Here is a 56419-nt window from a genome sequence, read left to right as displayed (position 1 = left end):
TATATATTAAGTGAAATCTGATTTCTATAAAATTTGGTTTAGAGTTATTTTTATGCGCCCCTGTGTCTGCGAAGATATGGGGGATTTTTATATTTATAGAAAAAGGCTATCTCTTCCCTATTCTTTCCGACCAAGGAACATAATCTTTCATTTACACTAGGGATTATGCAGTAAAGGGAATTGATAGCCTATATTGTGATATAGTAGGCTTGTCAACTCCCTAGAGTAAAATAAAAAGTTGTTCCTTGGTCTTAGAACAGTGCAAAGATGCTGATTCTTCTTGAAACAGCCAAATTTTGTCACTATTTATATTTTAAGAATAAATGCTATATGGGTATTCAGAATAAAGACGGAGCATTATATTTCGCAACCGGAATAGACAATTCAGGGCTATATTCCGGGCGTCAGGAAGCAATGGGAATAATCAAGGCTATGGCTAGTGAGATTACCTCTTTTGACGTGTTTAGTGGTATTGGTATCAGTGCAGGAATTGCCTTTGCAAAAGCGGCTAAGGGAGCGTATGAGTTTGAGAAGCAGTTCCAACAGAGTATGAAGGAAGTCGCCACGCTTTCAAGCGGAATAAAGGGAAGCCTTACCGACTACATGAATCAGGTAGTAGATATCACCCGGACTATTCCCGTTGAAGCGAATGAAGCTGCGAAAGCACTATATCAGATTGTTTCTGCCGGCCACGATGGAGCAGATGGTATGAAAGTTTTAGAAGTATCTGCAAAAGCTGCCGTTGGTGGAGTTACCGATACAGCAACAGCAGCCGACGCCATCACAACTCTTTTGAATGCTTATAAACTAGATGTGTCAGAAGCTGAAAACCTATCAGACCAATTATTTACGACTGTTAGACTTGGTAAAACTTCGTTTGGTGAGCTAGGTAAGAGTATTGCACAGGTCGCACCTGTTGCCGCAGCCTATGGTGTGGAAATAGACCAAGTATTGGCCGCTGTTGCTACTCTTACAAAACAGGGAACACCTACCGCCCAAGCAATGACTCAAATACGTGCTTCCATTATTGCAGTATCCAAGGTACTTGGTGATGGTGCTTTTGATAATAGAACCTATCAAGAAGCTTTGGCAGAGGTTGCTAGACAGGCCGGAGGTTCAGAATCAAAATTGCGTGAACTAGTTCCGGAGGTTGAAGCTGTTAATGCAGTTCTCGGTTTAACAGGGATAAATGTCAAAGAAGCCGCCGGGCACCTTGAGGAAATGCAGGATGCAACAGGTGCAGCAGAAGCAGCCTTTAAAGAAATGGCTTCATCTGCAGAAAATCAAATGAAACTTCTTGGCAATAATATAACAGCCGCACTTCGCCCGTTAGGACAAGGAATCTTAAAGGAAATATCCAGTGCAGCGGAATCCATGAATAAAGCTTTTGAGAATGGAAGCGCTCAAGAATCTTTGAAAAACATAGGTGCTTTAATCGTAGTCGTTACGACGGCTCTTGCTGGTTATAAAGGAAGTATCTTGGCTGTAAGTACTGCTAAACAAGTATTTGCAACAGTTACAGCTATTGTCAATAAACAACGTGCTATTGAAGCGGCCAACCTTGTATTAACCAAAGGTATGTATGCCATTGAAGCTACAATGATTGCAAAGAATACAGCTGCTCGCACTTTACTAACCAAAGCAATAAAAGCACAAACCATCGCTCAATTAAAAAATGCTGCAGCTATGTTAACGAATCCCTATGTATTAGCCGCTGCTGCATTTGCCGGACTTGGATATGCTATTTACAGGTGTGCTACGGCGGAAACGGACTCCGAAAGAGCTATGAGAAAGCATAATGCCACTATGGAGACTCAAAAAAAGAATTTGGATGATTTGAAGAGTAAAGCAGATGGGTTTCTTTCTGTTATTAGAGATGAAGCGTCAACTCAATCTGAGAAGCTAGAAGCATACAAACAACTTCAATCAATTATGCCCAACGTTTTAAAGAATCTTGATTTAGAGAAACTTAAAACCATGGAATTAACCGATGTAAAAAGATTGCTCAATGAGGAAGCATATAAACAATATGCTATGGGTATCAAGGTTAAAGCAGTGATGAAACAAGAAGAACTAGATTCAATCAATTCACGTCTTAAAAAAGTAATCGATGAGCAAGCAGAAGCTCCAAGTGGTCAAAAAGCTGCCATCATTCAGAAACTTCAAGAAGACAAGAAAGTGGCTGAAGAATCCGTTCGTCTTGCCAAAGAAGAAGTTGAAAAAATAAACGAAATTCAGAAGAAAGCGAAGGAAAAACAAGATAAAGAAGATAAAGAAGCCGCTATTCAAAATAAAGCCTTTTGGACCAAGCAAAAAGATGATGCAACGAAAGCATTAGATTCAATATCTTCAGCACAAAAGAAGCAAATGGATGCTGGTAACTTCAAAGGTATAGATTCTGCCGTTGTTACTGCCTACAAAGAAAATGTCAAGAAGTTAAAGGAAGCCGAAAAAGAATTAAAAGTCTATGATTCATCTTCCAAGCAGGACGATCAAGCTCACAAGCTCCGTGAAGAACAGGAAAAATATAAACTCCTGTTAGACCAGCAGAAGCGCGAGCAGGCACGGATAAAGGAAGATTCTGCTAATGAATTGGAACAACTTGAAATCGATAAGCTCAAAGAGAGTAGCGAAAAAGTTCTGAGGCAAAGAGAACTTAATCATCGTATGGAGCTGCAAGCTATCGAGCGTGAAACAGAAGATAAAAAGTTAAAGCAATTTAATGCCGCCCGTTCAGCTTTCGAAGCTAATCCTCAAAACAAAAAGAAAATCTTCAATACATCAGAATATATCAAGTCAGAGCCAGTAAAGAAACTGTTTGCCGAATTTGATAAAGTAGCTAATGAAAAAAAGGAAACTACAGATTTAAAGTATAACCGTGGGGATGATTTAGCTGATTTGCTGAATCAGTATCAAGACTATACGGACCAACGTCTTGCTATTGAACGAAAATTCAATGAAGATATTGCCACCTTGCATGAACAACGTAAGCAAGCAGTTAAGAATGGAGATACAGAACAGGTTGAACAGATTGACCGTTCCATTGCACAAGCTACTAAAAACAAAGGAATGGAGCTTATGAGCTTGGATTATGACAAGTTAAAAGAATCACCGCAATATGTTCGCGCATTTGAGAACCTGAAAGAGACTTCGACGGAAACGCTTAATTCCCTGCTTGAACAGCTAGAGAATGCTAAGCAGACGGCGGCACAAGTCCTGTCGCCGGATCAGCTAAGGGAATATACAAGTACTATTCAATCCATCATGGATGAACTGGATAGCCGTAACCCGTTTCAGTCACTATCGGATAAGAAAAAGGAACTGGCGAAAGCAGAGGAAGAATTGGCACGGGCACAAATTGAGCTAGAGAATGCCCGCCAGACAGCCGAAGCGGTGAAAGGAGGTGCGAAGATTGAGAACGGAGTGAAATCCTCAAAATACAATCCAAAGACCGGGAAAATTGATTCTACCAAGGCCTATTTATCCGAAGCACAAGCTTTGGAACAAGTAAGGAAGAAAACAGAGAATTACAATGCGGCAAAGGATAAGGTTATCAAAAAGGATACACAAGTCAAGAAGTCAGAGAAAGAAGTTAGAGCACAGATTTCGGAGTTGGCCGATACTATTGATGAACTTGGCAAAAGCATTGGCGGTCCGGCCGGAGAGATCATTTCCCTAATTGGTAGCATAGGGACATTTACCATGACGGCCATGTCCGGCGTAGAAGCTGCCGCTAATACGTCTGCTAATGCTATCAGCACCGTTGAAAAAGCATCAGTTATCCTTGCGATAGTCAGTGCTGCCGTACAGATTGCAACCAAGATTTTTGATATGTTCGGAAAGGATGATACGACGGAGAAGTACGAGAAAGCTAAAGAAGCGTATGAATCTTATATTAATATCCTTGACCGTGTTATCGAGAAACAATTGGAACTAGCTGAAGCATTGACCGGAGATAACGCAAATACTGCTTATCAGAAGGCTATTGATACGATAAAAGAGCAAAGTTCAAATGCTCGTGTATTAGGCAGGCAGTATTTGGATTCCGGTGCATCCCGAAAGTCGCACTCTAAAGGTTATAATGAAGTTAAAGACATGTCATGGGAGGGTTGGAACCAAGCGGCACAAACGCTTGGAATGACAATAGACCAATTTAAAGAGAAAATGAACGGCCGTATGACCGGTCTATTTGATTTATCGGACGAAGAGATAGCAAAGTTACAGGAGAATGCCGGTATCTTCTGGTCTCAACTGGATTCCGATACGCAGAAGTTTGCAGATCAGATTGCAAATGGAGTTGGTAAGATTTCCGAAGTGCTGGAACAACAAATAGCTGATACTACCCTTCTCGATGCAGAGACACTCCGTTCCGATTTTCAAGAGTTACTTACCGATATGGATAATGATTCAGCAGATTTTGCCGGCAATTTTGAAGAATACATGAAGAATGCTATTCTCAACTCCATGATCAAGGAAGAATATATGCAGCAGTTAGAAGACTGGAGGAAGAAGTTCTATAATGCAATGGACGATGGAGTGACGGAAGATGAGTATAACGCACTGAAAGAAGAAGGTCAACGGATAGCCGATGCAATGAAAGCCAGACGAGACGACATGGCCGACATGTATGGTTGGGCAGAAGATGACACAGAGCGAGAAGCGTCTCAAAAAGGTTTTGATTCCATGTCACAAGATTCAGCGGATGAACTGAACGGAAGATTCACTACTATGGTAACACATACCTATTCCATTAATGAGGGTGTAAAACAAATACAGTCCACTACGGATAAAATAGTAGAGAAACTTGTGTATTTATCAAATCTCGATAAAAATATAAGCGAAATGACTAAATATAATAATACGATTATCACGCATTTGTCAGATATCAGTAGTAACACCGCCCGCCTGGAAACAATTGAAAAGACAATGTCTTCTATAAAGACTGGCATCGATACACTGAATACTAAGGGCATAACATTGAAGCGATGAAGGGGCAACTATTAATAGATGGAATAGATATATATGCTGTTTATGGCGTATGTACCATAAAGGGAAGCTACGATAACCTTGTGGCTTTCCCTCCTATGAAAGAACTGGATAAAAACGATTGGCCGGAAGAAGACGGGCAAGAGTTTGATTTGAGTAATCCAGCTCTTAATACTAGTGAAGTGAGCTTAGAATTCGCATTCAAAGATGATTTAGGATTCGGTGCCTTGATAGATATACTTTCGGATATGGGATATCACGATTTCTTATTTCCACTTCTTGGAAGAACCTATCGTTTGCGTCTCTCTTCGCAGAATAGTTACTCTATATACCAACATGTAGAGATAGCGAAAATCACCTTCTCTAATGACTTCCCGCGCGAAAGTGATTATATTTATCAAGAGCCTATAAATTCAATTCCTTTACCAAAAGGTTATGAAATAGACGATAAGGACCTATCAGACTATGGTATTGCAATTTTGAAAGGTAGTAATGCGGAAATACTCAAAGCATCGGCAATCAAAAAGAATTTATTGCAGAATTTCAAGTATCAGGATGGAGCAGTCTACGACGGTGAATATGTGAAGTTTCAAACAAAAGAGGTAGCTCTCAAATGCCTGATGAGTACTCCGGACGTATCAACATTCTGGCGCAACCGGGATGCCTTTCTCCACGACCTTACTAAATTGTCTGCCAAGACGGACGAAGAAGGATATGAGTATTTGGATGCGGAGCGTATATTTTACTGTGAGGAGTTCTTCGAGCACTATCCCTGCTATTACAAAAATTGCAAAACAACGAATTTTATATTGATGAATGGTGGTGTATGGTGGGAATTTACCTTGAAGCTCGTATTTACAGGATTCCGGACTAAAGAAACAGACTATATGCTTGCGGCAGAAAGTGGAGAGTTGATAATTACAGAGAACAACGAATATTATATTGAATTGATTTAGATAGAAAAGCTATGCCATTAAAAAAGAAGAAAATATCGGAATTGGAAGAAGCGCAGGACATGAGAGGTTTCTACACAATTGGTTACCGTATCGTGAACGGTGTCAAGACTAGTCTAAAGTTCGGTCTTGAAAAGGTTCAGACCGCCTACGAAAATATGGTAGCCCTCAAGAATGATGCTCTTGCCGCTATACGTGATATCCGCTCTCTTGAAGCTACCGTTGAAAGTAACGAAGAAACAAGAGAAATATCCGAAGCCCAACGGGTCTCCGCTGAACAGGTTCGTGTGCAGGAATACGGCGGTGTAATCAATGAATTGAACACAGCCAAGCAATCATCTGTCAGCCAGACGGCGTTGGCAAAGAAAGCGACGGATGATGCTAATGCTGCTACACAATCTTCTATCAATCAAACTGCTTTAGCAAAATCCGCTACTGATAACGCTAATTCGGCTGCCGGAAGTGTCAATGCCGCAAAAGAAGCCGCTACCGCTGCCGCTGCCGGCGCGAATGCAGCAAAAAGCGCATCAGAAGAACAAACTGTACTTGCCAAGACAGCAACAGATAATGCCAATACCGCTGCCAATACTGCCAATTTGAAAGCTACTCTTGCCGGCGAAAAGGCCGCACTCGCCGATGCTGCTGCTCAAGCAGCCAATGAGGCGGCTACGGGCGTAGAAACAAAAGTTAAGACGGCAATTGACAAATTGGTTGCCGACGCTCCCGATGCACTAGATACTTTGCAAGAACTTGCAACCGCACTTGGTAATGACCCGAACTTCGCTACTACCATGACAAATGAGCTTGTAAAGAAACTCAATAAAACGGATATCGTTAATGATTTGGTTTCTGGAGGAGCCGGAAAAGTTCTTTCTGCCGAGCAGGGAAAGATATTAAAAACGTCTTTTGACAATCACAATCATTCGGGTATTTACGAACCTATATTTTCTAAGAATACTGCCTTCAACAAAAACTTCGGTACGGCAGCCGGAACAGTATGCGAAGGTAATGATTTGCGATTGAGTGATTCGCGTACTCCCAAAGCTCATACTCATCCGGCAACCGAAGTAAGCGGCGATGAAGATCATCGCTTCGTTTCAGATGCCGAAAAAAATATTTGGGACAGTAAAGCGGAAGGGAACCACAATCATGACAGCATATATTCTTCTGTAAATCATGAACATCAAGCGTCTGATATTCAGGAAACAACAGACAAAAAAGTCATGACTGCGGAGGAAAGAAATATACTAAGTACTCTCGGGACTAAGTCTATTTTGGCAGAAAGTCAAAGTTTAGGACAAAATGGGTATCTGAAATGTAGTAATGGATTGCTAATCCAATGGGGAAAACATTCCGGCTCTACTTCTCCAAGTGTAACGATTTACTTAACTGAATCCTTTTTGGATGCAGATTATATCATTCAGGGAAGTATCATTAAGGATGCTTCTGATAATAATGTATATTCAGCTTTGCCGATTGCCAATCCTACAAAGAGTTCGTTTAAGTTGGATAGGAATTTCTCTTCTACTAACACTGGAGTTTCGAGTGCTAAGTTTAATTGGATAGCAATAGGTCGATGGAAATAATTAATAAAGAATAATTATGGAACAAAAAATGTATTGGAAAGATGGTTTCTACGACAAACCATTGGAAGGTTCAGTGGAAATAAGTGTCGAATATTGGCAAGAATTATTAGACGGTCAATCTGCCGGACTCATAATCGTAGAGAACGAGAAAGGATATCCCGTATTGAAGGAATACAAACAAACGTTATTAGAATTGAAAGCCCAAAAGATATCGGAATTACAGGCGTATGACTCATCCGAATCGGTGAATAGTTTTAGTATTGATAATGTATCCGGTTGGCTAAACAAGGCTACACGTGTAGGTCTCATGAACTCAATTAGTATTGAAAGGGAATCCGGACGATCCGAAACGACTATCTGGCTAAATGATGCAAAGTTGGTCTTATCAATCGAGAAAGCCATTGATATGCTACAACAGATAGAGTTATACGCCCTTGCGTGTTACCATACAACACAAGGGCATATCAAAGCCATTAATCAACTGGAAACGAAAGAAGAAATCGAAGCCTACAACTTTAAAACCGGCTATCCCGGAAAGCTAAGCTTCTTTGGATAACCAACGGTATAATCGTAGCTTTCAATCTCTCCGATTGTATCCAATGCCTTGACTGCTGCAATATGTGATTGTGTTACATTGTAGCACTCAAGCGCATACATTTCCAGAGCATTCAACATAGCCAAAGCATCTGATATTGGAATGATATATTTTACTGCATCATACCAAAGCACAGTCTCCGTTTTGCCCGCCTCTTTTTCGATATTAATTGAGTTAAATAATCCAACACGTGTAGACTTATCCAACCACATACTTTTAGCCTGTAAATCAAAAGAATTGACCTCTTTTGATTTATCAAACAATTGAATCTCAGATACTTTTATTTTTCGCATATCTTCAAGGGAGTACTCGTTTTCTACCAATACAGGATACCCTTCATCATTGGTAACAATGAGCTTCCCGGATGACTGCCCATCCAGAAGTTCCCTGTAATTTTCTATAGTTATTTCTACCGCACCGTCTACCGGTATGTCGTAGAAACCATTCTTCCAATACATTTTTTGCTTCATACTTATCTATTTTATTATTTCCAAATTCCAATGGCAAACCAATCAAAGGATTCACCAGGAAATCCTTTATTACTATTATAGGGATCATAAAAAGTTCCTATGTTTAAAATAAAATCATCTTCCATAACCTATTGCAATCCAATAAAAAGGTTCTTTGTTTGCTTGATTTACAGATACTACAAACGAACTAGCACTTAAGCTGGCAATCGTTCTACCAACATAATAATCAGTATAGGCGCTTCGAGCACTAGTTACTACAACATATGATGATCCGTCAAGAAATGATATAGGCAAGTAAACAGTTTGTTTATAATAAGTTTGGTTATCTGTTGCAAATCCCCATTGAACTATAAATTTATTGCTAAACTTTATATATCCATTCTGCCCAAACGATTTTGTAACGATATTAGACATATCTGATTTAGCGTAATTGGTTCCGAGAGAACTTAGCCAAATTATGAGCACTAAAATTGCTACCAATTTTCTACTAAAATATTTCATGATGTAAATAATGTTGTGATATTATACTATTTCCAAGTCCCTATCGCTATCCATCTAAATGACTGTGAAGAGTTAGCAATAGTTCCCGCATCTGCATATCTTCTATAAACCGTAAAATATGAAGCATATATAGCGGCATAATTCACAGACCATATAGAATTATTAGTGTTATCCGTCGTACTAGAAAAAGCAAGGGAAAAACAAGATTTAAAAGATAATGGGAAACGGATAGACTGCTCATTAGAAACACCTCCGCTGAAATACCCCCACTGTATTAAGAGCCCATCCGGGAATTTATAATATCCGTTCTGAGAAAGGCTTTTTGTAATGACATTTGAAAAGTCAGATTTGGCAAAATTGGTTCCGAGAGTACTTAGTAAAATGACATTTAAATACTCTTTATATAGGTATTCAAATGCCATTTTATAACGTATTATTTTATAGTAAAAAACACATTTTGTTTTGGTGATTGTATTTTGATTCAAAACAAATTGTTTCGGAATTTATATTTTAAGCTATAATCCAATAATAGTACAAAGATATGATAGCTTTATATAATGGAGATAAGAAGATAGAATTAGAAGTAAGGGACGAAAGTTATTCCTATGAGGCTATCATGGCTGAAGATTCCCTCACTCTCTACTTTGACTATCCGGGATATTTAGATATTCCGGTCGGATCGTGGTGTGATTTCTACGGAAAACGATATTCTCTCAAAAAAGAAAGCAATTTTAAAAAGAACGGTGAACGTAAATTTGAGTATACACTTATTCTTGAAACCGGCACAACTGACGCAATGTTGTGGAAAGTGCGTGATATTGAAAGACGCATTAAATTTTCCTATACTGCAAAACCACAAGAACATCTCCGTTTACTAGTTGAGAACTTGAATCGACGTGGCATTGGTTGGAAAGTTGGAGATTACATTGAAGGAGCAGAAAAAGTTATCAACTATAATCATACATATATCTTAGATGCCTTGAATCAACTTGCAGATACTTATGAAACGGAATGGCAGATCACAGAGGAAACAGTAGATGGTAAACAGATAAGTACCATTCATCTTCGCAAGGTTGAATATAACAAAAACAATCCTTTAAAACTGTCATACGGTAAAGGGCATGGATTTAAGGTTGGTGTAAGTCGGGAGTTTGGAGAGATACCCCCGGAAATTATCTTGGTTGATACAACCGACCGGAATATTGATTATTCCACGTATGGAGCAAAGAATCTCCTTCTTCCTAAAGATAAATCCCTTGTCTATGAAGGACATACTTACAAGACAGATACAGACGGAACTTATGTGATGCGTGCCGACAAGGAACTCACAACTAAAAAAGAAGAAAGTTTGGATTGTACACAGATCTATCCTTCACGCATCGGTACTGTAAGCTCCGTCCTTGAAATTAATGCGGAGAATAATTTCTATGACTTTATAGATGCGGATATTCCCGACACTCTAAACTTTGAAGAATGCCTGATTGCCGGTGAAAGCATGACGGTAATTTTTCAGACCGGTATGCTTATTGGCAAAGAGTTTGAAGTTAAATACATACATAAAGAAAGGGATAAAAAACCTGGTCGGAGATTTGAAATCGTTCCGCAAGAGATTGATGGAATCACCATGCCGGAACGAAATGTTTGGCGTCCGAGGGTTGGCGATACGTATGCCGTATTTGGCATTCAGTTACCGAATACGTATATCTGCGATGATAGCACGCAAACAGGTGCCAGCTGGGAAGTATTCAAGGACGCTGCTAAGTACCTGTTTGAGCATGAAGACAAGAAGTTCACTTTTACCGGCACTCTGGATGGAATTTGGGCTAAAAAACGCTGGATGAATATCGGAGGAAAAATAGTTCTTGGTGGTTACGTAAACTTTTCGGATACGCAATTTCACCGAGATGGTTCACTTATTCGGATAATTGGGATCAAACGCTATGTGAATAATCCTTATAGCCCTGAAATTGAATTATCCAACGAACCGGTAGGCACGTCAATCACCAGCGAATTGAATAAGATTGATACGAATGAGGTAACTGTTGAGAATAGGCATAAAGATGCGTTACAGTTTACCAAACGCCGGTTCCGTGACATAAAGGAAACAATGGGTATGCTTGAAAAAGCAATGCTAAACTTCTCTGGTTCTATTAATCCTATCACTATCTCTACCATGCAAATGATTGTCGGAGATGAAAGTTTACAGTTCCGTTTTGTCAATTCCAAGGCCAATCCGGTACAGGTATCTCATAATATTACCTATAACTCAAATACGAAAATATTAAATGCTCCTGCAGGGATATTGCAACATATGACACTCGGCATCAACAGCGTATCATCGGAACATAATGCAGGTGAGTACAAATACTGGGATATGGCTGAATATAACTCCCCTCCCCTTATTGAAACAGTGAAGAAGTACTATCTTTATGCGAAAGTTAGCAAAAGCAGCCAAACAGGTACGTTCCTACTTAGTGAAGATGCTATCAAGTTAGAGCAGATAGATGGATATTATCATTTACTCACTGGTCTACTACTTACGGAGAGCGAAGAGGAACGTAGCTTTGTCGAATTGTATGGATTTACCGAAGTTTTGCCAGGTCGCATAAATACAGAACGCATTGTTTCGCCGGATGGTGAAACCTATTTTGACCTAGTAAAAAGTGAGATTGGAGGCAATATTAAAATAAAGGCCGGTTCTTCAGGATTGAATAATCTGAAAGAATGGGGAGAGTACAGTTCCGAGTTTTCCGCACTTAGCAACCAAGTTTCTGCACAGGTGACGCGGGTTGATAGCTTGACGCAGAGAATAGATACAGCGGGATGGATTACCACTATTGAAGGTAATAAAATATATGCATCCAAAGAGCTGGAAAACGGAAATACGCTCATTTCTTATATCAATCAAGATGCTGTAGAAACAACTATCCATTCTTCAAAAATTAATTTGGAAGGAGCTGTTACTATCAATGCGCTTCATAGTGATTTGCAAACCGTGATTAATTCAAAAATTGATAGGGACGGATTAGGAAAGTTGGCATTCGAAGATGCAGTTGAATATGCAAAGCTAGGAACTACCATCGTGGTAGGGGGATATCTAAATACAGATTTGATTAAAGTCCGTAGAATTGATGCTGATTCCGGATTTATTGGTGGGTTTACAATCGAGAGCGGTCGTCTAGTTTGGACACGTTCAGGATACTTTGGTGGAACGTCCCGTAGTTTGAAATTAGGCTCTGGAACGGCAAAGGAAGGTGTTGTTAATGTAACTTTCAATGCAGAAACAGATGGGCGTTTTGGGGTCGCTGCAATCGGTTCAAACTTCGGTGGAGCATGTATTTATGCCTCCAGGAATCTAAATGCATCAGACAGAAACTATCCACAGGCAAATACAACGTATGCCGGCTTCTTTGATGGAGGTGTTTACGTGAAAGGAACATTGTCAAGTGAATTGTGCTTAGCTGATAATTTTGGCTGTATTACATCTAGGGATGGAAATGGTGGGATTAACTATTACCAAGGTATTGATTTTGATTTTGGTAGTAATATGAAATTTAGAAAAGGATTGTTGGTATCAATCGCTTAATATATAAACAATTATGAAGGTAAATTTAAACAGGCCTTTACTTGATTTTAAAGGCAATGAGGCTATTAAAGCAGTCAACGGTAAAGAGGTAAAACAGTTTCTACGTGATGTGGTTGCAGAAGCACTTTATGCAGCAGGTTCTAATCCTCAACAGGGTTTGGATATGTCGAAAAAGTTACGTGCATACAAGATGTTACAACAGGTTATTAACAATCGTGGCGTACTTGATATAGAGACAGAAGATGCTACCTTATTGAAGGAAATTTGCGCAGACTTCTTTGTATCTGGTGCATACGGACAAATTTATGATTTAATAGAAGGAGGAAACAAGGAATGAACATTACAGCAACTAACAGCACCGCTTCAACTAAGGTTACGGATGCTATCAGGGTTAAATACAGAATGTCAACCCGTGGTACCGAAGCGGTGAAAGATATTACTGCCGAGATTGTCAAGGATGAAACGGTAGTCGGATTCTTCAATACATCAAGAAATGGGGTGACCGGTTTCTCTCTGCATGAGGATCATGGGCTAACCTCTGGCGAAGTGAAACAAGTGTTTCAGACAGCTATCGATGATTGTAGCGAAGTCTTTAAATAAAGTATTAATATTTTAGATAAATAATTATGGATTATTTCAAAAACTTACTTATTGGATTGATTACCGGTATAGCTGCTTATCTTAATCCCATCTCTGGAGAGATCAAAAGCCTTATTGCAGTATTTGCTCTTAATTTCATCTGTGGGCTGCTTACTGCGCTACTTATCAATCATGAAAGCTTTTCTTTCAAAAAAGCTTGGAGATGTATTGTAGAAGCAACTATTTTCTTTGCCTTGGTTAGTTGCATCTACTTTATTGGTGAACACAAAGGTAATCCGGAAGGTGCGCTACAATGCGTCTCATTTATTACGTACAGCGTATTCTATTTTTACGGGGTAAATATTCTAAGGAATATCAAAGAGATTTTACCTAACTCTAGCAATGGCTATAAGGTAGTAGCTTTCTTGCACTATGTACTAAGTGTCGAGTTTATAAAGAATATCCCTTATCTAACGAACTACTTACAAAAAGGAGGTGCAAAATGAAGACTATTGATGCTATTATTATCCACTGTTCGGCCACACGTGCCGGACAGGATTTGAGAGCTAAAGACATTGACCGGATGCACAAACAAAGAGGTTTTAGTCAGATCGGTTATAACTTCGTCATTGACTTGGACGGAATGGTAGAGAACGGGCGCCCGCTTTCCATCGACGGAGCGCATTGTAATACCAAAGGCTTTTCAGAATCATCATATAACAGGCATTCCATTGGCATTTGCTATATCGGCGGTCTGGACGCATCAGGAAAGCCGGCAGATACACGGACGCCAGCGCAAAGAGCTAGTTTGCGCCAACTGGTGGCAAAGTTATGTAAGGAGTATGATATTGTCGAGGTTCTCGGACATCGTGACACTTCGCCCGATCTGGACGGGTCCGGTGAAGTTGAACCAGCAGAATACATCAAGGCGTGCCCCTGTTTTGATGTTCGTTCCGAGTTTTCTAATTTTCTTCGTAATACAGTGATCCGGCCATGAAAGTGCTAATTTATATAACCATATTCCTGATGTCGGGAATATGGTTAAGTTCCTGCAAGGCTTCCCGCAACATGGAGACGGAGAAGCAGATTGACTATTCAGGGGATTTCTTGTATCTGCAAAACTTAATAGAATCCCTACAGCTGGATGTGAATAAGCAAACGAAAATTACTACTGACAAATTTAGTGATCTGAAGATTGAAAATACAACTGTTTACTTATCTGCTCCGGATTCAACAGGGAAACAATATCCGGTGAAAGAAAGTATCACTACTACAACTAAGCAGGATCAGGAACGTACAGAAGTTGATGAAACATTATCCATTACTTTGCAGCAGTTCTCGAATCGAATTGATACTATTAGTAATAAGGTTAATGTTTTGCTGAATCAAAAAGAAACTGTCGTAGAGCTATCATGGTGGGATTTGCATAAGGATAAAATTTATATAGGTATCATTATTTTAATCGGCACCTGTTGGTTTGTGTGTAGAATAAGAAAAAAATAACTACCTTTAAATTCATAATAAAGAAACTTTGGTTGCCCCGGCTTGGGAAAGTCGAGGTATTACGGGAAGATAAAGTGTATATAGGCATCATTATACAATCGTTCTACATAGGAAAAGAAATAATATATTTATTGTATATAAATCGTCTTTTTCGTAATATTTCGTGCTAAGATTTTTATTTTGAATAAAAAATAAATGAAAAAATGAGTAATATTTAGATAATATTTTATACATTTGCGCAAATGTTAAAGCGAAGTTATATGAAAAGTGAATATCTAGGCCAAACATCTTTCTCATTTTTCAATGCAGGGAGACAACAGGAGACAATTGAATTAGTACAAGACAATATGGAATTATTCCATATTATTGCCCGTATTATCGAAACTAGCAAGGAGCAATTTGAGAATAGAATAAAAAGTGATCCAATGATTGATTTGTATGATGATAGAACATACTATATACATACATTGACTCGAATTATTAAAGTGAATATTAACCGAGCGATCGACGGTGGGGAACTTAATTTATTTAAAGCTAGATATAAACAATGTCAGTATTATGTTTCATCTGACTTATTCTCAATCTATATAAAGAAATTAAACGAAAAGGGATTGCCAAGCTATGCCGAATCGGTAGCCTCTGATTGCCGTTTGCATAACCACGAGCAATTGCCTTGTGTATTTATTGGCCCTCGTGTTGATAATAGTGGCTTTGTTGGAGGAACCTGTTTGGCTATAACTAATGGAAAAGATGAAGTCTATTGGGTTCTAGATATAAATCCAGAGGAGCAAAGTGTTATTAACTCTATTGATTTTGCACTTCAAGAGAAAGAGGTAGATGAAATATGCAAACCTAAGGAAGAGTTTGTAGTTCGTAGAAAGAAAGCTGAATAATTATGATTGAATATAATCCTGATAGAATCAAACTCGCAAGGGAAAGTGAAGGCTATACTCAAAATCAATTAGCTTTAAATTTAAAATCACTTTCTCAGAATAAATTGAATCGAATAGAAAATAGACAAACTATTCCTTCTGATGAGGTTATGAAAGAGATAGCTGATTTTTTAGGATATCCTATCTCCTTTTTCCAAGTATCGAATGGGATTATTCCATATATAAAAGAATATTACTACCGTCGTAATTTAGGAATACCACAAAAACAGAAAATGGCTTTTGATGCTCAAATGACCATAATAGCAGAAAATATTGATATTTTATTTGAAGCTATTGAAATTGATATAAGAGTTCCATTTATAGATATAGAGGACGAAGAAATTACCCCGGAAAGAGTTGCTCAAAAAGTGAGGTCATTGTTCAGTATTGAGAAAGGACCAATTCATAATATCATGAGTGTAGTTCAGAAGATGGGTATTATAATTCATTATATAGAACCTCCTTTTTCAATAAAGGTTGATGGGGTATCTTTTATCACAAAGAATGGACTACCAGTTATATTGATAAATAAGAATGCTTCAAATTCAAGAACAGTATTCAATGTTTGCCATGAGTTAGGACATTTGATAATGCACTATAAGTATATGGTTTCTGATAAGAGAGATGTAGAAGACGAAGCTAATAGATTCGCTTCTGAATTTCTAATGCCTGCTGAAAGTATAAAAAACTATCTCTATAGATTGGATGCCCCAAAACTTTACGGTCTTAAAACTAATTGGAAAGTTTCAATTAAATCATTGATATATAGGGCTAAATTCTTAGGCTGTATATCTGAAACTCAAAATAGACGTTGGATGATGTATTACAATGCAAATAAATGGAGCAGTAATGAACCCTTTGAGTTTGAAGTAGAATCCCCTCGGCTGTTAGATAAGGTATTCAACATTTATTTCGATGAGTTTGAATATACAAAAGAAGAGATGCTAAAACTACTTCGTTTGACAGAGAAAAAGATTGTAGCATATTATGATTTACCGGAGGTTAAAAAGCACTTTAATGCAGAACCCAGAAAGTTAAGATTGATGTTATAGATATTTTGTTATTCGCCCCGTCTCACTGATTCGGGGCTTTTCTTTTGCTTATCTCATTTATAATTATTATATTTGTGTACAGACGTGAATGTCTGTTGTATCATCTCTCTACGGAAAAGTTGCTAATTTTCGAAAGCGGGAGACAATACGTTATATTATATACTCCAAAAAGAATGAGCCTCGACTAAGTGTAGTCGGGGCTTTTTTATCTACTATTACTAATGAGAATCTGGAAAGTTCGATAGAATAGAAATAATATCTCATTTTATGTACATCGGTAGAAATAAGTAGTACTTTTGTCATGGAATCCCCTTATTCTAAACCGCGGCGGTGGAATTTGCCTCGACCATTCGGTCAAGGCTTTTTATTTTCTGAAGCAAATATTTTTTTAGAAATAATATTTTTCTATATATTTGCTCTATACATTTAATATAGAAGAAAATGAATGAATTAGATGAATTTAAGACTGTTTTAATAGTCGGAAATGGATTTGATTTAAATATAAATTTTCCTACATCATATTCTGATTTTATGGGAAGCCAATACTTTAATGAGCTAATTTTAGCGAATGATAATTGGTTGGCGCAATATCTAAACTATAAAAAAAAACAAGATGGTAATTGGATAGATATGGAAAAAGAATTAGGTGTTTACGCTAATATATTAAAATCAACACCTTCAATACAAAATGAGTTAGTACATAAAGTCTTAAAAGGTAAAAGAATCTTAGATATTTCAGAAATCTCAACTTGTTTCAGAAAAGAATATTTTCAGTTGTGTAACGCCTTGAAAAAATATTTGATAGATATCGAAAATAACGCAAAAAGTAATAATGCAGATATAACAAAATCAGTTGCGCATACTCTTATACGAGATATAATAATTGATAGGATACCATATTATGTTGTTAATTTCAATTATACAAGATTTGTAGAATGTATAATTAAAGGTTTTGACCCTATCCCTGATTGTAAAATCCTACAAATACATGGTTCTCTAAAAAAGGATATAGTTTTTGGAGTACAAGATAGTTTGAATTTAAATCGAGAACATGTATTTTTATATAAGTCTCATAATATAAACAAGAATGTGGAAGGGTTACCTAGGATTCTTGAAAATGCTAATAAAATAATATTCTTTGGCTATTCTTTGGGAGAAACTGATCATTCTTATTTTAGTGATTTTTTTGAAACTCAAGCAACACCTCAATGTCATTCCAAAACTATTAAGTTTTACCATTATGGACAAGATGCCTATGATGATATTATTTGGCAATTAAAGGCCCTTACAAATAACCGAACATCTTATTTAAATCAATATAATAATATACAGTTTGAAGATAGTAGTATTACGTTAAAGTAAAAACTATATGGCAGAGGAAAATAAATACGATCACGAAGCTGTTCAGGAGTTACTTGCTTGGGCACAGGATACTTTGAAAAACAAAATCTATCCTGGTGGTAAATTCAAATTAACAAATCTACAACAGTGCTAGAGTACTGGAAGTAGTGTATATGCTTATCATTTTAGTAGTGATTGCCGAGGCTTTAACAATTGTCAAGGTGATGTTGTTGCAGTAAGCATTAGTAAAGCACAAAATATGGGAAGGAAGGCATGTGAGATTTGTTATTAACTTAAAATAGGGTTCTAGCATGAATAGAATTATAATTATTGGCAACGGTTTTGATATGGCACATAATCTTAAAACCGGATATAAAGATTTTATAGATGACTATTGGAATGGTGTAACAGAAAAGGTGTTTGGCGGATATGACCAGTGGATGAAAGAAACCTATGGAGGAGTGCAATATATCGGTAATTGTGAAGACGAATTTATTGTTTTTGAGAAAAAATGTGGCAAGACAGAAATTAATAAAAGCTTCTTTTCATGCAAAAAAGACACCTTATTAGAGAAATTGTACCTAATAATAGATGAGTATAACAATGACCCTAATACACCTATGACAGTTCATTTAAAGTTTAAAAATCTTTTTTTTGAGCGTATATCTCATCAATGTTCCCTTGTAAATTGGGTAGATATTGAAAATGAATATTATGCTGTATTAAAGGAACTACTTCAAGAAAAAAATCCCCAGAAGCAAAGCGAAAGTATTCGAACATTAAACAAAGACTTTGATGACGTGAAAAGACTTTTAGAGGATTATTTAACCAAGATCACTCAAAGTACAGAACTGAAAAAACATCAATCTATACAAGATGCTTTTTCAAGTTTTATAGAACTTGATGAAATTGCGACTTGTAGACAAACTAAATTTGTTGAGTCTATTTTTTCTAGTATGTTTCGTTTGGGGGATTTTGTTGACTTTGAATTAGATCAAGAGGAAGATGTTCAATATACTTTATGTGATACAAATGACGAGAAGCGTATGTTATTTATTGAAAAGAATATTGGTTCTGAATCTTTTAAGAAAAATCATTTAGTACCGTACACATTAATTTTAAATTTTAATTACACCCAAACAGCTGAAAAATTATATGCAAAAAATAGTATTAATGAAGTTATCAATATTCACGGAGAACTTAACAATGAAAACAATCCCATTATATTTGGATATGGCGATGAGCTAGATGATGATTATGAAAGAATAGAGAGATTACAGAATAATGATTTCCTAGAGAATATCAAATCTATACGATACCATAAAACAAGAAATTATAGAAAGCTTTTGGAGTTTGTTGCATTAGGTCCATATCAGGTCTTTATAATGGGGCATTCTTGTGGAAACTCTGATAGGACATTATTAAATACTTTATTTGAGCATGATAACTGCCTATCTATTAAAGTCTTTTATCGACAGTACGAAGATGGGACAGATAATTATATTGATATGATAAAAAATATATCTCGTAATTTTAATAATAAGCCCAATATGCGTGATATAGTTGTAAATCGAGAAGATTGTTCTCCTTTGGTGGCCGTCAAAAAAGAGGTAGCCCAATAAGCTACCTCTTAATTAGATATTATTTTCTCCCAATCATCGAGTATCGTAACATCCCACCGAGGAAGATCTGGATTAATATAGGTAACAGACCTACCATACACAGAGAAACTTTTTCCAATAAACTCGTCAATAGCTTCATCTTCCCCTTTTTGAAGACAGATATTCATAAAAACATGCATTTCATTCCAGTTTGTAGGCCCAATGAACAAAGATTCAATCAAGCGGCCTTTAACAGGTACACCGATAACTTGCTCTTTTATCCTATCAACTAATGATACTGCTTCTTCAAATGTCATACTTGTAATTTTAGAGCAAAGATATAAAAAATAGATGCCCTCTCCCCTATCACATAAAAGCTATTTCAATCTGTGGAATTTCAGTATTACAAATTTCAATTCTATTAAGAAAGATATTTTCGTAATTCTTCGATTGCCTGTGATGCACTTCGGACTACCACATACTTATTACGGCATGATTCCGCTTGTTTTTGAAACTCTTTCTGTTCTTCTGACTGTTTCCCTACCCTCGTTTTAAACTCTATGCAGAGAGAAGCAAAACCCTTTTTAGGAATTAGTACGATCACATCAGAAATCCCAGGCTTTACTCCTTGCCGTTTGAGATTAGCAGCTTCTCGTATATGACGGCTTCCACCGTTTGGGACCGCGAATATGAGTTTATCAGGTATATTTGGAAAGTATAGAGGAATAAGCTTGAAGAACTCTGTTTGTATGCGAGCTTCCTCGTTATTATGTACTTCTTTAGAACGCGGAGGATTACGCTGATCTGCATAGCAATTATAACACATGAAGTCGGTACCGATCTTAATAACCGATACCGTTTCTTTTCCACACAAAATACACTTTTCTTTAGACATTATTCAAAATAAGCTAAATTGTATTGGTTTTCTACCTACTACTGCTATCGTTCTCTCATGAATCGGGCACTGCGAAGCGTAGGGGCATCTCCCTGACATTGCAGAAAGATGCGCTCCATGCCATTCATCCCAGTCTGTTACATTATTAGCGGAAAGAAAAGTTATCAGCTTCATGCAGCAGAAACCTCGTTCTTTCTCTTGACTTCCTGTAATTTCAAATAACCCATTACTCTGTGGACGTTTCATTCAATTATACATTATTTTTTGGTAATAGTTAATCCTCAATAGAATATAATGCCTGCATACACTCGAACGGGAAAGTGGAATTTAAAGCATCATATACTTCTTCCGGTATATCATCTTCGCTTTCAAAATCGCCTTCAATACTTTTTGCTCCAGTTGCAGTTGCAACATACTTCTCTTTATACTCTTTACCGTCAATAATTACGGTAATCTCCCATCCTTCGGAAGTAATTTCTAATGCTATCTTATTCATATCTTTTCCTTTGTTATCAATATCTGAATTTTGTAAAATGAATAATTGCCATAGGTTGATTCAGATCATAGCCATTAAACCATTCAATCCAATTTTTAAACGATAGTCCGTCATTATTGGCTAGTTCCTCTGTTAGTGGTGTGTTTATACCATTTTCAATTTTGAAATGTGACAACGCTCCGCAAAACGCTAATTTCTGTATCCCTATGCCATTCTCCGATGTCAGCTTTACAACTTCAATCTGTGAGCTGCGATAAGGCTTTCCAATCCACTGCCGGACGGAAAGAACAGCTAGCCCAGCTTGAACCTCTTTAATACGCTTCTCCCACATTGGGTAATTGGCTCGTATGGTGTGAAGTTTCGGACGTAAACAGGCTCTTATACAACTGTTGCATCGGGAAATTTCTTCCCCCGATAAATCCTGTTCCACTTCACAATCAGGGCAGAGTTGCCCCAAAAGAAACTCATATTTGAAATTCGTCTCGTTCCCTGATTGACTATGTCCTACCGGGAAAAACTGTGAGAGTGTGATTACATAAGTTTTCATTTCTTATCAGTTATGGGTTAATTCTTTCAAGCCAATCACTAACGCATTTTTCCACTTCTGCATAGCTGACAAACGTTCTTTTTTCAACAACTACTAAGTGTCGCATTAATTCACCGCGAATCATTCCTGTATCATCCTTCCAAACGTTTATAGCTCCGTTATTTCCAGCAGAAGTACAGGCATATCCAAGTTCAAGAGTTGCCTCTATGTCGTTTATATCCTTGAACCAATACGCATATATTTTATCCCTCTTTACTCCCGGGAGCCCCTCTAATTGACAGATAGGCTTTTCTTTCTTTACGACTATATTCTTATTCATTTCTGTATCTAATTTGATTAAAACCATTCTACTTTATGATTGTAAGGCTATCAAGTGGAGCAGGAAACCAATAACTACTCTTATCCAGAAATACACATCCTCCACCATTATCAGGTTTACAAAACCCTAATACCTCAAAAGGACCAAACTTTATACCATGCTTGTTTTTAAAGATAACCTTATCACCAACATTCAATTTCCTATCTGTACATACTACATCTGATAAGTTATCACATATTTCTGTGAATGTACTTTCCTTCCATTCCAAAAAATCTTTCTTATGATTCATTCCTGATTTATCTTTATATTATCTAATATTTCTGCAACTTTGCATATAGCATTATTGATTATTGCTATATCTACAGCTTTGCATATAAAATTCATTTCTCCGATTTATACCATTGTTTCCATGGTCGGAAGCATCCTTCACACCATTTTTCAATACAGAGACTTCGGTAATATTTCTGCGTATTCATTATGATAAGGCCGTTTGGATAAACGATAACATACATTATATCTTCACGCATATTGACTCCTTTCTGTTTGGATTTGAGCTATGCGGTAAACGAAAAATCTACCGCATAGCTGATTTATCATTTATTTTTTGCCGCTTCTAAAACTGGAAGATTTGTCTCCGTTGGTATGTATATCACAGTTTTATCATTCAGATTGCTTTGTTGACGTACCCACAAATATTGGATATATGCAGGGGTAATACTTCCATTTTCAATTTTAATCGCTTCTGCAGCACCTTTAGCACGTTCGATTTCAGCTTGGGCGTTCAACTTTTCAGCTTCCAGATTTGCTTTAGCTTCTTCAATCCTTATTTTACGGTTTTGTTCTGCTTTAGCAAATTCAGCCTTTCCAGACATTTCTTGCTGCCAAACGTTATAATAAGGGATGGTAACAAAACACCCCACAACAATTGCGACAAATACGATAGCCGCCAAAATTCCAAGTTTATTCATAATCTAATATTGGGTTTTATAAAGCCGCCCAAGGCTTATTAGTTTATTATTATTATTATATTTGCAAAAAAACAAATATATGTCAACAATATATCGTAATAGAACAATCCGCCCTTCAAGTAGACTTGAAACATCTGTATCTTATAAAATCAATACAGAGAAAGTCACGACAAATGATACATTGGTTATTACCATTAACCATGAAAGTGAGAATTTTAGTAAAGAATTTACTTTTTCAGGAGAGAAGGTTGCAAACCGTTCCTCAATACACTTCAGATATATCAATGGAGAAATTATTTGGTCACCAGTTCAGCCTGATTAGATTCATATCTTTGCAGACTTAAATTATTCATCATCATAATCAGTATCAAAGATACGTGCAACCATATCGACTATATTTTCTTCAATATCCTCGGTAGAACCTGTTACAGCATTAGCTATATTCTTCTTCTCCTGAATGATCCGATAAACTTTTTCATCTATTGTTCGACGGCCAAGGAAATAGTAGCAGGTAACAGAATCCTTTTGCCCGATACGGTGTGCCCGATCCTCACATTGACAGCAGTCAGCATACGTCCAAGGAAACTCAACAAAGGCGACATTGCTCGACGCAGTAAGCGTTAAACCAACCCCGGCAGCCTTTATGGAGCAAATGATAATATCCGCTTTAGGATTGTTCTGAAAGGCGTCTACGGCTCTTTGCTTCTCGTCCTGTGAGTCTCTGCCGGTAACCGATACGGCGGTAGGAAAGTAACGTTTCAGTTGGTCTACTACTTCATGAAGAGAACAAAAGAGAATTATCTTCTTCCCATTCTCCCGGAAGTCTTTCACAAATTCAATAACATCACGTACTTTGCCGCGAGCGGAGATCTGCCGTAGAATATTGATACGTACCATCACTTCGCCGCGCATTGCCTTAGCTATCTTATCGTCGTCAGCGTCCTTGTATTTCTGTAGATACATAATAAGGTCGCGTTCTGCATCCATATACTCTTTGCGGTTTGTAATTTCGCAAGTATTCACCTGCCGTATTTTATCGGGAAGATCCGTGAGGACAAGTGACTTTTCACGACGAAACATACAGTACTTCCATAGGTTAAAATTCAATTCTCTCAAATTTGATGCTTCTCTCTGTCCAGAACAATATCTATCAACAAATGGTTTATATCCACCGAAATCGTTCATTCGATCTAAAATAGCCAACTGCGGAATCAAATCTTTAGGCCGGTTTACCACCGGTGTTCCCGTCAATTCAATAACCCATTCTTTGCCGGTACAAATACCTTTGCAAAACTTAGCCTGCTGGGTTGATGCAGATTTGCAACGATGGCTTTCATCAATGATAACAGACTTGAATAAATTGATTGAGTTTCTAAATTCCACATCTCGCAGCGTCCAGCCTTCAGCTTTCTTTATACGTTGTACAAAGTACTTCTTTAATGATTCATAGTTAACAATAAATACCTGATGCATTCCTGTCTGAAAGAAAAAAGTCCATGTATCACGTACCTTGTCGGTTAGGATCATCGCCTTTTTATCCGTAAATTTTTCCCATTCACGTTGCCAGTTGATTTTTAATGATGAAGGGCATACAACAAGACAAGGAAAAGCGTCTGCGAGGTTAATTGTTGCTATACTCTGCAATGTCTTACCGAGTCCCGGTTCATCACAATTCATAAACCGTTTTAGTTCTAGTCCTCGAGCAATGCCTTTAAGCTGATAAGGATAAGGCTGGATTTTCAAATTGTGCGGAACGGTTAAATCCGGCAATTCCGGAATATCATAAGCAATATCTTCTTCCTTTTTTTCTGTACCATTTACCCAATTGATATTCTCAAATTGTCGTATTTGATAAATCATTCTTTCAAGGTCAACCCTACTCCGAGTTGGAACTATCCAAACTTTTTTAGCACCATCAAAACGTCTTCCGGGAATTTGTCTGACCCTATCTACAATGGAAGGCTTATACTTGAATGATAATTCAAAGTTATCTCCTTTTAATTCGATATTCATGATTTAGAGTATTTTATAGGGGGATAATTCCCCCCTATGGTGATTGTAAGTTATGCGGTCGCGTCAAGAGGTGCAGGAGCATCTATCTGTTTTTTTCGCCCTCTCTTCTTCGGCTTTTCTTCTTCCATTACGATAGCTTCTTCCGGTTCATCGGTTTCGAAATCGAGACGTTCTTGTCTGATTCCCCATTTCTCTTCAAACAGGTAACTTTCTACTTCAGCATCACATACAGCAGCATCAATACTCAATTCTTCATAGTAAGGGTAATCTGCATCAAGGAGAGGAACGAAGATTTTCAAGTCAACGACTTTGCCGGACTGAAGAAGTTTGGATCCCATGATAGTTATTCCGGAAACCCCATCGACACTGTCATTCGCATAACCTGTAATAATATAGTTTTCTAAGGTTTCTGCATAGCCAGGAGAAGTAAAACTATCCTTATCGATTTTAGATGCTTCCGGCTGCTCACACAATACAACAAGATGCAATTTAAGACGGCTAAACGCTTCTCTTAAATCACTGTGAATAATCTGATCACAGCTCTTGTTTATTACATTTGTGTAGTTTGATTCAGAAAAACGCTCATTGTACACTACATTCAGCCGATCTTTCTTAACGACTGCCTTTTTGATCTCATTTTTTACTTGTTCCATAATCTTCTTTAGTTGATAAAGTGATAATACTAAACGTTGATACAACTCCCATGACGGCAGCCGTAGTTATTTCTCTTGATGTTGCATCTTCTCTTTGAGAGAAAGATAATGCTGTAAACAGGCCGATAACGGCCAGTCCGATTGTGATTTTTTTCAGGGTTCTCATAATGATTACTTTTTATTGTTATACATACTGGCCATTTTCATTTCCTCTTTTGCTTTACTTATCACAGTTACGCACCATGATAATTGATGTGTTGCCGTCCGGTTACAACGTTCACACCAATCAACGAGGTATCGTTCCTCCCGACATAAAGAACCGATTAGGGCATTTATCGCTGTTGCTGTCGCTTTCGCATTTTTAGCTGTATCAACGAGCGTTTGCATAACCTCGAACTTCATTGTCTCATTAAGCCAGTATTTCGAATCCGCAAGCAGTTTGCCGGAGCGGGCAACATATACAGCTAAGTCATTGCCACGTTGTACAGCTTCTGCCGCATCTTCACTCATAGTAATATTGAGAAATGAATCTATATTGGTTAATTCAGCCAATATCTGTTCTTTTGATGTAATAAGTAAATTCATATTATTTTTATGATAAAATATAATCAGACCATCAATTGCCACCATTTGAAAGCAAGGTCCTCGTATTTCTCTTTTCCTCTGATATATGAAGGATGGCTACGATCGGTGATAAAATGCTTGAATATTTTGCAATTCTTTTTTGAGATTGCATAAATGAAATCCTGTTCACTTCCTGCAATATCCATATACCAGGCACGGGAACGGTCCCAGTCGAAGAAGTCGATAGCTTCATCAAATTGTGCCTGAGTTTCAGCGAAGGTTGTTTTCAAATCCCCTCCGAAGTGGAAATCAGATAACCACCAGTCCCATTTGCAACGCGTATCAAGATGATAGGCGAAGTTCCCGTAATGAAATTCATGTTGCTTGTTAACCATGAATCTTTGCGTATCAGATTGTTCCAGAACGACGGCTAAAAATCTGTCTTTTTCAGCTTCTTTGCGGAGAGCCTTGCGCATTTCAATCCCTAATTCAAATTCTTCCTTTGTGTACACGTAATCATCCACCATCAACTTGTCATATCGAACACGGTCATTCTCGGTAATCAAAGCGTCTACCAGTGTTCCGAACTTGAAAGCCTTTTCTTTATCCCCGTATTGTGGACGGGGATAAAGGTAATTCTTAAGCTCTGTCAGGTCTGAGTTGCTGACTTCTGCACGTAAATAATACGAATCCGGATTTGCCATGATTATTTTGCTTTTACCTCCGCTTCATAACGGATGAACTTGGACTGGATATGTATCTGGTCTTTACCGTTAGCTTGCTTTTCACAATATCCAATCATCTTTTTGAAAATCTTCTCCAGCTCTTCAACCGGAAGTGATTGACCTTCATTTAGCCACCACATTTGGAATATATCAAGAAAGCCTTGCTGATGAGTAACTACAATCTTTTCCTTAACCTTTGCATTTGTCGGAGGAGGAGCGATTACAGCAGCAGAAGCATCGAACAAGCTGCCTATGGCATCCTTTTGTGCTTTCATTGCGGTAGCCTGTTTGGCTTCTTCTTCATTCTTCTTTATCTCCGCCATCTGCTTCGCCGTTTCTTCGGCTTCCCGTTTCCGCCGTTCTTCATCGGCCTTAGCTGCCTTCGCTGCATCCATCTTGCGAATGGATTCTAACTCTTCCAATTCTTTTCTCTTAGATGGAATACGGTCGAGAATATCCTGCCGGATGCTTGACAGATGGGATTTGTATTGCTGTGCATATTGCTCATACTTGCCCTCTAATACGCTTTTCCGGATTTCATTCTTAATCTCTTTATTCAGGTAATACGTAGCGGATTCATAACAGAATTTATCGAAATGCGATTTTGGATAATCCATCTGAAAAATCGTAATCCCTACAGCCTGACGATCGAAGTTCTCATAAGTAAGACCTGAAAAGATATTCTGCAATTCAGCTACTTTAGAGGAAAGGTACAGGCTGAAATAAGAAAGGAGGCTATCTTCAATTGCTTTTCGATAGTTCGCCTTCTCTGCTTCTATTTTTGCTCTTTCTTCTGCCTCTTTTTGCCTTTTTTTCTCCTGTTCATACTTATATAGGGCATATTCATTGCGCTTAGCCAACACTTTCGCAGGAATGGATAATGAATTTTTAGGGTCTATCTCCCTTTCTTGTGAAGTGAAGAAAGAACGTATCCTGTCGAATATCTGTGTGATAGGCTTGCGGCGTTCATCCATATTCTTGATAGTAATATTCACCTTCTTCAAATAATCTGCCGCTGCCTGGTCTATCAATTCATTCATACCTTCACCTTGAATGGTGTCAAGAAGAGCTTGTCCGGCTTCATTACACCTTTTTACAGAGTCGCTGTTTTTTCCAATAATTTCCGGAAAAGATGAAACGATAACTTTCACTTCGTCTATTTTTATTAAATCTGTTGCCATAATCTATGTATTAAGTGTTAATTACTAGAATCCCCCTTCTTCATCATCCTTTGAAACCGCTACTTGTACAGGTTCCGGAGCTTCTAACTGTTTTTCTTCTCCGAAAGGAACATTCGGGTTATCTATCGATTGGATGGGTTCATTAACGATTGTCTCATCCATCAACCCGTAATCAATGATTTCTTCCTCTTCTTGTTCTGTTGCCATGATTGTGAACTTACCAGTACGTACCTTAGGATATGCGTCAAAGGCGTGCTTAATCATTTTGTTCTCAAGAAATCCGGGGTCAATACCGCCACCGTTGGAAGTATACAACGCATTAGCTTGACCTAACACTTTCTTTCCCTGTCGGTCATCCCACTTGGAGTTTGCTTTCTCACTGTAACGCCGCAGACGGTCTATATCACCCTCCATCATCCACTGATAGTCTACTGAATTATCGTTTCGTACGATTCGGATAAAGGCAGCGATCACCTTGGTTGATTTGCGTGGGCATTGCGCTTCATATTCTACATTCTTGACTCCGTTAACGAGAGATACCTTGAAGTGGTCTCCCTCATAGACAACCACCGGATTATCGGCATATTTAATCTGACCGGCACGCATCCGCATAGTTAGTTCTCCATAGCCGGTAACAGAGACATACGCCCGTTTTTCGTAGACATCGTATCCTTTTTCGTTCTTGTTTCCTGTCTTGCAGTTACGGCTAAGAATATAGCACAGAGGATGCCCTGTCTGGTCGAGCGTCAAACCATTAACTGCAATATCAAGGAAGCAGCCGTATAGTGACATCTTGCTTGATGACGCCACGTCCGGATTATCTCTCAGTAGTTTTTGAAAGTTGAATACTTCCTTGTGATACATCTGCTCTCCCTTATCGGTTCCCCAGATGGCGTTGTACATCTGAATAAACTTTGCTTGTACGCTTTCATTTTCGACAATTTTCGTTGCTGGAAGTGCATTCAGTTCCTCCACTTTAATTTGAACCATGTTGCTCATAATGAAAAAATTAACTATTAATACTAAATTCTGATTTGTCTAATTGCACCCACACTGATTTGCTGGGACTATTAAACGATTTTTCTAAATCGACGTCTACAAGTACCTGATTATAGCATTCCAGCTTACGTACAACTACGCCAACAATGCGAGTATAATCAGTTTCGTCTCCCAAATGCCCGCAGCGGAAAAAGAAACCGGCAGAAATTGTTTGCCCTACTTGTACATCCTTTGCTGTCATGATACTTGCATCAATTGTTTGATAATGTTGTCAGGTATCTTATTATGTAAATCCATCATTGCGCTGGCAGTTTCCAGTTCCGACCGTTTTACGTAATATTTCCCTCTTTTCTTATTATTTGCCGGATAAAACTTTATCCAGGCTTTATCGCGCCATTCTGTAATCAGGCGTTTTCCGTATATATCTTCCGCTTGGGATATCGTTACCACTTCGGGAAGTAGTCCCAGCATCGTTAGCGTTTGAACAGTCCCAATTTTAATACATCGGGCTACCATCATTTCGAAGCAATTTTCCATAATCTCTAATTAGGCTGTTTCTTTGTTTTACTTTTGAATGGTGTTGAGCTTTTAATTACTGAAACACATCTGCATCTCTATGCTATGCTGCCTGATTAATATTGATTAGAGTTCATATACTTCTTCAATCCTATTTCTTCGTATTCTTGCCCGCCGACTCCGGTTAAGGTCGTTGTTGCAGTCAAATGCAATTTGAAAGGCAATAATTCCAAGAAATGAAAGAGCGATTAATGATTTCTGCAATTGCTTGAAGTCTATATTTAGAGCAAAGACTCTATTTATCCACCAAGCACCAAGTTCGTTCAATTTGTTGGTCCCCGTCTTTTTGTAGGCCTTATCTAACAGGACATTTACCGTTCCGTAGGCAGTACCTAATCTGTCTGCAATCTCCTTCTTTGCCAAGCCACAAGCAGCCAGTCCCGCTATTTGATTTTCCCGCTTGGTTAGGGCAGAATCAGCTTGCAGTTCCATGATGCAAAGTTTCCAATTCGGCTGCCGCCCTAGAGACTCCTTTGGTAGCTTCCAAAGATTCATTGGCCATTCTTACAGCGACATTCAATACTTTAGCTTTGTAGGTTGAACGAGCGGAAGCAGGTTTGTTGTTGAGGATATTGTGCACTGTACCCTGTGAGCATCCTACTTCCTTCGCAATCTGCTTTTCGTATCCGTAAGGCAGATTAGCTTTGATAGTTTCTAATTGATTTTCCATATACATTATTATATTATAGTAATTAGTTCCCTGGAAAGCGACCAAGCCTGCCAAGGACAACGTATCGCTGTTGCGCGGATGATTAAAGATTCATTCTATCTCGTAACCTCTTTCAGATTCTCCATTACCGGAAGGCGCATTCTCAAAGGGTTTGCATCGAAAACTAAACCTGCATGCTTTATTATTTTAGTCTTTGACTTCTTCGCAAGTTTCTCCGAGCCAAGCGACACATTCTGTTGTACCCCTAGTAAAGTCTACTGCCTTATTTTTAGGATTGAATTTACCTTCAACTATATCTCCTTCTTTTACTCCTGCTTCCTTTTTTAGCTCCCATAGAAGCCATTCGTTACCAGTTGAACCGGTTACATTCTTGATTCTCACCTTCATGACTTAATCCTCCATTTCTTCATTATCTTTATCTTCTACTTGCAAGGCTTCAAGCATTTCATCATCAAGTTTAGAAAGGTCGAGTCTTACTTCTTCACCGGAGTGGTAACTTGAAACTACTAGAATACAGGAATATCCGTTCTCATTGTATTCGAAATCGAAACGTTTACTTCCGCCTAGGATGCGCATTACTTTATTTAGATTCTTCATATCTTGTCTTTTTTAGAGTAAATAATCTATTTAGTTAACTTTGTTGCCCTTTTATTTTGGCGTTATCAATGTTTTGCGTTAACTTTATAGTGCAAATGTAATCAAAAACATTACACTGTAATTAAAAACAAGACAAAATGTGTAATCTATTAAGATAATTTAATAATATTCGTATGCATATAGGTAACAAAATCAAAGAAGAAGTCGCTAAAAGAAATATAAGTGTAACAGACTTTGCAAAGTTGATAAACAAAAGCAGACCTTATACTTATTCAATATTTGAAAAAGAAAATATTGATACAGAACTACTTATACACATTTCATCTGTTTTAAACTTATCACCTGCATCATTCTTCGAAGATATAACACCTAGTGTAATGCAAAATGGTACAAAGAATATTTTAGTTGGTAGAGATAATAACGGTAATATATCAACTAATGAATGCCAAGATAAACTTGAAGATGCTATGATAGAAATAAAGCATTTGAAAGCTGTTATCGAAGGCAAGGATAAGCTTCTCGAGGAAAAAGAACGATTAATTAATGTACTAATGAATAAATAACATGGAAGACTTACTGATATTGATAGCAGTCATTTCAATAATATTCGGAATATTGCAAATAATTCTCTTTTGTAAGATTTGGGGTATGACCAATGATATTAGAGATTTGAGGAGTGAATTTATAGGAGGGACAGACCAGTGGACGCTAAGAAAAGCAATCCTTAAAGGAGATAAAAATAGAATTGCAGAATTATTATTTAATGACATGTTTTATAGAATCAAGAAGTATTATAACGATTCTATTCCAGATCCTGATGGTTGTAAAAAGAAAGCTCTTGAAGAGCAAATCTCATCTCTAAAAAAAGAATATAAGAAAAAGTATATAAAATATGGTATTGAATTTCCTGAAGCTATTGACAAGATAGAGAAGCAGGAAGATATTGAGAATTTGTAAGAACAATCCGATTAATATACTAAGAATAAGCGACTAACAAACAAAAAATCAATAAATCATGGAAGACATAATTACATTTACAGGTGTAGTAATGATTGTATTCGGAATACTACAAATCATTCTTTTCTTTAAGATTTGGGGGATGACCAATAACGTTAGCAAAATTAAGGGTAAATTAGAAGAAAATCTAAACGATGATGCCATATTACTAAAAGCTCAATTATTTGCTTTGGACGATGACAAACAGCAGTCTTTCAATCTTTATAAAGAGTCATTTCATAAAAGTATAATTGAATTATTCAATAAAACAATATCCGAGTTCGGGGATAAAGATAATTTAGATTATAAAGAAAGGAATGAATATTATAAATCTGAATACAAGAAAGTAGTAAAATACTATATAAAAAGAGTAGAGAAATTAAGCATGAAGCTTGATACTGAAAAATTGGATTCATACGAAAAAGTATATTCACTTATATGTGAATCATAATCGAAACAAAATTAAGCTGAATATTAGAAGTCTAGCAGATTGATTGTGTAACTAAAAATACAGAATATAATGACATCTATAAAAATGACTGATATTGACCCAGCCTTAGCACTCAAGATCCTAAATGTCAAATTAGGAAGTATATTGAAAATAGCAGAGGAAAAATATGGTATACGAGATACATCTTATTCAATATGTGGAGTATCCTATACTGAAGAAGGCTTTCCGCACACATGGTTTCCATTTCTTAGCTCTAAAGTAGTTGGAATTAGAGTGATGGATATATGTAAGAATGATATAAATAGAGGATTGTATCAGTTAGCACATGAGATAATACATTGCTTGTGTCCCCACCGAGAAATTAATGCTAATGTATTTGAAGAGGGGCTCGCAACTCACTTCGCAGCTGAATATATGGACGAGTATGAGAAGCAACCGGATTGGCATCCTGCCGAAACTGATTATAAATATGTATTAGCACTTAAGTGTATAAAGAAAGCATTGGAAATTGACCCGAACATTATAACAAAGTTAGTCGCTAAAGAACGTAATTTCGTGAATATCACTGAAGATATGATACTTGAGGTTTCACCGGAATTTCCAAGAGATTTAGCCAAAATTCTTACTACAGACTTCGACGATAACTCATGGATGGGACTAGCTAATAAAATTGAATAAATTGATTGTGTAACTAAAATTTAATGTTATGAAAGAAAGATATACAGAAAAATTAAGATGTGCGACATGTGGCGATACCGAATCTTTTGAATTTAATGATGACAAATCATATATCAAATGTGTGAAATGTGATAGAGAATATTTGGGCGGATATGATGAACTACTTTCATACAACCAAGAGATGATTGAAGGTGTAAAAGGACAAATAGAAGTAGACGCAGAGGCTTATATCAGAAAATCTCTGGAAAATGCATTTAAGGGTAACAAATTTTTCAAGATTAAGTAAAAAGAGAAACTATTTTTTTTATCAGGCCTTTAACTTTGTTTGTAAATGATGGTTTTTCTTTTTCATTATCCGTTTTACAAACATTCAGCAAATGGAGTTCGAAAGCTATATTTTGAAGTTCTCTATAGTATTGAGGATTGATAATAACTTGTTCACCATCTAGAGCTGCTTCTAAAAAATCAATTGGACTAAAAGGAGTGTTTCTATTTTTAGATAACTTAAATGTCATATCATATACGATTTCTCTATCTTTGGTAATTATATGCCGGATTTTACCAGTCTTTTTATCAAATGATTTGGTAATGTTATACTCTGTAATAACCATAGTAAAAAGTTTATTTTAAAATATAAATTGTAATGAAGAATATCATAGAAAATATAGATTGGCTAATAACTGCTTTTACTTTTTTAGGGGGGACTTATATGTATATAAACCATACTCGAAGATTAAATCAGCAACAAGTCAAGCTTAATGATCAACAAAAGCTATTAAACAAACAACAAGAATTACTAAACGAATATCAACTTCAAAAAAGTAAAGAGGAGATATTAGAGAAAAAACAAGCTTTAATCGAAGCTAATGTATACAAGACCTCCGATAGAAAAGGAAATCCTATCTGGAGAATGAAAGTATATAATAAAGGTAAAGCAAAAGGTTCTAATATCAACTTTAAATCGGAAACATTAAGTAATGATCAAGGCATAATCATTACAGATGGACTTGAGATGTTCCCTCTCCCTAGTTTATTACCGCAAGGTTCAGTAGAACTTTCCATTATTTTATTTACCAGTCATCAGCCAATGCACAAGATAAGATTCACATGGGAAGATGAATCTGGGAAAGAACGTTTTCAAGAACAAGATGTAATATTTCAATAAACAAACCACATGGAAGAAAAAGACAAAATAATCGTATCACTTAGAGAGCAACTTCGGAAAGTACTGCGAGAAAACAGTGCTCAAAAGCAAGAAATTGCTCTTTTGAATTATGAGTTAAAAAGGGGCAAAATAAAGCCCTCAAAATAGCGTTCTTTGAACTATCTTTGAAATGGTTAGCTCGCATCATTACAATTAATTGATATGTAACTAAATAGCTTTCTCTATCATTCTGCTTTGGGAGCAGGGGGTCGTGGGTTCGAATCCCGCTACCCCGACGAAAGAGACAAATCGAAGATTATAAAATGAGGCTAATACAATAAATATTAGCCTCATTTGTTTTACATCTTCAAATAATACTCCCGAGTCAACATTATATATTCCTCGCTATATTTGTGACGTGCTATTTCTGTCAACAGCTCTTCGACCACACACTCCCGATTATCAAAAGAAAAAGCGATCAACACTCTTTTTGGAACACCTCCGGGCTTAGTTATCACATTCAGTTGGCGGGCTGCATACAGATTCCACATAGAAGCTATACCCTTTACCCTATCTGCCACATCTGCCGGAATCACAACCGTAAAAGTCCCATCCTCAGCCAATAATCCGGCAACTCCTTTCAATAGTTCCTCATAAGTCAAAGAAGTGGCATGACGCGCGGCATTCCTTTGTACATCCGGACATTTAAGTGAGCCTACAAAATAAGGAGGATTTGAGACAATCACATCAAATTTACCGGAAGAATGATACTGATTAAAATCTGCCTGAACCACTTCTATCTGTTCTTTCCAAAAAGAACGAGCTACATTTTCTTTAGCCTGCTCCACAGCTGCCGTATCTACTTCCAATGCTACAATTTTTACATCTGCCGGACTGCGTTGAGCCAACATCAGAGCAACCAATCCTGTTCCTGTACCTACATCCAATACCCGACGCGCTCCTTGAACCGAAGTCCAGGCACCTAAAAGTACTCCATCCGTGCCAACTTTCATAGCACATTTGTCATGCCACACTGTAAACTGCTTAAATTGAAAATAAGGATTCGACATTTTATTATTCGCTGATCTTAAAACCCGTTTTATTCCACTAATTTATTATGTACCGCCAAAAATAAATAATTATTATGGAAGTTACCCTTTATTACCCTACATTTTGGCATTGTTTTTGTGTTTTTATTCAAACCTGTGCTTCATTATTAAAGAGAATCAATTAACTTTGCAAACAATTTATGCATATTTGCATGGCATAAACTAAATTAAAACGAAAAGATGAAAGAAAGATACTTATTGGAAGATGTCAGTGACAACGGTTTCTCGTTAATTACCGACTATGATGGTAACGATGAACATGCATTTGATGTAAACATAAAATCTGGTGAAATTCTTCCGGTTCTCCCCCTCCGTAATATGGTATTATTTCCCGGAGTATTCCTGCCTATCACGGCTGGCCGAAAGTCTTCATTAAAGCTCATACGTGATGCTGAGAAAAAGCATAAAGACATAGCAGTAGTGTGTCAAAGAGCTGCGCATACGGAAGACCCCAAATTGGAAGATTTGCACAACATAGGTACTGTAGGACGAATTGTCCGGGTATTGGAAATGCCGGATCAAACGACAACCGTCATACTTCAAGGTATGAAGCGTCTAAGTTTGAAAAGTATTACCGATACACATCCATATCTCAAAGGCGAGGTTGAGATTTTGGAAGAAGAAATTCCTGGTAAGGACGATAAGGAGTTCCAAGCTTTGGTTGAAACATGCAAAGACCTGACAATGCGTTACATCAAGTCGTCAGATGCAATGCATCAGGATTCTGCGTTTGCCATTAAAAATATCAATAGTCCGATGTTCCTGATCAACTTTATCTGCTCGAATCTCCCGTTTAAAAAAGACGAAAAGATAGATTTATTAAGTATCAAGTCTTTGCGCGAACGTACTTATCACTTATTGGAGCTTCTGAATCGTGAAGTGCAGTTAGCCGAAATAAAAGCCTCCATCCAAATGCGTGCTCGCGAAGATATTGACCAGCAGCAGCGTGAATATTTCTTGCAACAGCAGATCAAAACCATTCAAGACGAATTAGGTGGCGGCGGTCAAGAGCAGGAAATTGAAGAAATGCGCAATAAAGCGGAGAAAATGCATTGGAATATGGAAGTTAAAGAGACTTTCCTGAAAGAGCTGGCTAAATTGGAACGCACCCATCCGCAGTCACCGGACTACAGCGTACAACTTAACTATCTGCAGACAATGCTTAACCTCCCATGGGGCATTTATACAACCGACAATCTGAATCTTAAGAATGCAGAGAAGACGTTGAATAAAGACCATTACGGATTGGAGAAGGTAAAAGAACGCATTCTGGAACATCTGGCTGTGCTGAAGCTAAAAGACGACATGAAGTCACCGATTATCTGCTTATATGGCCCTCCGGGAGTTGGTAAGACATCACTCGGAAAGTCCATCGCATCCGCCCTTAAACGAAAATACGTGCGTATGTCTTTAGGAGGAGTGCATGACGAAGCGGAAATACGTGGACATCGTAAGACATATATCGGCGCTATGCCGGGACGGATTATCAAGAGCCTTATTAAAGCAGGAGCCTCTAATCCGGTATTCATCTTGGATGAAATAGATAAAGTCAGTGCAGACCGCCAAGGAGATCCTTCATCTGCATTATTGGAAGTTCTCGACCCGGAACAAAACACTTCGTTCCATGACAACTTCCTGGATGTGGACTATGATCTCTCAAAGGTATTGTTCATTGCAACAGCTAATAACCTGAATACAATTCCCGGTCCATTGCTCGACCGTATGGAACTGATTGAAGTCAGCGGATATATCACAGAAGAGAAAATTGAAATTGCCCGTAAACATCTAGTCCCGAAAGAACTGGAAGCCACCGGGCTTAAAAAGACAGATATAAAACTTCCCAAAGATACGCTGGAAGCCATTATCGAATCGTACACTCGTGAAAGCGGTGTTCGTGAATTAGAGAAGAAAATAGGTAAGATTCTCCGTAAATCAGCCCGTCAATATGCAACTGACGGATATTTTGCTAAAACGGAAATTAAACCGGCTGACCTATACGATTTCTTGGGAGCACCGGAATATACACGAGACAAGTATCAAGGCAATGAGTATGCCGGTGTAGTTACCGGACTGGCATGGACAGCCGTAGGAGGTGAAATTCTATTTGTTGAGACGAGCTTGAGTCGTGGTAAAGGCGGACGTCTTACATTGACCGGTAATCTGGGAGATGTGATGAAAGAATCTGCCATGCTGGCACTTGAATACATCAAGGCACACGCTTCTATCCTTGACTTGGACGAAGACATCTTTGAAAACTGGAACATCCATATTCATGTTCCGGAAGGGGCGATTCCGAAAGACGGTCCGTCGGCAGGTATCACTATGGCCACTTCTTTAGCTTCCGCTCTGACACAACGAAAGGTAAAAGCCAACCTGGCTATGACAGGAGAAATCACCCTTCGCGGCAAGGTTCTTCCGGTTGGCGGAATCAAGGAAAAGATTCTTGCTGCCAAACGTGCCGGAATAAAAGAAATCATTATGAGCGCCGAGAATAAAAAGAACATAGATGAAATTCAGGATCTGTATTTGAAGGGATTGACTTTCCACTATGTGAATGATATAAAAGAAGTATTCGCCATTGCATTAACCAATGAAAAAGTAGCGGATGCCATTGATTTATCTGTAAAGAAACCCAGCCAGGAATGACATTTGAGTTACAATATACAGACACTAAAAGTAATGCCCGTGCCGGTCTGATAACCACTGACCACGGGCAGATACAAACCCCTATCTTCATGCCGGTGGGAACATTGGGCACTGTCAAAGGGGTGCATCTGACAGAATTGAAAGAAGACATCCAGGCACAGATCATTCTAGGGAATACTTATCATCTCTATTTACGTCCGGGATTGGATGTTATCGAGAAAGCCGGCGGCTTGCATCGCTTCAACGGTTTTGATCGCCCCATGCTGACAGACAGTGGTGGTTTTCAAGTATTTTCGCTAGCCGGAATCCGGAAACTCCGTGAAGAAGGAGCCGAGTTCCGTTCACATATTGATGGCAGCAAGCATATCTTCACTCCGGAAAAAGTGATGGATATAGAACGTACCATCGGAGCGGACATCATGATGGCTTTCGATGAATGCCCTCCCGGAGATTCAGACTATGCGTATGCTAAAAAGTCGTTAGGGCTGACCCACAGATGGCTCGACCGCTGCATGCAACGTTTTAATGAAACCGAACCTAAGTATGGCTACAATCAGTCGCTATTCCCTATTGTGCAAGGATGTGTTTACCCCGATCTGCGCAAACAATCTGCGGAGTTTGTGGCTTCCAAAGGAGCGGACGGAAATGCTATCGGCGGATTGGCAGTAGGCGAACCCGTCGATAAGATGTATGAGATGATCGAAATTGTCAACGAGATTCTGCCTAAAGACAAGCCCCGTTATTTGATGGGCGTCGGTACTCCTGTCAATATCCTTGAAGGGATAGAACGCGGCGTAGATATGTTCGACTGCGTAATGCCTACACGCAACGGACGAAATGGAATGCTGTTTACCAAAGACGGTATCATCAATATGCGAAACAAAAAATGGGAAACGGATTTCTCTCCCATTGAGGCGGACGGTGCTTCCTATGTAGACACACTGTACAGCAAAGCGTATTTGCGCCATCTTTTCCATGCACAAGAACTGTTGGCCATGCAAATTGCTTCTATACATAATCTGGCATTTTATTTATGGCTGGCAGGCGAAGCACGAAAACATATTATCGCCGGAGATTTCTCAACCTGGAAACCGATGATGGTCAGAAAAGTATCAACTAGATTATAAGGAATGAAAAGCAATCGATTCATAAAGCGGCTGGACTGGTATATCATCAAGAAATTCTTGGGAACATACGTATTTGCTATTGCATTGATCATTTCTATTGCAGTAGTATTCGACTTTAACGAGAAGATGGATAAACTGATGGAACATGAAGCGCCATGGAGTAAAATCATTTTCGAATACTACATGAACTTTATCCCCTACTTCTCCAATCTGTTCAGTCCGTTGTTCGTGTTCATTGCCGTCATTTTCTTTACTTCAAAACTAGCGGAGAACTCAGAGATTATCGCCATGTTCTCCACCGGAATGAGTTTCAAGAGAATGATGCGTCCTTATATGATTTCTGCGGCCATTATCGCATTAACGACCTTTATGCTAAGTTCGTACGTAATCCCTAAAGGAAGCGTCACCCGCCTGAACTTTGAAGACCGGTATATCAAACCCAAGAAACAGAATACGGCACGCAACGTACAGCTGGAAGTGGATAGCGGTGTCATTGCATACATTGACAATTATAATAATGCCATGAAAACAGGCAACCGTTTCTCGTTGGATAAATTCGTCGACAAGAAACTGGTTTCTCACTTGACAGCACGTCGTGTAACGTATGATACAACCACCGTTCATAAATGGACAATTCATGACTACATGATACGCGAGTTGGACGGCTTGAAAGAAAAAATCACCAAAGGAGACCGGATAGACTCGATTATCAATATGGAACCGTCCGACTTCCTTATCATGAAGAATCAACAGGAAATGCTCACCAGCCCTCAATTGAGTGACTATATTGAGAAACAAAAACGAAGAGGATTTGCCAATATCAAAGAGTTTGAAATTGAATATCATAAACGAATCGCCATGTCGTTCGCCTCTTTCATCCTGACAATTATCGGTGTTTCTCTTTCGTCACGAAAGACCAAAGGAGGTATGGGTCTCCACTTGGGTATCGGACTGGGACTGAGCTTCTCATATATCTTATTCCAGACAATTACTTCTACATTTGCCATCAACGGTAATGTACCTCCTGTGATTGCAGTCTGGATTCCCAATATTCTTTATGCAGGTATCGCCTTCTTCCTGTATCAAAAGGCACCGAAGTAGATGATAAGATTCTCTTAAATAGAAGTTCCGCCTATTCTTACCAAACAGCAAGTATAGGCGGAACTTTTTTGTTGTATCCATTTCCTCTTTTGTCTATTCTACATTGTCAACCAATCTCCTTTACATAAGCAGAAAGATCTGCAGCAGAGATGTTTTTGGCTATAATTACACCATTTCCATCCAATAAATAGTTAGTGAACCCCCGGTTCAAACGGTATTTCTTAAATAATCCGGAGTCCTCGCCTTCTGTTTCCACGAAACAAGTGGGCGTAACTATTTGGTCCTGACGAACGGTTTCCTTAAAAATCGACTGATATTCGTCAAACGAAATAGAAACCATTTCCACATTATGAGAAGAACGAAGCGCATTGCTTAAACTTACGTTTTGCATCCGGGATTGCGCGTCATAACTTGCCCAAAAACTTAGCAACACATACTTTCCTTTCAAATTTCCCAACTTAAAGGCAGGTTGCTCTTCCGATGTAGATTCGATTTTAAAATCTGGGGCTACATCACCCTCACTCAAACCTCCGGTAGGTTTGTCTTTCTCAACGAAAGCGGTCAAGGAACAAATTAGTAATACAACAAAAATCCACTTTACATACTTCATGTAACTCGGTTTTAGTTAATACTATCCGGGACTGTCCTTAAACAGTGGTTTCTTCCCGAAACGTTGTCTTTTCAGGCATCAGGCGAAGAGGAATCCGCTGATTATCAGAGCCTTTATTTTTGAAACCGGGTGCAAAGGTAAGTAATTATCAAATTAACTTCCAAAAGAATAAGCAAAAATCTCACTTTTCATGTATAACTTTTTATGTTATTTAGCATAAAAACGAACTTTTTTCTCTACTTTTGCAGGATAAAAGTCTATTTCTTATGCAACCATCAAGTACTGAATTGATTCTGATTCGAGTTACCGGCGAAGATCGTCCGGGGCTTACCTCATCCGTGACCGAAATATTAGCTAAATACGATGCTACTATCCTCGATATCGGGCAGGCGGATATTCATAATACACTATCACTAGGTATTCTTTTCAAGAGTGAAGAAAGACATTCCGGATTTATCATGAAGGAATTATTATTCAAAGCTTCCTCTTTGGGAGTAACCATCCGGTTCGAACCAATTACAACCGAGCAATACGACAATTGGGTAGGTATGCAAGGCAAGAACCGTTATATCTTGACGGTGCTTGGCCGTAAACTGTCTGCGCGTCAAATATCGGCAGCCACCAGCGTATTGGCAGAGCAAGGAATGAATATCGATGCAATCAAGCGCCTGACGGGTAGAATCCCTTTGGATGAATGCGATACGGATGCACGCACACGCGCTTGCATAGAATTCTCAGTGAGAGGTACTCCCAAAGACCGCATCGCCATGCAAGAAAGCCTGATGAAGTTAGCCAGCGAACTGGAGATGGACTTTTCTTTTCAGTTGGATAATATGTATCGACGTATGCGCCGTCTGATCTGCTTTGATATGGATTCCACACTTATTGAAACCGAAGTTATTGATGAGCTCGCCATCCGCGCCGGCGTAGGCGATGAGGTAAAGGCCATTACGGAAAGCGCCATGCGTGGCGAAATAGACTTTACCGAAAGCTTTACCCGCCGCGTAGCCCTATTGAAAGGACTCGATGAATCCGTCATGCAGGAGATTGCAGAAAACTTGCCTATCACAGAAGGAGTAGACAGACTAATGTATGTATTGAAAAAGTATGGCTACAAAATAGCAATTCTGTCGGGAGGTTTCACCTATTTCGGCCAACACCTGCAAAAGAAGTATGGTATAGACTATGTATATGCGAATGAGCTGGAAATTATTGATGGAAAGCTCACCGGACGTTATTTGGGAGATGTGGTAGACGGAAAGCGCAAAGCCGAACTACTCCGTTTAATTGCCCAAGTAGAAAAAGTAGATATTGCGCAAACCATTGCTGTAGGTGACGGAGCCAATGACCTCCCCATGCTGGGAATTGCCGGATTGGGAATAGCATTCCATGCCAAACCCAAAGTAGTAGCAAATGCCAAACAGTCTATCAATACCATCGGACTTGATGGGGTGCTCTATTTTCTTGGATTCAAAGATTCTTATTTGAATATGTAATTAGACCGAAAAATAAATTATCTTTGCGGACAAATAAAATAACAGAATGAAGTTTTCCGAACTACAATTAAACGCGAATGTGCTTGAGGCGCTTGACGCCATGCGATTTGACGAATGCACACCTATTCAGGAACAAGCAATTCCAATTATACTTGAAGGTAAAGATCTGATAGCAGTAGCGCAGACAGGTACGGGTAAAACCGCAGCTTTTCTGCTCCCTGTATTAAATAAACTATCCGAAGGAAACCATCCGGAAGATGCGATCAACTGCATTATCATGTCCCCTACCCGGGAACTGGCTCAGCAGATCGACCAACAGATGGAAGGATTCTCCTATTTTATGCCGGTATCAAGCGTCGCTGTATATGGCGGTAATGACGGCATTCTGTTCGAACAACAGAAAAAAGGACTTACATTAGGAGCTGATGTTGTTATTGCGACTCCGGGACGTCTGATCGCCCATCTGAGTCTCGGATATGTAGACCTCTCCAAAGTTTCTTATTTCATTTTGGACGAAGCAGACCGAATGCTCGACATGGGATTCTATGACGACATCATGCAAATAGTGAAATACCTGCCTAAAGAACGGCAGACTGTCATGTTCTCTGCAACTATGCCTGCCAAAATACAGCAATTGGCAAATACAATCCTGAATAATCCGTCAGAAATAAAACTGGCTGTCTCAAAACCGGCCGAAAAGATTATCCAGGCTGCTTACGTTTGCTACGAAAACCAAAAATTGGGAATTATACGTAGCCTTTTCGCCGACGAGGTTCCCGAACGTGTCATCATCTTCGCATCTTCAAAAATCAAAGTTAAAGAAGTCGCTAAGGCTTTGATGGCGATGAAATTGAATGTAGGAGAAATGCACTCGGATCTTGAGCAGGCCCAACGGGAAACAGTAATGCACGAATTTAAAGCCGGGCGAGTTAATATACTGGTAGCGACAGATATTGTGGCACGCGGCATTGACATTGATGATATTCGTCTGGTTATCAACTTCGACGTCCCTCACGACAGTGAAGATTATGTGCACCGCATCGGGCGTACGGCACGTGCCAATAACGATGGAGTAGCGCTTACATTTGTCAGCGAAAAAGAGCAGAGTAATTTCAAGAGCATTGAGAATTTCCTGGAAAAAGATATTTATAAAATTCCCATCCCGGCAGAATTAGGGGAAGCTCCGGAATACAAGCCACGCTCTTTCAGCAAAAGCAAGTACGGCAGCAACCCTAAAGGAAGAAATTTTCGGGGGAAAAACGGCAATAACAACAAAAGTAAGAACCGCCCCTCTCCCAGACAACAAAATTAGAACAGCATTTTTTATTTAGTGGAAGTGATAGTCAGTTTACCATCGAAACCCACTTCTATCTCCGCAATGCTATATACAGAACTTTCCGGAATGGCTAAAACTGCTTGATAATGAAAACCATTCCGGTCTACTTTTACAAACTTCGTATCAGATAGAATAGCCTGCGACAGGAAATCAGCAGGAACAACCTGAGCAAACATCTGCTTGGTCACATCACTGGCAAACAAACTTTTCTTGCCTTCGTACACACAAATGTGCATCACATTGTCGTAATACACATTGTCCATGCTAATCCCGTCTTCGGAATAAGTCGTCTTGACAACTCTAATTTTGGTAGGATTAATATATACATAAGCGCGATAGCGAGTGCCATTGTATGTCACCACACTATCCCGTTTTGTCACTTCCGTATAAGTCGGTATAACCACTTCACGACGAACAAATGACAACGAATCATTCGGATCCTCAGATTTATGCAGTTTGATTATGTTGTCCGTAATGGAATGAAACCAGAATATATGTTCCGCCTGCTTATCTATCTTGTAGTAAGCCGTATCATTTCCATACGTGTAAAGCGTATCCCGCATAACCTTAAATGTAATCGGAGCACTTTGGCTATCTGCATAATAGATCGTATCCCCCTCTACCCGCATCAACGGACTCTCCGTTTCATCGTCCAGCCAAATTCCCTGCAACAGTTCCTTAGCAGCTATATCCTCTTCCTCCAGTTCAAGAAAATTTGGATTTTTATTGCCGCCACATGACGCAGAAAAAATCACCATCAACGATAGCACTACATATTTCATCATTTGTTCCAGTTTTGCATAAAGATACTCTTATTTTTTCATTTACCAATGCAATAGTAAACGAATCCGAGTTCTTCCATCTCTTTCTTATCGTAAATGTTACGTCCGTCCAATACAACCTGCTGTGCCATCGTTTTCTTTATGACAGCCCATGAGGGCAGACGGAATTCCTTCCATTCGGTAACCAACATCAGCGCATCCGCATCAAGCACCGCATCATACATATCGCAAGCATAATAGATTGTATCTCCGATCCTACGCTTGCACTCCTGCATGGCAGCAGAATCGTACGCACGTACCTGACAGCCAGCCTTCAACAGCTTATCAATCAGGATCAAAGCCGGAGCTTCACGCATATCATCAGTCTCCGGTTTGAAAGCCAGCCCCCACAAAGCAACCGTTTTTCCTTTCAGGTCACCATTAAAATGCTTCACCAACTTTTCAAACAGAACACTTTTCTGTTGCTCGTTTACCTCTTCCACAGCACTGAGCACCCGCATTTTATATCCATTCTGTTCTGCCGTTTTGATAAGGGCTTTCACATCTTTCGGGAAACAAGAACCACCATAGCCGATTCCCGGATACAAGAATTTACGTCCGATGCGCGTATCCGAACCGATTCCGCTACGTACCATATTCACGTCGGCACCCACAATCTCGCACAAGTTTGCTATGTCATTCATAAAACTGATGCGGGTTGCCAACATTGAATTTGCCGCATATTTAGTCATCTCCGCTGACGGGATATCCATAAAGATAACGCGGAAGTTATTTAGCAAGAACGGTTTATACAGCTTCGACATCAGTTTCTGCGCACGTTCCGACTCCACTCCCACTACTACACGGTCCGGACTCATAAAGTCGCTGATCGCATTTCCTTCCTTTAGAAATTCCGGATTTGAAGCCACATCAAAATGGATATTCACCCCTCTCTTATCCAACTCCTCTTGAATAACCGCACGAACCTTGCCGGCAGTACCCACCGGAACCGTACTCTTGGTAACAACCAATTTATATTGTTTCATATTGCGACCGATAGTCCGGGCTACCTCCAACACATATTTCAGATCGGCGCTGCCGTCCTCATCCGGAGGCGTACCGACAGCACTGAATACTACTTCCACATCATCGAGGCAACTCTCCAGTGAGGTAGTAAACTTCAATCGTTTCGCTTTCATATTGCGAAGTACCATCTCTTCCAATCCATTTTCATAAATAGGAATGATACCCTTTTTCAAAGATTCGATTTTCTCACTGTTAGTATCTACGCAAGTCACATCCACGCCAATTTCAGCAAAGCATGTACCTGTCACCAGACCTACATATCCGGTTCCTACAATTGCTATTTTCATATCTTTATTTATTGTCTATTCAGAAGTTATTCAAAATACACCGCATCTTTGAAAGCCGTTCCCTCCTTGTCTTTAGGAGATAGCAACATCTGCGACTCGGCAAGCGGCCAGTCTATACCCAATGTAGCATCATTATATATAATGGAAGCCTCACTTTGCGGAGCATACTTATTATCTACCTTGTATGTGAAAATGGCTTCGTCGCTCAATACGGCAAATCCATGCGCAAAACCACGTGGAATGAAAAACTGTCTCTTATTCTCTTCGCTCAACAAAACACACACATGCTTTCCGAACGTAGGCGATGATTTGCGCAAATCCACAGCAACATCCAACACTTCTCCTTTGATAACACGAACCAGTTTAGCCTGGCTATGTTCGCCTTTCTGATAATGCAATCCGCGTAATACCCCAAAGGAAGATTTGGATTCATTATCCTGTACAAAATCAACAGGACCGATATTAGCCTCAAACTCCTCTTTCTTAAAAGCTTCCATAAAGTAGCCACGTTCGTCGGAGAAAACTTTAGGCTCTATCAGCCATACTCCGTCTATTTCTGTCTGTATATAGTTCATTGTCGATGGTTATAAATAAAACGATGCAAAAGTAGTGATTTTTTCGTAGTTTTCTGGGATATATTCAATTTATCTCTTAATTTTGCACACATGATTGAATTAGCACAACATATAGAGGTTTTATTGCTGGAAAACGACTGCGTCATCGTTCCGGGATTTGGTGGATTCGTTGCACATTACGCACCTGCAACTCATGTAAAAGAAGAAAGTCTTTTCTTACCTCCTACCCGTACGATAGGATTCAATCCGCAACTGAAACTGAATGACGGAGTGTTGGTGCAATCATATATGGCCGTTTACGACACTAGTTTCGCTGACGCCAGCCGCATAGTAGAAAAAGAGGTAAACGAATTCATCTCCCTTCTTCATGAAGAAGGCAAAGCCCATCTGGAGAATATCGGTGAAATCCATTATAATATTTATGGCAATTACGAGTTCATTCCGTACGATTATAAGCTAACCACTCCTTCTTTATACGGATTGGATTCTTTTGAGATGCACGAGCTTGCCGCCTTGCCACAAAAGGAAAGAGTGTTAATACCACTCAATCCGGAGAAAGAAAAGAAAACTTATGAAATCAGTATCAACCGTACATTCCTCCGCAATGCAGCAGCTATGATTGCCGCCATTGTGTTGTTCTTCGCTTTTTCCACTCCGGTAGAGAATACCTACGTTCAGAAGAACAATTACGCACAGTTGTTACCTAACGAGCTTTTTGAACAAATAGAAGAACAGTCGGTTGCAATGACTCCTGTTCCGGTAAAGAACGATGTGAAACCACAGAGAGCCAAGAAAGCTAAAACATCAAAGCCCATTGCTGTGAAAGAAGTTAAAGTGGCGAAACCGCAAACAGTTCCTGCGCCATCGGTAAAGCCACAAGCTAATACGAATCACCCTTACCATATTATAGTAGCGGGAGGTATCAGCCTTAAAGATGCGGAAGCTATGGCAAACCGGTTAAATGCCAAAGGATTTGCGGAAGCAAAAGCGCTGAATACCGATGGTAAAGTACGTGTCAGTATCCGCTCATTCAGCAACCGTGAAGAAGCGACGAAACAGTTGTTGGAGCTTAGAAAAAACGAAACTTACAAGAATGCCTGGTTACTGGCAAAATAAAAATCCCTTTTAAAAAGCATGAAACGAGTTCTTTGTCCCAAATGTGAGAATTACCTTTATTTTGATGAAACCAAGTATAGTGAAGGTCAGTCACTTGTATTTGTATGCGAGCATTGCGGCAAGCAATTCAGTATCCGGCTTGGAAAAAGTAAAGTCAAAGCTCTCCGGAAAGAAGAGAATCTGGAAGAAGAGGCAGAATCCCATAAAGAAGAATTCGGATATATCACAGTAATTGAGAATATATTCGGATTCAAACAAGTACTTCCACTACAAGAGGGTGACAACGTGATAGGACGGCGTTGTGTAGGAACAGTCATCAATACTCCCATTGAAAGCGGAGACATGAGCATGGACCGCCGCCACTGCATTATCAATATCAAGCGCAATAAGCAAGGAAAACTAATCTATACACTTCGAGATGCCCCCAGTCTTACGGGCACATTCCTTATGAATGAAATCTTGGGAGATAAAGACCGTATCCGTATCGAAGATGGTGCTATCGTGACTATTGGAGCTACTACCTTTATCTTGCACACTGCCGAATAAATTTATATTCATTTTGGTACATATTTTTGCATCGTCCGGTAAAAACAATTGCCGTGCCGCTTTGATAAATAAAGGGTCAGTAGATTTTTAGTGGGGATATACATAAATTTTGACGATTCTATTATAGCTCTTGCTTTTCATCAGCCACTTTTAGTTCAATACCATCCATGAGTTTTCATTTTATATGTTTATGGTCATAAGATAATCAGATATAAGGATACAGGTGCACAGATGTTTTTCCAAAATAGTACCGGGTAGAGCGGAGTTGACGGCAATAAAAAAGTGAAAGGCGTCAAACCCATATTGTTGTAGACAAGAATGGCTTCCTTATTGCAGTGATGGTTACAGTAGCCAATATTCATGACAGCAAGGCTGCTTAAATATTTACACAAATAAACAGGCAAAAAGCAAAGGGTATCCCAATAGCCATAAGATTATCAAGACACCCTCTTGAATGAAAAACCAAACTCAGTTAAATTCAACTATTCGGCCTATCTCCGATATCTAAATCAAAGAATACCCTTCACAGTTTCAAGCATTCCCTTTTCTTGAATAGAATCCAAATCAGCTTTTACAGCTTCCGTCAATCCCGGAATTTTATTCAAATCTTCACCCCAGATAAATTCTGCGCCCAGAACACCTTCGGCTACTTTCTTTGTGCAACCAGTAGCCCACAGTTCTTTCAGCAGATTCATGATTTCAGGAGCGTCGTTCGGCACAATCTCAGCGCCATCCGCACGTACGCCACCCTTATAATAAGTAATGATAGCTGCCAAACCAAGTACAAGTCCTTTCGGAAGCTCACCTTTACGTTCCAGATAAGTTTTCAATCCCGGCAGATCACGAGTCTCATATTTCGGGAAAGAATTCAGCATAATGCTTGTTACCGCATGGTCTACAAACGGATTATTGAAACGCTCCAAAACATCATTTGCAAATTTCTCCAATTCATCTTTCGGCAGGTTCAAAGTTTCCATCAACTCGTCAAACATCACCTTATGGACATATTTTCCAATTACTTCATGCTGGCAAGCGTCACGAACAATATTCACACCGGACAAATAAGCAACCGGAGAAAGAACGGTATGCGGCCCATTCAGCAAAGTAACCTTACGTTCATGGTATGGAGCTTCCGACGGTACAAACAATACGTTCAAGCCTGCCTTGTCGGCCGGGAATTCTTTGGCAATCTCCTGCGGAGCCTCAATAACCCACAAATGGAAGATTTCAGCCTGGACCACCAAGTTATCGTCATATTGCAGTTTTTCTTTGATAGCTGCAATATCCTTGCGGGGGAATCCCGGAACTATACGGTCTACCAACGTAGCATATACACCACAGGCTTCTTCAAACCAAGTCTTAAATTCTTCGCCCAAATTCCACAACTCAATGTATTGATAGATCGTTTCTTTCAGTTTGTGACCATTCAAGAAAATAAGTTCGCAAGGGAAGATAATCAGGCCTTTTGTCTTGTCGCCATTGAATGTCTTAAAACGATGATATAACAACTGAGTCAGTTTACCCGGATAAGAAGAAGCGGGAGCATCCTCTAGTTTGCAAGTCGGATCAAAGGCAATACCGGCTTCTGTAGTATTTGAAATAACGAAACGCATTTCCGGTTGTTCCGCCAGTTTCATGAATTCGTCATTTTGAGTATAAGGGTTCAATGCACGGCTGATTACATCAATCATTGTCAAGCTGTTAACCACTTCTCCTTTATCCAATCCTTGAAGATTGACATGATAAAGATCGTCCTGCGTATTCAGCATATCGACCATACCTTTGTCAATGGGCTGAACCACTACAACACTACTGTCGAAATCTGTTTTCTGGTTCATGTTATAGATAATCCAATCTACAAAAGCACGTAAAAAGTTACCTTCACCAAATTGAATAATACGCTCCGGACGGTGTGCCTTAGGAGCAGTTTCTTTGTTTAATACTTTCATGTTAGTTGTAATTTATAAAGTTGATATTATACTAATTCAAAATAAAAATCGATGTTTTCTTTAATCAGGATATCAATAGGCATATATTTCACAGGATCGATATTTTTCTTGAACACGACATGATCACACAAAGCTTTCACACCGCAATAACCTTGCAATCCCGGCCGCTGTCCGATCAAATAATGTACATTCCCCGATTTCAGCAACTCTACATTTGCTTTCAGGAGGTCATATCCTATCAATCCTTTCATGCTACGCCCTGCATGACGGAGATATTCTCCCAACTGATATACTCTGGAATTGAACACAACTCCGAGTACAGCCTTCGGGTACGTCTCAAAGAACCGGTCCAGCGTCCGACAGTTATTTTCTTGATTGGACTTATTCAATACTACTTCATGAATCACCAGACTATCGTATTCCTCAGTGATATACTGCATAAAACCTTCCAGACGGCGCTGCATCTGTATTTCAGCAGGGTTATCCTTGTTATTACTTAAAAACAGTACCAGTTCCTGTCCTTCTCCCACCGAATAATTACGCATCAATATCTTAGCCGCAATGTATCCGCTCTTATACGAATCTTGTCCGATATAGGTTAATGCATTCATTTCTTCCATATTGAAATCGACGAAAGCATACGCTATCCCATTCTCTCGCAGATAGCCCGTCAATGATAAGGTTTCTTCCCGGAAATTGGGAGCAATCAACACCGCATCCACATTGCTTTCCTTGATAGAACGACAGGCTTCCTGATAGCTGGCTTCATCTCCGTGATGGTAACACAGATAATCCACGCTCACATTGAAAGGACGCAACTCTTGCCGGGCACGCTCAATGCCACCCACTACGGAATGCCAATAATCGTGCTCTATATAATAAGGAATTAAGCAAACGAAAGAATATTTCTTTTTAGCAGCCAGTCCGATAGCAAAAACATTGGGCTGATAATGAATTTCATCCAGCACCTTCTGAACCTTAGCTTTGCTCTTAGGAGATACGTCACCGCGATTGTGCAATACCCTGTCCACCGTTCCGGCAGAAACGCCTGCCATACGGGCTATGTCTTTAATCGTATAGTTCTGGTCCTCCATAGTGCTAAAACTTAAATATTATAAATAATCGCTGCAAATATACGAATTATTTTGTTACTCCAAGTAAAATTTCTATTTTTGTGTTCGATAACGGTTAATAAAACTAAAACAAGATTTACACCTAGTAGCTTTAAAATCAATACTATATAGGTATAAATACAGAAAGTAATAATTTTATATACTTAAAACACAGTAATAATGAAGAATTTCATGGACGAGAACTTCTTACTGCAAACAGAAACTGCACAGAAGTTGTATCACGAGCATGCGGCTAAAATGCCGATTATCGACTATCACTGTCATTTAATTCCACAAATGGTAGCCGATGACTACAAGTTTAAATCACTGACTGAAATTTGGTTGGGAGGCGACCATTACAAATGGCGCGCTATGCGTACAAACGGTGTAGACGAACGTTTCTGCACAGGAAAGGACACCACAGACTGGGAAAAATTTGAGAAATGGGCAGAAACCGTACCCTATACTTTCCGCAATCCGTTATACCATTGGACTCATCTGGAACTGAAAACAGCTTTCGGCATCGATAAGATATTGAATCCGAAAACCGCACGTGAGATATACGATGAATGTAACGAGAAATTAGCTCAACCAGAATATTCCGCTCGCGGAATGATGCGTCGCTACCACGTAGAAACCGTATGTACTACCGACGATCCGATAGACTCGTTGGAATATCACATCAAGACATGCGAAAGCGGATTTGAAATCAAAATGTTGCCGACTTGGCGTCCGGACAAAGCTATGGCAGTAGAAGTTCCGGCAGATTTCCGCGCTTATGTAGAAAAATTGGCAGAAGTAAGCGACACCAACATTTCCAGTTTTGACGATATGATTGCCGCTTTGCGCAAACGTCACGATTTCTTCGCAGCACAAGGATGTCGCCTGTCCGATCACGGTATCGAAGAATTCTACGCAGAAGATTATACCGATGCGGAAATCAAAGCTATATTTAATAAGGTATATGGCGGTACTGAACTGACGAAGGAAGAAATTCTGAAGTTCAAATCGGCGATGCTCGTAATCTTCGGAGAAATGGATTGGGAAAAGGGATGGACTCAACAGTTCCATTACGGCGCAATCCGCAACAACAACACCAAGATGTTTAAATTGTTAGGTCCCGACACAGGTTTCGACTCTATCGGTGAATTTACAACAGCAAAAGCAATGGCTAAATTCCTCGACCGCTTGAACACAAACGGTAAATTGACGAAGACAATCCTCTACAACCTGAATCCATGTGCAAACGAGGTGATTGCAACTATGCTGGGTAACTTCCAGGATGGATCTGTTGCAGGAAAAATCCAGTTTGGTTCTGGATGGTGGTTCTTGGATCAGAAAGATGGTATGGAAAAACAAATGAATGCCTTGTCGGTACTCGGTCTTTTGAGCCGCTTTGTAGGTATGTTGACTGACTCCCGTTCATTCCTATCCTACCCGCGTCACGAATATTTCCGCCGTACATTGTGTAATCTGGTAGGACGTGACGTAGAGAACGGAGAAATCCCAGCATCCGAAATGGAACGTGTAAATCAAATGATTGAAGACATCAGCTATAACAACGCTAAAAACTTCTTCAAGTTCTAAGTAGTATATCAAAGTTATAAATGCCGTTGCCTGAATCCAACAATCAGACAACGGCATTTTTATAACATCTATTCAATTAATCTGCTGTAAACCAACAAAATAAGGAGGCAAAAACCTCCTTTTTCCTTGTACACCCTCAGGGATTCGAACCCTGGACCCACTGATTAAGAGTCAGTTGCTCTACCAACTGAGCTAAGAGTGCAATTTTTTTTCATTGCAACTCGGAATTTGTACACCCTCAGGGATTCGAACCCTGGACCCACTGATTAAGAGTCAGTTGCTCTACCAACTGAGCTAAGAGTGCTTATTTCCTCGTTTGCGGTTGCAAAAGTAGGTCTTTTATTTTATTTGACCAAACAATAATGCAGCTTTTTTACTATCTTTTTTCCGCTTTTATTCGAACACATAGAGCTCGGAAGGTGTATTTCGCTTTAAAGCAAGCAGTTGCACATCTTTGCCGACGATTACTCCTTTGTTCTTTAATTTCCATTCTACTGTTTTGAAAGCCAATTCCGGATGATTATTGTCTTTGCTTAAATGACACAACCAAATATATCGCAAATGTTCAGTGATATTTTCCGCCAAAAACTCCGCCGTATCAGAGTTACTCATGTGTCCGGTCCTACTCGCAATCCGTTCCTTCAGATATTGAGGATAAGGACCCATCTTAAGCATTTCCTCATCGTAGTTGGCTTCAAGTATCAGATAATGGGCTTTACTGATATAACGGGCAGCCGTAGGAGTAATTTCCCCAAGATCCGTCAAGAAAGAAAAGACTTTGCCGTCAATCTCAATGCAATATCCTACATTGTCCGTTCCATCATGTGGCACCTCAAAAGACTCGATACGAAAATCCTCCAACATCATGGGTTCCTGCTTTTCCAAATAACGGACTGACGAACTGAGTTTCTCTGTCATACAATAACTACGATTAATTCCGGCATGAATACGTGCGGTTGTATAAACAGGAATATTCATTTTTTCTCCCAGATTACCCACTGCTTTAATGTGGTCAGCATGATCGTGGGTTATAAATACCGCACGAATACTATCCATCAGGATATTATAATCTTTCAGTACTTTCTTGATTGTACGTATACCAATTCCTGCATCTATCAGTATCCCATAAGTTTCGGTACCCAGATAATAACAGTTCCCACTACTGCCACTCGCCAGGCTTATAAATTTTACTTTCATGTTTTATCTTTATCTTCTTTATTAAAATGCAAAATGCCGTCAACTTTTACAGCAAAGTGACGGCAAATATACGTAAAAAAGAAGAGAATTACCGAGAAGCTTTCTTCTTTTTGTCGATGGATTCGGTGATTTTTGCAAATAACAGTAATGCCACAGCTGCAATCAGCCCTATGGCAGCAAAATAATACCATATATAATGAGCATTTACGCTAGCTCCCTCCCACGCTGCCCGTGTCTCGAACAAAGCAGGATCCGGACAATACTTAGTGAGCAGAATTCCCGCCAGACCAAAACCGAAAATAGAAGAAAGAAACGAATGCAAATGGCTGAACCCTAAATACATTCCTTCTTCTCCTTTAGGAGCCTGCAAAGAGAAATATTCCAAATAACGCGGTGAAATAAAACATTCGGCAAGTGCCTGCACCACTATACCCGCAATCATCATCAGAGTAATATTGCTCATACCGGCAATAAGATCATTGCCCAGCAAATTCCCGCACGCCATCAGCAACGCAGAAACAGGAATCAGAAACATCCCCACATTCATCGAAGTAATCGCACTGCGTTTTGCCATCAGACGTGTGATAAAACTAACGCAACAAACCACCACAAACGGATTCACATTAGCAATCCAACCCGGTCTTGCCGTCTCTCCGGCCATACGAATCACATACTTGGGCATAGTGGCATAAAGTTGCTGCTGTACCATCCAGAAACCGGTAACAATTAGAATAAGAATCAACAAACGCCAGTTTGTAATGATTCGCATAAATCCTTGCCCAATCTCACGGAGTGTTTTTCCTTCGCCTGCCGTGTGTGTTGATTTATAAAGGAAAATAACAGCAAACAAAGCAATAACTGTCATCGTACCGGAAAAATAATTAATATAGATATATGCTTGCTCACCAATGACATTACGCAAAGGGTCGATTATTGTTTTACCGGTGAAAGCACCCACATTTACCATCATATAAAAGATGGAATAACCACGGGCACGGGTTGCTTCTGTTGTTTCTTTAGCCACAGAAGCAGAGATGATAGACTTAATGAAGGAGCCTCCCACCATAAGCACAAATAAAACCGGAACAATGATCCACCGGGTATAACTATCAGGCAAACCATTAAATTGAGTAGCAGTGCCATAACTAACCAGCCCTGCAGCTTCCAGCAAAGTGGGCAACACACCTAGCCCCAAATATCCGGCAGATAATAAGGAGAATGCTATAATCATTGATTTCCGGAAACCGATTTTGTCGGCATAGGCCCCGGAAAAAATAGGAAGCAGATATAAACCTCCGGAAAAAAGCCCGGAAATCATACTTGCTTCGAAATCGTTAAAACCTAAAATGGAAGATAGATAAATAGTGAGAACGATAAAAACGGCATAATATGCCATACGCTCAAACAGTTCGACTGTGTTGCTGACCCAGAAAGCTCTCGTAAAGCCTTTAGCAGCACGCTGAGGGGAATTGTCCATGTATTTATATTTTTGTTAAAATGTTAATTCGGGGCAAAGATACGTTTTTTTAGCTTACTGTCTGTATCTTTGTCAGAAATTAGGTACTAGAAAACTATGATTATAGCTGTTGATTTTGACGGAACGATTGTAGAACATCGTTATCCACGCATTGGTGAAGAAATTCCGTTCGCCATCGATACATTGAAGTTATTGCAACAAGAAAAGCACCGCTTAATATTATGGAGTGTGCGTGAAGGAACACTCTTGGAAGAAGCTGTCGAATGGTGTAAAGCCAGAGGTCTGGAATTCTATGCGGTCAACAAGGATTATCCTGAAGAACAAAAAAGCCATCAAGGCTTTTCCCGCAAATTAAAAGCCGACTTATTCATTGACGATCGCAATCTAGGCGGTTTACCGGATTGGGGGCTTATTTATGAGATGATAAAGAAGAAAAAAACATTCGCGGATATATATAGCCAAAATGATAATGAGCAGCAGCCTTTGAAGAAAAAGAAAAGATGGTTGCCCTTTTAACACTTAAAATGATAAATAAATGACTATATACATAAAAAATGTGATTAAATAATCAATTATTGAGATTATTCGGTGTATATTTGCATATCCTTATTTCTCGTAATCTCCGAAGATACGAGTATAATATGTTAATTTTGTTTGTTTTGTTTGTTGTGCACTCTTGTCAGGCGTGATCAGAGTGCACTTCTATTTATGCGCTTCTCTATTCTCCCACTTTTCTCTAAACTCCCACAATTGCTCTATAGTAGGATGAAAAGTCGGGTTTTCCCAATTTCTGGAAATCATTGCAATTAATGTTTCCAAATAATGTTTCCCATCAATAATTGTTGTACACTTATTGATCTTAAATCTCTCTGTCGGATAATTATTAGTCTCAACCATTTTTTTTGCCCAATCCAGCAATTCCTGAACGGACTCATTATCATAAGTATGCTGTTCCATATCACACATTTTTCTACAAAGATACAAAGTTTATTATAAAATTATGAGAACAAAATCAAGATTTCTTATGTTTATCATAAATAAGAACAAACTTAAAATAGAATATCTTATGATTTATAACTTTTTATTTCCAACAAAACCCAACACAACAAAAACCTCTTTGTTGCTACTAGCAGTCCGGATAATC

At 39.0% G+C, this 56419-nt stretch carries 68 protein-coding genes and 2 tRNA genes (1 of these 70 only partly in view); 33 read left to right on the top strand and 37 right to left on the bottom strand.

Annotation, left to right across the window (positions count from 1 at the left end):
- The first annotated feature begins 330 nt into the window (after positions 1-330).
- From H8S63_RS01135 to H8S63_RS01120, 4 genes are read left to right on the top strand one after another with little or no spacing between them, the layout of a single operon-like run.
- A complete protein-coding gene (locus H8S63_RS01135) occupies positions 331-4989 on the top strand; it encodes a phage tail tape measure protein (RefSeq protein WP_186925471.1) in 4659 nt (1552 codons plus the stop codon).
- Complete coding sequence (locus H8S63_RS01130; RefSeq protein WP_186925470.1) at positions 4986-5942, top strand: hypothetical protein; 957 nt, start codon at positions 4986-4988, stop codon at positions 5940-5942. Before H8S63_RS01135 ends, H8S63_RS01130 begins: the two co-directional genes overlap by 4 nt.
- Before the next feature lie 11 nt (positions 5943-5953).
- Positions 5954-7525 (top strand): hypothetical protein, encoded by a 1572-nt coding sequence (locus tag H8S63_RS01125; RefSeq protein WP_186925469.1) that lies wholly within the window; start codon positions 5954-5956, stop codon positions 7523-7525.
- 16 nt (positions 7526-7541) lie between these two features.
- A complete protein-coding gene (locus H8S63_RS01120; protein ID WP_186925468.1) occupies positions 7542-8081 on the top strand; it encodes a DUF4376 domain-containing protein in 540 nt (179 codons plus the stop codon).
- On the opposite strand, the gene H8S63_RS01115 is transcribed toward H8S63_RS01120, so the two are convergent.
- The 3 genes from H8S63_RS01115 to H8S63_RS01105 all read right to left on the bottom strand — a co-directional run bounded on the left by H8S63_RS01115 (position 8051) and on the right by H8S63_RS01105 (position 9513).
- Complete coding sequence (locus H8S63_RS01115; protein ID WP_186925467.1) at positions 8051-8590, bottom strand: DUF4376 domain-containing protein; 540 nt, start codon at positions 8588-8590, stop codon at positions 8051-8053. The genes H8S63_RS01120 and H8S63_RS01115 overlap by 31 nt on opposite strands.
- 114 nt (positions 8591-8704) lie before the next feature.
- On the bottom strand, positions 8705-9091 hold the full coding sequence (locus H8S63_RS01110; protein ID WP_186925466.1) for a hypothetical protein: 387 nt from the start codon (positions 9089-9091) through the stop codon (positions 8705-8707).
- 26 nt (positions 9092-9117) lie between these two features.
- Positions 9118-9513, bottom strand: a complete 396-nt coding sequence (locus tag H8S63_RS01105) for a hypothetical protein (RefSeq protein ID WP_186925465.1) — start codon at positions 9511-9513, stop codon at positions 9118-9120.
- A gap of 119 nt (positions 9514-9632) precedes the next feature.
- Between H8S63_RS01105 and H8S63_RS01100 the strand changes: the two genes are divergently transcribed.
- The 11 genes from H8S63_RS01100 to H8S63_RS01055 all read left to right on the top strand — a co-directional run bounded on the left by H8S63_RS01100 (position 9633) and on the right by H8S63_RS01055 (position 19706).
- A complete protein-coding gene (locus tag H8S63_RS01100; protein ID WP_186925464.1) occupies positions 9633-12677 on the top strand; it encodes a hypothetical protein in 3045 nt (1014 codons plus the stop codon).
- A gap of 13 nt (positions 12678-12690) precedes the next feature.
- Positions 12691-13014, top strand: coding sequence for a hypothetical protein (locus tag H8S63_RS01095; RefSeq protein WP_186925463.1), 324 nt, complete (start codon positions 12691-12693; stop codon positions 13012-13014).
- Positions 13011-13277, top strand: coding sequence for a hypothetical protein (locus H8S63_RS01090; RefSeq protein WP_186925462.1), 267 nt, complete (start codon positions 13011-13013; stop codon positions 13275-13277). The genes H8S63_RS01095 and H8S63_RS01090 overlap by 4 nt, the downstream gene beginning before the upstream one ends.
- Positions 13278-13303: 26 nt before the next feature.
- The gene (locus tag H8S63_RS01085; RefSeq protein WP_149935684.1) at positions 13304-13762 is read left to right on the top strand and encodes a phage holin family protein; all 459 of its coding nucleotides are present in this window, start codon (positions 13304-13306) and stop codon (positions 13760-13762) included.
- Entirely contained in the window at positions 13759-14253 is a 495-nt protein-coding gene (locus H8S63_RS01080; protein ID WP_186925461.1) for an N-acetylmuramoyl-L-alanine amidase, read from the top strand. Before H8S63_RS01085 ends, H8S63_RS01080 begins: the two co-directional genes overlap by 4 nt.
- Complete coding sequence (locus tag H8S63_RS01075; protein WP_186925460.1) at positions 14250-14759, top strand: histidine kinase; 510 nt, start codon at positions 14250-14252, stop codon at positions 14757-14759. Before H8S63_RS01080 ends, H8S63_RS01075 begins: the two co-directional genes overlap by 4 nt.
- A 260-nt stretch (positions 14760-15019) precedes the next feature.
- Positions 15020-15652: a hypothetical protein gene (locus H8S63_RS01070; protein ID WP_186925459.1), complete on the top strand. Its 633-nt coding sequence runs from the start codon at positions 15020-15022 to the stop codon at positions 15650-15652.
- Positions 15653-15654: 2 nt separating this feature from the next.
- Positions 15655-16743 carry an ImmA/IrrE family metallo-endopeptidase gene (locus tag H8S63_RS01065; RefSeq protein ID WP_186925458.1) on the top strand — a complete coding sequence of 363 codons (1089 nt, stop codon included), beginning with the start codon at positions 15655-15657 and terminating at the stop codon, positions 16741-16743.
- 441 nt (positions 16744-17184) lie between these two features.
- Positions 17185-18105: an AbiH family protein gene (locus H8S63_RS01060; protein WP_186925457.1), complete on the top strand. Its 921-nt coding sequence runs from the start codon at positions 17185-17187 to the stop codon at positions 18103-18105.
- A gap of 7 nt (positions 18106-18112) precedes the next feature.
- Positions 18113-18238: a hypothetical protein gene (locus tag H8S63_RS19875; protein ID WP_255467613.1), complete on the top strand. Its 126-nt coding sequence runs from the start codon at positions 18113-18115 to the stop codon at positions 18236-18238.
- A 157-nt stretch (positions 18239-18395) separates the two neighbouring features.
- Positions 18396-19706, top strand: coding sequence for an AbiH family protein (locus H8S63_RS01055; RefSeq protein ID WP_186925456.1), 1311 nt, complete (start codon positions 18396-18398; stop codon positions 19704-19706).
- Positions 19707-19714: 8 nt separating this feature from the next.
- On the opposite strand, the gene H8S63_RS01050 is transcribed toward H8S63_RS01055, so the two are convergent.
- From H8S63_RS01050 to H8S63_RS01015, 8 genes are all read right to left on the bottom strand, one after another.
- Positions 19715-20002 (bottom strand): hypothetical protein, encoded by a 288-nt coding sequence (locus H8S63_RS01050; protein WP_186925455.1) that lies wholly within the window; start codon positions 20000-20002, stop codon positions 19715-19717.
- Between the two features lie 104 nt (positions 20003-20106).
- On the bottom strand, positions 20107-20511 hold the full coding sequence (locus H8S63_RS01045) for a VRR-NUC domain-containing protein (protein ID WP_186925679.1): 405 nt from the start codon (positions 20509-20511) through the stop codon (positions 20107-20109).
- Positions 20512-20583: 72 nt separating this feature from the next.
- Entirely contained in the window at positions 20584-20826 is a 243-nt protein-coding gene (locus H8S63_RS01040) for a hypothetical protein (protein ID WP_186925454.1), read from the bottom strand.
- 28 nt (positions 20827-20854) lie between these two features.
- Positions 20855-21076 carry a hypothetical protein gene (locus H8S63_RS01035; RefSeq protein ID WP_186925453.1) on the bottom strand — a complete coding sequence of 74 codons (222 nt, stop codon included), beginning with the start codon at positions 21074-21076 and terminating at the stop codon, positions 20855-20857.
- A gap of 16 nt (positions 21077-21092) precedes the next feature.
- On the bottom strand, positions 21093-21623 hold the full coding sequence (locus tag H8S63_RS01030; protein WP_186925452.1) for a hypothetical protein: 531 nt from the start codon (positions 21621-21623) through the stop codon (positions 21093-21095).
- A gap of 10 nt (positions 21624-21633) precedes the next feature.
- The gene (locus tag H8S63_RS01025; protein WP_186925451.1) at positions 21634-21942 is read right to left on the bottom strand and encodes a hypothetical protein; all 309 of its coding nucleotides are present in this window, start codon (positions 21940-21942) and stop codon (positions 21634-21636) included.
- A 28-nt stretch (positions 21943-21970) separates the two neighbouring features.
- Complete coding sequence (locus H8S63_RS01020; protein ID WP_148730788.1) at positions 21971-22231, bottom strand: hypothetical protein; 261 nt, start codon at positions 22229-22231, stop codon at positions 21971-21973.
- Positions 22232-22535: 304 nt separating this feature from the next.
- Positions 22536-22910, bottom strand: a complete 375-nt coding sequence (locus H8S63_RS01015) for a hypothetical protein (RefSeq protein WP_186925450.1) — start codon at positions 22908-22910, stop codon at positions 22536-22538.
- Positions 22911-22989: 79 nt separating this feature from the next.
- Here H8S63_RS01015 and H8S63_RS01010 point away from each other — a divergent pair, with 79 nt between their 5' ends.
- Positions 22990-23232 carry a hypothetical protein gene (locus H8S63_RS01010; RefSeq protein WP_004303123.1) on the top strand — a complete coding sequence of 81 codons (243 nt, stop codon included), beginning with the start codon at positions 22990-22992 and terminating at the stop codon, positions 23230-23232.
- Between the two features lie 23 nt (positions 23233-23255).
- Here the strand turns inward: H8S63_RS01010 and H8S63_RS01005 are convergent, their stop codons facing one another.
- From H8S63_RS01005 to H8S63_RS00945, 13 genes are all read right to left on the bottom strand, one after another.
- Positions 23256-24923, bottom strand: a complete 1668-nt coding sequence (locus H8S63_RS01005; protein ID WP_186925449.1) for a DEAD/DEAH box helicase — start codon at positions 24921-24923, stop codon at positions 23256-23258.
- Positions 24924-24973: 50 nt separating this feature from the next.
- Positions 24974-25576, bottom strand: a complete 603-nt coding sequence (locus tag H8S63_RS01000) for a hypothetical protein (protein WP_186925448.1) — start codon at positions 25574-25576, stop codon at positions 24974-24976.
- Positions 25557-25742: a hypothetical protein gene (locus H8S63_RS00995; RefSeq protein ID WP_117684218.1), complete on the bottom strand. Its 186-nt coding sequence runs from the start codon at positions 25740-25742 to the stop codon at positions 25557-25559. Before H8S63_RS00995 ends, H8S63_RS01000 begins: the two co-directional genes overlap by 20 nt.
- A 5-nt stretch (positions 25743-25747) precedes the next feature.
- Positions 25748-26161: a hypothetical protein gene (locus H8S63_RS00990; protein WP_186925447.1), complete on the bottom strand. Its 414-nt coding sequence runs from the start codon at positions 26159-26161 to the stop codon at positions 25748-25750.
- Between the two features lie 23 nt (positions 26162-26184).
- Positions 26185-26844, bottom strand: a complete 660-nt coding sequence (locus H8S63_RS00985; RefSeq protein WP_186925446.1) for a hypothetical protein — start codon at positions 26842-26844, stop codon at positions 26185-26187.
- Between the two features lie 2 nt (positions 26845-26846).
- On the bottom strand, positions 26847-28046 hold the full coding sequence (locus H8S63_RS00980) for a hypothetical protein (protein WP_186925445.1): 1200 nt from the start codon (positions 28044-28046) through the stop codon (positions 26847-26849).
- A gap of 24 nt (positions 28047-28070) precedes the next feature.
- Positions 28071-29045: a recombinase RecT gene (locus H8S63_RS00975; protein WP_186925444.1), complete on the bottom strand. Its 975-nt coding sequence runs from the start codon at positions 29043-29045 to the stop codon at positions 28071-28073.
- A gap of 10 nt (positions 29046-29055) precedes the next feature.
- Positions 29056-29286: a hypothetical protein gene (locus H8S63_RS00970; RefSeq protein ID WP_186925443.1), complete on the bottom strand. Its 231-nt coding sequence runs from the start codon at positions 29284-29286 to the stop codon at positions 29056-29058.
- Positions 29283-29582, bottom strand: a complete 300-nt coding sequence (locus tag H8S63_RS00965) for a hypothetical protein (RefSeq protein ID WP_186925442.1) — start codon at positions 29580-29582, stop codon at positions 29283-29285. Before H8S63_RS00965 ends, H8S63_RS00970 begins: the two co-directional genes overlap by 4 nt.
- Before the next feature lie 105 nt (positions 29583-29687).
- Positions 29688-30053, bottom strand: a complete 366-nt coding sequence (locus tag H8S63_RS00960; protein ID WP_117684221.1) for a helix-turn-helix transcriptional regulator — start codon at positions 30051-30053, stop codon at positions 29688-29690.
- Positions 30037-30291 (bottom strand): hypothetical protein, encoded by a 255-nt coding sequence (locus H8S63_RS00955; RefSeq protein WP_118417451.1) that lies wholly within the window; start codon positions 30289-30291, stop codon positions 30037-30039. Before H8S63_RS00955 ends, H8S63_RS00960 begins: the two co-directional genes overlap by 17 nt.
- A 186-nt stretch (positions 30292-30477) precedes the next feature.
- Positions 30478-30678: a hypothetical protein gene (locus H8S63_RS00950; protein ID WP_049702758.1), complete on the bottom strand. Its 201-nt coding sequence runs from the start codon at positions 30676-30678 to the stop codon at positions 30478-30480.
- Between the two features lie 3 nt (positions 30679-30681).
- The gene (locus H8S63_RS00945; protein ID WP_186925441.1) at positions 30682-30888 is read right to left on the bottom strand and encodes a hypothetical protein; all 207 of its coding nucleotides are present in this window, start codon (positions 30886-30888) and stop codon (positions 30682-30684) included.
- Between the two features lie 173 nt (positions 30889-31061).
- Here H8S63_RS00945 and H8S63_RS19870 point away from each other — a divergent pair, with 173 nt between their 5' ends.
- From H8S63_RS19870 to H8S63_RS00920, 5 genes are all read left to right on the top strand, one after another.
- Positions 31062-31451, top strand: coding sequence for a helix-turn-helix domain-containing protein (locus H8S63_RS19870; protein WP_229065719.1), 390 nt, complete (start codon positions 31062-31064; stop codon positions 31449-31451).
- A gap of 1 nt (position 31452) precedes the next feature.
- Entirely contained in the window at positions 31453-31845 is a 393-nt protein-coding gene (locus H8S63_RS00935; protein WP_117611169.1) for a hypothetical protein, read from the top strand.
- Positions 31846-31903: 58 nt separating this feature from the next.
- A complete protein-coding gene (locus tag H8S63_RS00930; protein WP_117684225.1) occupies positions 31904-32335 on the top strand; it encodes a hypothetical protein in 432 nt (143 codons plus the stop codon).
- A gap of 84 nt (positions 32336-32419) precedes the next feature.
- Positions 32420-33013 (top strand): hypothetical protein, encoded by a 594-nt coding sequence (locus tag H8S63_RS00925; protein WP_222619533.1) that lies wholly within the window; start codon positions 32420-32422, stop codon positions 33011-33013.
- Between the two features lie 28 nt (positions 33014-33041).
- Positions 33042-33299 carry a hypothetical protein gene (locus H8S63_RS00920; RefSeq protein ID WP_186925439.1) on the top strand — a complete coding sequence of 86 codons (258 nt, stop codon included), beginning with the start codon at positions 33042-33044 and terminating at the stop codon, positions 33297-33299.
- Here the strand turns inward: H8S63_RS00920 and H8S63_RS00915 are convergent.
- Positions 33292-33624, bottom strand: a complete 333-nt coding sequence (locus H8S63_RS00915; RefSeq protein ID WP_186925438.1) for a hypothetical protein — start codon at positions 33622-33624, stop codon at positions 33292-33294. The genes H8S63_RS00920 and H8S63_RS00915 overlap by 8 nt on opposite strands.
- A gap of 32 nt (positions 33625-33656) precedes the next feature.
- Between H8S63_RS00915 and H8S63_RS00910 the strand changes: the two genes are divergently transcribed.
- Positions 33657-34178: a hypothetical protein gene (locus tag H8S63_RS00910; RefSeq protein WP_186925437.1), complete on the top strand. Its 522-nt coding sequence runs from the start codon at positions 33657-33659 to the stop codon at positions 34176-34178.
- Between the two features lie 9 nt (positions 34179-34187).
- Entirely contained in the window at positions 34188-34325 is a 138-nt protein-coding gene (locus tag H8S63_RS00905; protein WP_186925436.1) for a hypothetical protein, read from the top strand.
- Between the two features lie 191 nt (positions 34326-34516).
- Here the strand turns inward: H8S63_RS00905 and H8S63_RS00900 are convergent, their stop codons facing one another.
- The gene (locus H8S63_RS00900; RefSeq protein WP_007753364.1) at positions 34517-35227 is read right to left on the bottom strand and encodes a tRNA1(Val) (adenine(37)-N6)-methyltransferase; all 711 of its coding nucleotides are present in this window, start codon (positions 35225-35227) and stop codon (positions 34517-34519) included.
- Positions 35228-35446: 219 nt separating this feature from the next.
- Between H8S63_RS00900 and lon the strand changes: the two genes are divergently transcribed.
- From lon to H8S63_RS00885, 3 genes are read left to right on the top strand one after another with little or no spacing between them, the layout of a single operon-like run.
- On the top strand, positions 35447-37912 hold the full coding sequence (lon, locus tag H8S63_RS00895) for an endopeptidase La (protein ID WP_007753361.1): 2466 nt from the start codon (positions 35447-35449) through the stop codon (positions 37910-37912).
- Positions 37909-39039: a tRNA guanosine(34) transglycosylase Tgt gene (tgt, locus tag H8S63_RS00890; RefSeq protein ID WP_186925435.1), complete on the top strand. Its 1131-nt coding sequence runs from the start codon at positions 37909-37911 to the stop codon at positions 39037-39039. The genes lon and tgt overlap by 4 nt, the downstream gene beginning before the upstream one ends.
- A gap of 3 nt (positions 39040-39042) precedes the next feature.
- Positions 39043-40140: an LptF/LptG family permease gene (locus tag H8S63_RS00885; RefSeq protein ID WP_007753357.1), complete on the top strand. Its 1098-nt coding sequence runs from the start codon at positions 39043-39045 to the stop codon at positions 40138-40140.
- Between the two features lie 106 nt (positions 40141-40246).
- Here H8S63_RS00885 and H8S63_RS00880 read toward each other — a convergent pair whose 3' ends face one another.
- Entirely contained in the window at positions 40247-40750 is a 504-nt protein-coding gene (locus tag H8S63_RS00880) for a thioredoxin-like domain-containing protein (protein ID WP_007753354.1), read from the bottom strand.
- Positions 40751-41016: 266 nt separating this feature from the next.
- Between H8S63_RS00880 and serB the strand changes: the two genes are divergently transcribed.
- Together serB and H8S63_RS00870 are read left to right on the top strand one after the other, a co-directional pair.
- Complete coding sequence (gene serB / locus H8S63_RS00875; RefSeq protein WP_007760509.1) at positions 41017-42246, top strand: phosphoserine phosphatase SerB; 1230 nt, start codon at positions 41017-41019, stop codon at positions 42244-42246.
- 46 nt (positions 42247-42292) lie between these two features.
- Positions 42293-43558, top strand: a complete 1266-nt coding sequence (locus H8S63_RS00870) for a DEAD/DEAH box helicase (RefSeq protein WP_186925434.1) — start codon at positions 42293-42295, stop codon at positions 43556-43558.
- An 11-nt stretch (positions 43559-43569) separates the two neighbouring features.
- Here the strand turns inward: H8S63_RS00870 and H8S63_RS00865 are convergent, their stop codons facing one another.
- The 3 genes from H8S63_RS00865 to rfbC are packed head-to-tail and all read right to left on the bottom strand — an operon-like array spanning position 43570 to position 46291.
- On the bottom strand, positions 43570-44367 hold the full coding sequence (locus H8S63_RS00865) for a DUF4738 domain-containing protein (protein WP_186925433.1): 798 nt from the start codon (positions 44365-44367) through the stop codon (positions 43570-43572).
- Between the two features lie 35 nt (positions 44368-44402).
- Positions 44403-45716: a UDP-glucose/GDP-mannose dehydrogenase family protein gene (locus H8S63_RS00860; protein WP_186925432.1), complete on the bottom strand. Its 1314-nt coding sequence runs from the start codon at positions 45714-45716 to the stop codon at positions 44403-44405.
- Positions 45717-45742: 26 nt separating this feature from the next.
- Positions 45743-46291 carry a dTDP-4-dehydrorhamnose 3,5-epimerase gene (rfbC, locus tag H8S63_RS00855; protein WP_007760533.1) on the bottom strand — a complete coding sequence of 183 codons (549 nt, stop codon included), beginning with the start codon at positions 46289-46291 and terminating at the stop codon, positions 45743-45745.
- Positions 46292-46381: 90 nt separating this feature from the next.
- On the opposite strand from rfbC, the gene H8S63_RS00850 reads away from it, so the two are divergent.
- Together H8S63_RS00850 and H8S63_RS00845 are read left to right on the top strand one after the other, a co-directional pair.
- Positions 46382-47407: an SPOR domain-containing protein gene (locus H8S63_RS00850; RefSeq protein WP_007753334.1), complete on the top strand. Its 1026-nt coding sequence runs from the start codon at positions 46382-46384 to the stop codon at positions 47405-47407.
- 18 nt (positions 47408-47425) lie between these two features.
- Positions 47426-47953 (top strand): FHA domain-containing protein, encoded by a 528-nt coding sequence (locus H8S63_RS00845; protein ID WP_007753332.1) that lies wholly within the window; start codon positions 47426-47428, stop codon positions 47951-47953.
- 509 nt (positions 47954-48462) lie between these two features.
- Here H8S63_RS00845 and H8S63_RS00840 read toward each other — a convergent pair.
- Positions 48463-49902: a tagaturonate reductase gene (locus H8S63_RS00840; RefSeq protein ID WP_022275288.1), complete on the bottom strand. Its 1440-nt coding sequence runs from the start codon at positions 49900-49902 to the stop codon at positions 48463-48465.
- 26 nt (positions 49903-49928) lie between these two features.
- Entirely contained in the window at positions 49929-50996 is a 1068-nt protein-coding gene (locus H8S63_RS00835; RefSeq protein WP_022275287.1) for a substrate-binding domain-containing protein, read from the bottom strand.
- Positions 50997-51194: 198 nt separating this feature from the next.
- Here H8S63_RS00835 and uxaC point away from each other — a divergent pair, with 198 nt between their 5' ends.
- Positions 51195-52601, top strand: a complete 1407-nt coding sequence (gene uxaC / locus H8S63_RS00830) for a glucuronate isomerase (RefSeq protein WP_186925431.1) — start codon at positions 51195-51197, stop codon at positions 52599-52601.
- A 129-nt stretch (positions 52602-52730) separates the two neighbouring features.
- Here the strand turns inward: uxaC and H8S63_RS00825 are convergent.
- The 4 genes from H8S63_RS00825 to H8S63_RS00810 all read right to left on the bottom strand — a co-directional run bounded on the left by H8S63_RS00825 (position 52731) and on the right by H8S63_RS00810 (position 55275).
- Positions 52731-52803 (bottom strand) — tRNA-Lys (locus H8S63_RS00825).
- Positions 52804-52832: 29 nt separating this feature from the next.
- Positions 52833-52905, bottom strand: a tRNA-Lys gene (locus tag H8S63_RS00820).
- A gap of 89 nt (positions 52906-52994) precedes the next feature.
- Complete coding sequence (locus tag H8S63_RS00815) at positions 52995-53798, bottom strand: MBL fold metallo-hydrolase (RefSeq protein WP_007748368.1); 804 nt, start codon at positions 53796-53798, stop codon at positions 52995-52997.
- A gap of 88 nt (positions 53799-53886) precedes the next feature.
- Positions 53887-55275 carry a peptide MFS transporter gene (locus H8S63_RS00810; protein WP_186925430.1) on the bottom strand — a complete coding sequence of 463 codons (1389 nt, stop codon included), beginning with the start codon at positions 55273-55275 and terminating at the stop codon, positions 53887-53889.
- 96 nt (positions 55276-55371) lie between these two features.
- On the opposite strand from H8S63_RS00810, the gene H8S63_RS00805 reads away from it, so the two are divergent.
- Positions 55372-55791: a BT0820 family HAD-type phosphatase gene (locus H8S63_RS00805; protein ID WP_007748374.1), complete on the top strand. Its 420-nt coding sequence runs from the start codon at positions 55372-55374 to the stop codon at positions 55789-55791.
- A gap of 186 nt (positions 55792-55977) precedes the next feature.
- On the opposite strand, the gene H8S63_RS00800 is transcribed toward H8S63_RS00805, so the two are convergent.
- On the bottom strand, positions 55978-56232 hold the full coding sequence (locus H8S63_RS00800; protein WP_022276325.1) for a hypothetical protein: 255 nt from the start codon (positions 56230-56232) through the stop codon (positions 55978-55980).
- A 109-nt stretch (positions 56233-56341) separates the two neighbouring features.
- Between H8S63_RS00800 and H8S63_RS00795 the strand changes: the two genes are divergently transcribed.
- Positions 56342-56419: the beginning of a DoxX family protein gene (locus H8S63_RS00795; protein WP_032839120.1), read on the top strand. It continues 363 nt past the right edge of the window; only the first 78 of its 441 coding nucleotides appear in the window; its start codon is at positions 56342-56344; the stop codon falls past the right edge of the window.

The organism is Bacteroides sp. NSJ-39 (assembly GCF_014287315.1).
In the GTDB taxonomy this organism is placed as follows: domain Bacteria; phylum Bacteroidota; class Bacteroidia; order Bacteroidales; family Bacteroidaceae; genus Bacteroides; species Bacteroides finegoldii.
This window is presented reverse-complemented; position numbering and strand designations above follow the sequence as displayed.

Coding starts and splice junctions, on each gene's coding strand:
- H8S63_RS19870 (WP_229065719.1), top strand. CDS start 31,062: ATGCATATAGGTAACAAAATCAAAGAAGAAGTCGCTAAAAGAAATATA.
- H8S63_RS01060 (WP_186925457.1), top strand. CDS start 17,185: ATGAATGAATTAGATGAATTTAAGACTGTTTTAATAGTCGGAAATGGA.
- H8S63_RS00965 (WP_186925442.1), bottom strand. CDS start 29,582: ATGGAAAATTGCTTCGAAATGATGGTAGCCCGATGTATTAAAATTGGG.
- H8S63_RS01105 (WP_186925465.1), bottom strand. CDS start 9,513: ATGGCATTTGAATACCTATATAAAGAGTATTTAAATGTCATTTTACTA.
- H8S63_RS01065 (WP_186925458.1), top strand. CDS start 15,655: ATGATTGAATATAATCCTGATAGAATCAAACTCGCAAGGGAAAGTGAA.
- H8S63_RS01025 (WP_186925451.1), bottom strand. CDS start 21,942: ATGAATAAGAATATAGTCGTAAAGAAAGAAAAGCCTATCTGTCAATTA.
- H8S63_RS00810 (WP_186925430.1), bottom strand. CDS start 55,275: ATGGACAATTCCCCTCAGCGTGCTGCTAAAGGCTTTACGAGAGCTTTC.
- H8S63_RS01000 (WP_186925448.1), bottom strand. CDS start 25,576: ATGGAACAAGTAAAAAATGAGATCAAAAAGGCAGTCGTTAAGAAAGAT.
- H8S63_RS00815 (WP_007748368.1), bottom strand. CDS start 53,798: ATGAAAGTAAAATTTATAAGCCTGGCGAGTGGCAGTAGTGGGAACTGT.
- H8S63_RS01095 (WP_186925463.1), top strand. CDS start 12,691: ATGAAGGTAAATTTAAACAGGCCTTTACTTGATTTTAAAGGCAATGAG.
- H8S63_RS00950 (WP_049702758.1), bottom strand. CDS start 30,678: ATGAAGGTGAGAATCAAGAATGTAACCGGTTCAACTGGTAACGAATGG.
- H8S63_RS01075 (WP_186925460.1), top strand. CDS start 14,250: ATGAAAGTGCTAATTTATATAACCATATTCCTGATGTCGGGAATATGG.
- H8S63_RS01005 (WP_186925449.1), bottom strand. CDS start 24,923: ATGAATATCGAATTAAAAGGAGATAACTTTGAATTATCATTCAAGTAT.
- H8S63_RS01045 (WP_186925679.1), bottom strand. CDS start 20,511: ATGTGTTATAATTGCTATGCAGATCAGCGTAATCCTCCGCGTTCTAAA.
- H8S63_RS01115 (WP_186925467.1), bottom strand. CDS start 8,590: ATGAAGCAAAAAATGTATTGGAAGAATGGTTTCTACGACATACCGGTA.
- H8S63_RS01035 (WP_186925453.1), bottom strand. CDS start 21,076: ATGAATAAGATAGCATTAGAAATTACTTCCGAAGGATGGGAGATTACC.
- H8S63_RS00900 (WP_007753364.1), bottom strand. CDS start 35,227: ATGTCGAATCCTTATTTTCAATTTAAGCAGTTTACAGTGTGGCATGAC.
- H8S63_RS01030 (WP_186925452.1), bottom strand. CDS start 21,623: ATGAAAACTTATGTAATCACACTCTCACAGTTTTTCCCGGTAGGACAT.
- uxaC (WP_186925431.1), top strand. CDS start 51,195: ATGAAGAATTTCATGGACGAGAACTTCTTACTGCAAACAGAAACTGCA.
- H8S63_RS00955 (WP_118417451.1), bottom strand. CDS start 30,291: ATGGAAAATCAATTAGAAACTATCAAAGCTAATCTGCCTTACGGATAC.
- H8S63_RS00845 (WP_007753332.1), top strand. CDS start 47,426: ATGAAACGAGTTCTTTGTCCCAAATGTGAGAATTACCTTTATTTTGAT.
- H8S63_RS19875 (WP_255467613.1), top strand. CDS start 18,113: ATGGCAGAGGAAAATAAATACGATCACGAAGCTGTTCAGGAGTTACTT.
- H8S63_RS00800 (WP_022276325.1), bottom strand. CDS start 56,232: ATGGAACAGCATACTTATGATAATGAGTCCGTTCAGGAATTGCTGGAT.
- H8S63_RS00870 (WP_186925434.1), top strand. CDS start 42,293: ATGAAGTTTTCCGAACTACAATTAAACGCGAATGTGCTTGAGGCGCTT.
- H8S63_RS01040 (WP_186925454.1), bottom strand. CDS start 20,826: ATGAAACGTCCACAGAGTAATGGGTTATTTGAAATTACAGGAAGTCAA.
- H8S63_RS01055 (WP_186925456.1), top strand. CDS start 18,396: ATGAATAGAATTATAATTATTGGCAACGGTTTTGATATGGCACATAAT.
- H8S63_RS00860 (WP_186925432.1), bottom strand. CDS start 45,716: ATGAAAATAGCAATTGTAGGAACCGGATATGTAGGTCTGGTGACAGGT.
- H8S63_RS00990 (WP_186925447.1), bottom strand. CDS start 26,161: ATGAATTTACTTATTACATCAAAAGAACAGATATTGGCTGAATTAACC.
- H8S63_RS00835 (WP_022275287.1), bottom strand. CDS start 50,996: ATGGAGGACCAGAACTATACGATTAAAGACATAGCCCGTATGGCAGGC.
- H8S63_RS00930 (WP_117684225.1), top strand. CDS start 31,904: ATGGAAGACATAATTACATTTACAGGTGTAGTAATGATTGTATTCGGA.
- H8S63_RS00885 (WP_007753357.1), top strand. CDS start 39,043: ATGAAAAGCAATCGATTCATAAAGCGGCTGGACTGGTATATCATCAAG.
- H8S63_RS00985 (WP_186925446.1), bottom strand. CDS start 26,844: ATGGCAAATCCGGATTCGTATTATTTACGTGCAGAAGTCAGCAACTCA.
- H8S63_RS00975 (WP_186925444.1), bottom strand. CDS start 29,045: ATGAGCAACATGGTTCAAATTAAAGTGGAGGAACTGAATGCACTTCCA.
- H8S63_RS01120 (WP_186925468.1), top strand. CDS start 7,542: ATGGAACAAAAAATGTATTGGAAAGATGGTTTCTACGACAAACCATTG.
- H8S63_RS00995 (WP_117684218.1), bottom strand. CDS start 25,742: ATGAGAACCCTGAAAAAAATCACAATCGGACTGGCCGTTATCGGCCTG.
- H8S63_RS01085 (WP_149935684.1), top strand. CDS start 13,304: ATGGATTATTTCAAAAACTTACTTATTGGATTGATTACCGGTATAGCT.
- tgt (WP_186925435.1), top strand. CDS start 37,909: ATGACATTTGAGTTACAATATACAGACACTAAAAGTAATGCCCGTGCC.
- H8S63_RS01125 (WP_186925469.1), top strand. CDS start 5,954: ATGCCATTAAAAAAGAAGAAAATATCGGAATTGGAAGAAGCGCAGGAC.
- H8S63_RS00910 (WP_186925437.1), top strand. CDS start 33,657: ATGAAGAATATCATAGAAAATATAGATTGGCTAATAACTGCTTTTACT.
- H8S63_RS00935 (WP_117611169.1), top strand. CDS start 31,453: ATGGAAGACTTACTGATATTGATAGCAGTCATTTCAATAATATTCGGA.
- H8S63_RS00880 (WP_007753354.1), bottom strand. CDS start 40,750: ATGAAGTATGTAAAGTGGATTTTTGTTGTATTACTAATTTGTTCCTTG.
- H8S63_RS01090 (WP_186925462.1), top strand. CDS start 13,011: ATGAACATTACAGCAACTAACAGCACCGCTTCAACTAAGGTTACGGAT.
- H8S63_RS01100 (WP_186925464.1), top strand. CDS start 9,633: ATGATAGCTTTATATAATGGAGATAAGAAGATAGAATTAGAAGTAAGG.
- H8S63_RS01015 (WP_186925450.1), bottom strand. CDS start 22,910: ATGAATAAACTTGGAATTTTGGCGGCTATCGTATTTGTCGCAATTGTT.
- H8S63_RS00805 (WP_007748374.1), top strand. CDS start 55,372: ATGATTATAGCTGTTGATTTTGACGGAACGATTGTAGAACATCGTTAT.
- serB (WP_007760509.1), top strand. CDS start 41,017: ATGCAACCATCAAGTACTGAATTGATTCTGATTCGAGTTACCGGCGAA.
- H8S63_RS01020 (WP_148730788.1), bottom strand. CDS start 22,231: ATGAATCATAAGAAAGATTTTTTGGAATGGAAGGAAAGTACATTCACA.
- H8S63_RS01135 (WP_186925471.1), top strand. CDS start 331: ATGGGTATTCAGAATAAAGACGGAGCATTATATTTCGCAACCGGAATA.
- H8S63_RS01070 (WP_186925459.1), top strand. CDS start 15,020: ATGAAAAGTGAATATCTAGGCCAAACATCTTTCTCATTTTTCAATGCA.
- H8S63_RS01010 (WP_004303123.1), top strand. CDS start 22,990: ATGTCAACAATATATCGTAATAGAACAATCCGCCCTTCAAGTAGACTT.
- H8S63_RS00925 (WP_222619533.1), top strand. CDS start 32,420: ATGACTGATATTGACCCAGCCTTAGCACTCAAGATCCTAAATGTCAAA.
- H8S63_RS01080 (WP_186925461.1), top strand. CDS start 13,759: ATGAAGACTATTGATGCTATTATTATCCACTGTTCGGCCACACGTGCC.
- H8S63_RS00850 (WP_007753334.1), top strand. CDS start 46,382: ATGATTGAATTAGCACAACATATAGAGGTTTTATTGCTGGAAAACGAC.
- rfbC (WP_007760533.1), bottom strand. CDS start 46,291: ATGAACTATATACAGACAGAAATAGACGGAGTATGGCTGATAGAGCCT.
- H8S63_RS00915 (WP_186925438.1), bottom strand. CDS start 33,624: ATGGTTATTACAGAGTATAACATTACCAAATCATTTGATAAAAAGACT.
- H8S63_RS00945 (WP_186925441.1), bottom strand. CDS start 30,888: ATGAAGAATCTAAATAAAGTAATGCGCATCCTAGGCGGAAGTAAACGT.
- H8S63_RS00980 (WP_186925445.1), bottom strand. CDS start 28,046: ATGGCAACAGATTTAATAAAAATAGACGAAGTGAAAGTTATCGTTTCA.
- lon (WP_007753361.1), top strand. CDS start 35,447: ATGAAAGAAAGATACTTATTGGAAGATGTCAGTGACAACGGTTTCTCG.
- H8S63_RS01050 (WP_186925455.1), bottom strand. CDS start 20,002: ATGACATTTGAAGAAGCAGTATCATTAGTTGATAGGATAAAAGAGCAA.
- H8S63_RS00960 (WP_117684221.1), bottom strand. CDS start 30,053: ATGGAACTGCAAGCTGATTCTGCCCTAACCAAGCGGGAAAATCAAATA.
- H8S63_RS00865 (WP_186925433.1), bottom strand. CDS start 44,367: ATGATGAAATATGTAGTGCTATCGTTGATGGTGATTTTTTCTGCGTCA.
- H8S63_RS00905 (WP_186925436.1), top strand. CDS start 34,188: ATGGAAGAAAAAGACAAAATAATCGTATCACTTAGAGAGCAACTTCGG.
- H8S63_RS00840 (WP_022275288.1), bottom strand. CDS start 49,902: ATGAAAGTATTAAACAAAGAAACTGCTCCTAAGGCACACCGTCCGGAG.
- H8S63_RS00970 (WP_186925443.1), bottom strand. CDS start 29,286: ATGACAGCAAAGGATGTACAAGTAGGGCAAACAATTTCTGCCGGTTTC.
- H8S63_RS01130 (WP_186925470.1), top strand. CDS start 4,986: ATGAAGGGGCAACTATTAATAGATGGAATAGATATATATGCTGTTTAT.
- H8S63_RS01110 (WP_186925466.1), bottom strand. CDS start 9,091: ATGAAATATTTTAGTAGAAAATTGGTAGCAATTTTAGTGCTCATAATT.
- H8S63_RS00920 (WP_186925439.1), top strand. CDS start 33,042: ATGAAAGAAAGATATACAGAAAAATTAAGATGTGCGACATGTGGCGAT.